The following is a 56481-nucleotide window of genomic DNA, read 5'->3' as shown; positions in this document are numbered from 1 at the left end:
GCGGTGACGCCGTAGGTGAGGCCGACCTTGTCGGCGGAATAGTCGAAAGCGCCCGGCGCCCACAGCGACCAGTTCATGAAGTCCTTGCGGGTGTCCTTGGCGTAGGCATTGCCATCGAACACGTCGACCACCGCGAACTTGCCGGCCTGCACGGTGAGGCGGGACACATCGACCTTCTGTCCCAGCTGCAGCTGCCCGCTCGCGAGCTCTTCCTGCTCGCCGCCAAATCCAAAGGTCTGGCGCACGAACAGGCGCGAGGTGTTGTAATGCGGATAGGGGAAGTTCGACTTTTGCGCTTCGCCGTTCGGGAAGCCGGCGGCGCCGACTGTGTCGTTCAGTCCAAATCCCTGCAGCAGTTCCGGGTTGTAATAGACCTCGCCGCCGTCCCACAGCCGTGCGTTCAGGAACAGGCTGTTGCTCCAGGTCGCCTTGGCTTGCCGCGACGGCGAGAGCGAGTTCGGTCCGGTATAGAGCGCGGGGAACGACGGATAGCCTTGCGGCAGATAGGTGCTCTGGCCGTGGATCTCCCAGCGATCGGATTCCGTGTCGATCAGAGAGCTTTTCGGGTCGTAGCTCTTCATGCCCGGCCAATCCACCTTGCGGTTGAGGCCGAGCCTGGCCTGCTGGAAGTCGAGCGACGAGGAGGCGTATTGGGCGCCGGTGGAGAACGCGACATTGGCGCCATCGAAGCGGCTGTAGAGATATTCGAGCCGTGCGCTCCAATGCGGCGCGAAACCGTATTCGACGCCGGCGCCCGCGACCCAGCCGGGTCGCGTGTTCAAGATCTTCGGGATTTCGGCGCCGGAGGCCGGCGTGTCGAAATAGCGCTCGCCCATCCATGCAAAGCCGCCGGTGGCGTAGACCAGCCACGGACCGCTGGTGTAGCCGACGCGGCCGCGCAGGCTCGCGGTGTAGTCCCATTGCTGCGTGACGGTGTTGGCGGGCGTCGTCAGGAACGAGACGATCGAGTTCGAGGTGATGGAATTGGGAAACGAGAAATCGCCTTCGATGCCGACCAGCCAGCCGGAGTTGAGCCGGTAATTGTAGCCGGCCTGGACGCCACCGATCATGCCGCTGAAGACGCCGTTGTCGCCGACTGCGGTGCCGTCGTTCAACGCGAAGTGCGACGAGCCGCGGCTGTAGCCGGCATGCGCACCGATATAGAGCCCGGTCCAATCATAGACCGCGCGCAGCGCGGGGGCCTTCAGCGGCAGATCGGCCGCGGTGCCTGTGGCGGGAAGAGCCAGCACGCCGGTGGCAATCGCCGCAGCCGTTCGCAAACACCGGTGTCTGTGACTTCTCGACGTCAAAACGCACGCCCCCAAACGCGAATCTATCCATTCGCCGCGATATCCCTGCCAATTCGAGGCCACGCTGTCATCAGGTTCCGGGACCCACGCGATCGGGCCGAGATGATCCAGGCTCGACGCGACTTCGTCTCAGGCGTCTGAGCCTATTGCAAGATTTATTGCGATTAATTCGCAATAGCAATTAGTGAGCATCGTCGCAGAAGAGGGTTCGCACCGCTGTGTGACGCGGCTGCAACAAATACGTAGGGCCAAAAAGAATGACCCCGCCCGGGGGGACAGCCGGGCGGGGTCGGGGGCACGACACGGGGTGGATGAGGCGCCCGTGTCGGACGCAGGATCCACGTGAGATCGGCCTCAGGTACCTAGATCAGTAGCAGGTACGAACGCGACCGACGTAGTGGCCGAAGGCGTTGTACTGGGCGACCCAGCCGCAGCGGTGATAACCGTAGTAATAGGGGTCGTTGCTGGCGGCGATCGCGGAGCCGACGACGGCGGCGGTGGCGATGCCGGCACCGACACCCCAGACCCAACCGGGCTGCTTGGCTTCGGCCGAGGAGGTGGTGGACACGATGCTGCCGGTGACGGTGAGGGCAGCGAGAGCGACAGCGGCAATCTTGGTCTTGATCGACATGTGAAACTCCATCCGGGGTTGAGGCGGTCCGTTGTGGCCCGCGTGCCCAGTTTGACGGAGGCTCTTCGCGTCCGGTTCGAATGCGGCAAATCCGCTCCCGGAGCGAAGCATTTTTATGAACAACTCCAGATGGATATGGGCTAGCCGAGCGGTCCCTTGGCGAGCCTGTTCACGTCGAAGTTATCGACCTCGCTCAGAAGCTCGCAAAAAGCACGGGCGCCTTGATCGATGAGCTGCTCGCCCTTCTCAGCCACGGCCAATGTCGCATTGCCGACTGCGCCGCTGGCGTTCAGGTCCTGCGCCTGCCAGGCAAACGGTGCGGGCCGCTGCGTCGACAGCCAGCGATACTGCTTTTCCAACGCGATGCTGCTCGCGGGAAAATCCGCGATGGCATTTTTGCGCACCTGATCGGGATAGCGCGCCAGCATGATCGAGGTTTCGATGGCGCCGCCATGAATGCCGTGTCGGACTTCGTCGGCCGGGAACAATTTGTCAGCGCCCGACAGCCGCGACCAGGACGTCGTCACCACGAACATTTTTTGATACGCGCGCAAATCCTGCGCAATCAACATCATGGCCGCGCTGTTGCCGCCATGGCTGGTGATGATGACGAGCTTCTTCACCCCTCGCCGCGCGACATCCTCGCCGATTCCTGTCCATCGCTTCAGCGCGACGTCAGTCGGCAGCGTCTGCGTACCGGGATAATCGATATGCTCCGTGGAAATTCCGACCGGCTCGACGGGCAGAAACGTCGCGGGAATATTCCCAGGCAACAGCTCGCGCACCCGCGCCAGATAGGCGTCCGCGATCAGCACGTCGGTTGTGACAGGCAGATGCGGGCCGTGCTGCTCGGTCGCCGCCAGCGGCAGCACCGCGATCCAGCGCGACATCTCCGCAGGGCTCGCATCGGCCCAGCGGATCTCGGTCCAGTCGCGGGACGGCGTCATCAAGGTTTCTTTGCCCGAATTTGTCACGTAATTTGGGTTATCAGGGGATGCGGGCCCGGCCGGCTCGCGTCCCCTGGTGTCATGCGGTTTTATCGCGTTGTGTTCACATGAGCCAGACGCGATTGGCCGGAAGCGATCGACGGAGTGCCATTATGTCCCCCTTTCATCTGCGGCGTACGCTCACGGCGGGCCTCTTGGCCGCTTTCCTTTGCGGCGTCCCGGCGCGCGCCGACACGCTGGACAAGGTCACCTTCGGCACCAACTGGGTCGCCGAGGCCGAGCATGGCGGCTTCTTCCAGGCCGTCGCTGACGGCACCTACAAGAAATATGGCCTCGACGTCACCATCGTCCCCGGCGGGCCCAACGAGAACAATCGGATGCTCTTGATCGCCGGCAAGATCGATTTCTTCATGGCCGCGAACACGCTGATGTCGTTCGATGCAATCGCCAACAACGTCCCGGTCGTGACCATCGCCGCGATCTTCCAGAAGGATCCGCAGGTGATGCTGACGCAGCCGGATGTCAAGGTCGGCAAGATCGAGGACTTGAAGCCGCTGACGCTGTTCGTCTCCAAGGAGGGCATGACCAGCTATTTCCAATGGCTGAAGTCCGAATATGGCTTCAGCGAGAAGAACGTCCGCCCCTACAATTTCAATCCGCAGCCTTTCATCGCCAATCCCAAGAGCGCCATGCAGGGCTACGTGACGTCAGAGCCCTTCGCGGTGGAGAAGGCCGCCGGCTTCAAGCCCAACGTGCTGCTGCTCGCCGACTACGGATTCAACACCTATTCGACCCTGGTCGAGACCCGCCGCGATGTCGTCGAGAAGAAGCCTGACCTCGTGCAGCGCTTCGTCGATGCCTCCATGATCGGCTGGTACAATTACATCTACCGCGACAATTCCGCCGGCAACGCGCTGATCAAGAAGCTCAATCCTGAGATGACCGACGATCTGCTCGCCTATTCCGTCGCCAAGATGAAGGAGCATGGCATCGTCGATTCCGGCGACAGTGTGAAGAACGGCATCGGCGCGATGAGCGACGAGCGTTACACCTCCTTCTTCAACAAGATGGTCAAGGCCGGCGTCGTCAAGGCGGATCTCGACTTCCGCAAATCCTACACGCTGCGCTTCGTCAACAAGGGCGTCGGCGTCGAGCTGCGCCCGAGCAAGCCGTAACCCACGGTCGATGTCCGCTGCCCAAACCTCATCCACCGTCGAGGCCAGCTTGACGGCGTTGGCCGTCAGCCTGCGCGGCGTGACGAAGACCTATGACAACGGAATCATGGCGCTCGGCCCGTTCGACCTCGCGGTGCGCAAGGGCGAGTTCATCTCGCTGCTGGGCCCCTCCGGTTGCGGCAAGTCGACGGTGCTGCGCATCATCGCAGAGCTCAGCGCGCCGTCGTCGGGCAGCGTGCGGGTGGCGCGCCGTGAGGGCGCCCCGCAGCCGGGTCACGGCATCGGTTTCGTGTTTCAGGAGCCGACCCTGATGCCCTGGACCAGCGTGCACGAGAACGTGCGGCTACCACTGAAGCTTGGCGGCGTGCCGAAGGCAGAAGCGCGCGCGCGGACTGAGGCCGCGCTGGCGAGCGTCGGCCTGGCTGATTTCGCTGACGCCTATCCGCGCGAGCTCTCCGGCGGCATGAAGATGCGGGTGTCGCTGGCGCGCGCGCTCGTCACCGACCCCGATATCCTGCTGATGGACGAGCCGTTCGCCGCGCTCGACGAGATCACGCGCTTCCGCCTCAACAACGATCTGCTCGCGCTGTGGCGCAGTCTTGGCAAGACAATCATCTTCGTCACCCATTCGGTGTTCGAATCCGTCTATCTGTCGCAGCGCGTGGTGGTGATGACGGCGCGGCCCGGCCGCATCCAGGCCGACATCCGCATCGAGACGGTCGAGCCGCGCGGCGAAGAGTTTCGCACGTCGACCGCCTACGGCGACTATTGCCGTAAGGTCTCCGGCGCGCTGGCGCCGTCCTATTCGGGGCAGTCGGTGCTATGAGCGCCCAGCCCGCGATCACGTCCAAACCGCGGGGTGCGCAACGCGCGCTGCGCTTCGTGCTGCCCGTGATCGTGTTCGCGGCCGGTCTTCTCGCTTGGGAACTGGTGGTTCGCCTCAAGGAGATCCCGCCTTACGTGCTGCCGGCCCCGTCAATCATCATCCTGACGCTGATCAAGGACTGGGCGGTGCTGTCACAATCGCTCGCCACCACGCTGTTGACAACGCTCGAAGGTTTTGTCGCCGCCAGCATCGGCGGCATCGCGCTGGCGCTGCTGTTCAATCAGTCGAAATGGGTGGAGTATTCGCTCTTTCCCTATGCAATCGTGCTGCAGGTGACGCCGGTGATCGCAATCGCGCCGTTGCTCCTGATCTATCTGGAACAGCAAACCGCGGTCGTGGTCTGTGCCTTCATCGTCGCCTTTTTCCCGGTGCTGTCCAACACCACGCTCGGGCTCAATTCGGTCGACCGCAACCTCATCGGCCTGTTCCAGCTCTATGGCGCCTCGCCACAGCAAGCGCTGCGTTTTCTCAAGCTGCCGGCGGCGTTGCCCTACATTCTCGGCGGCCTGCGCATCGCCGGCGGCCTGTCGCTGATCGGCGCGGTGGTGGCCGAGATCGCGGCGGGAACGGCGGGCGCCGGCTCCGGGCTGGCCTACAGGATCGCTGAATCAGGCTATCGATTGAACATACCCCGCATGTTCGCAGCGCTGCTGCTGTTGTCGCTGGCCGGGATTGTCATCTATGGGGTGCTGGCGCTAGTTTCGCACCTCGTTTTACGGCGCTGGCATGAGAGCGCGCTTGGAAAGGAAAGCTGATGTCTACCGGTTCGATTTCGTCCGAAAAGATCGACCTTCTGATCTATGGGCCGGTGCGGCCGATCCTCGAGAACGGGTTTTCCGACCATTTCGTCGTGCACAAGGCCGAGACGCGTGGTGACCTCGAGCGGCTGACGCCGGCGATCCGCGAAAAAATCCGCGGCGTCGCAGTGACCTATCACACCGTGCGCGCCGACAAGGATTCGTTGTCGCAGCTGCCCAAGATCGAGATGGTGGCGAGCTTCGGCGTCGGTTACGACCACGTCGACGCCAAATACGCGGCCGAGCACAATATCATCGTCACCAACACGCCCGACGTGCTGACCGAGGAGGTCGCCGACGTCGCGATGGGTCTTCTGATCTCCACCTTGCGCGAATTCATCAAGGCCGACCGCTATGTTCGCTCCGGGCTCTGGCAGACCCAGAACTATCCGCTCAGCGTCGGCTCGCTGCGCGACCGCAAGGTTGGCATCGTCGGCATGGGCCGGATCGGCCAGGCCATCGCGCGCCGGCTCGATGCCTCGCTGGTGCCGGTGGTCTATCACTCGCGCAACCCGTCCAAGGATGTCGCCTACAAGCACTATCCAGATCTGATTGAGATGGCGAAGGCGGTGGATACGCTGATGGTGATCGTGCCCGGCGGTGCTTCCACCAACAAGATGATCAATGCCGAGGTGTTCAAGGCGCTCGGCCCGCGCGGCGTGCTGATCAACGTGGCGCGCGGCTCGGTGGTTGATGAGCCGGCGCTGGTGCAGGCGCTGAAATCGGGCACCATTCTCGCCGCGGGTCTCGACGTGTTCGCGGCCGAGCCGACCGTGCCGGACGAGCTCAAATCCATGCAGAACGTCGTGCTGCTGCCGCATATCGGCTCGGCCTCGGTGGTGACGCGCAACGCGATGGACCAGCTCGTGGTCGACAACCTCAAGTCATGGTTCTCAGGCAAGGCGCCGCTGACACCGGTTGCCGAAACGCCATTCAAGGGGCGCTGATGACAGCTCTTCGGGTCGTTGCATGCGCCGTCGCGGCCTATTTGGCCGCGATCGGCATCGCGCATGCGCAGGATGCAACGACCCTGAAGAAATCGATGCCCGGACAATGGGAGCTCTCGACCACCGAGCGCAGCAAGACCTGCGTCGTCACCCTCAAGGCCGACGCCGCAGGCCAGGGTTTCAAGCTGGAGCTGGAGCCGGCCTGCAAGACCGCGCTGCCTTTCACCAAGGACATCGCCTCCTGGAACGTCAGGGGCCTCGACATCGTCCGCTTGCAGGACGCCACCGGTGAAGCCGTGATCGACTTCACCGAGGTCGAGGCCGGCATCTTCGAGGGCCTGCGCCAGGGTGAGGGCGTCTATATCCTGCAGGACCTCGCCGCCGCCCGCTCCATGGCCAAGTCGATGGACCAGATGATCGGCGACTGGTCGATGGTGCGCAGCAACGGCCAGCCGATCTGCGGGCTGACGCTGACCAACACCGAGGCGAGCCCCGACAATTTCCAGGTCTTCCTCAAGCCGAAATGCGACGCAACGATCGCGCAGTTCAACCCGACGCAATGGCGGCTCGAGCGCGGCCAGATCATCCTGATGTCGAAATCAGGCGACGCCTGGCAGTTCGAGGCTGACGACAACGCGCAGTGGCGGCGCGTCCCCGACACCGCCGATCCTCTGATCATGCTGCGTCAATAGGCGACGCGAAACGTGACCTCATCCTGAGGGCCCGCCGTAGGCGGGCCTCTCGAAGGATGGCCGCAAATTACGTCGTCGGCTTCGGCGCCGGCGCGGTGCCTTGCGCCCATTTCTCCATCTTGCCGAGCACGCCCCAGGCCGCGAGCGCCAGCGAGATCGGCATCGCGAATTGGCCGAGGCCCGGCACCGCCGACACGACGGTCCCGAGCAGTCCGGCAAGGCCTCCCGCACTGGGGCTCGCCGTCACCGACGACAGCAGCGCGGTAATCAGGGAGCCGCCGATGCCGAGCGCGGTCTTCTTGCCGTTGAGCATCTTGCCGATGGTGTCGCCGAGCGCGCCGTTGACCTGACCGAGTACGGGCTTGCCGTCCTTGTTGAGCAGTGTGCTGAGGAGATCGACAACCTGTTTCAGCTGGTCGACGGGGGCGGGGGTAGCCGGGGTAACTGGTGCCGGCATCGGCGCCGTCTTGTTGATGAGGGAGAAGAGCCGCTCGAACAGGCTGATCGGATCGCTGGTGGCAGGCACGGTCTTGGCCGGGATCGTCGCCGGCAGCGTCGTGCCGCCGACGGCCGGCCGCAGCGCCTGCGCGAGATCTTCCAGTCGCGTCAGGACGTGGGACAGATCGGCGGCCTGCCCGGCGGTGCCCGGCTGCTGCGTCGCGCGCGTGATGGCGGCGACCGTGGCGGCATCGAGAAGCCCGGTGTCTCTCAAGCCGTTCTGTTGCTGGAATTGCGAGACGGCGGCCCTGGTCTTCACTCCGCTGATACCGTCCTCGGCGAGCGGCGGATTGGCGCCGAGCTTGTTGAGCGCCTGCTGCATGAGAACGACCGTCGAGGCCGTATCATCCTCCGGCTCGGTGCGGCCGGCGAATTGCGGGCTGCCGTCGAGCGTGATCGAGGAATCCAGCGACGTCATCGCATGCAGGATCACCGCGGTGCCGAGCTGGGAATCGACGTGATTGGAGTCGAACACATGGTCGCGGACGAACTTTCCGGCCCGTGCCTCGGGCGGCCCGTACAATGTCGAGCCGCCATAGAGATAGGGCGAATTGACGCCCTTGGCGTGATAGCCGAAGCCGTTGAACGCCTCGAGCCGGAACAGCATCCGCGCGATGCCCCAATCCCGGGCGCCGATGAAGTTCTCTAGTCTGAACGCGTCCACGGCGCCGTCCACGAAGGTGGCAAAGGGGCCGCGCCCTTTCGGCACGATGGTGGTCACGTGATGCAGTGACTCGCCGTTGCCGAGATAAGTGTCGAAATCGAAATTGGACTCGCGGTAGTGGCAAAGCGCAGTGAAGTACCAGGGGACGCCCGTCAGCCGCTCGATCTGCTGATAGGTCGCCTTGCCGTTGAGGGCCTTGCGGGCAACCGCATTCGCTTCAGTGAGGCGCCCGGGCCGGATCTCGAGACTGGCCCAATTCCGCTCATATTCGGCTTTCAAACTCTCGAAGGAAATCATGTTCCGCTCCGCAAATGAATGATCGAATGTCGTGCAAACCAGGTGAACCGGCTGGCGCGATCGGGGCGTGACGCCAGCATGATCTCAGGTAAATCTGGCAGGTCGCCGCCCCGGCGCATGTGAAATGGCTTACAACCTGGATGGGAAATCGGCAGCGGCCCCGGCCATGCGGGCGGGGCTGCCCATCCGGGAACCGGCGCCGTCGTCCGTCCGTTAGTGAGGCGAGACGGTTTCGGCTAGGAGTCCCGCATGGCCAAGCGCATCCTCGCGATCGGCATCGAACCCGGCAATGCCGACTACAGCACATTTCCTCAACTGACGCCGGAGCTCGTGCGCGACTACATCGAGGCGCAGCTGTTGCGCCTGCGCGATCTCGGCTTCGAGGTCACGAGCTGCCTGATCGATCTCGACGTGACCGCAGAAGCCGGCGTCACCGCTGCGCTGCGCGACGAGAGCTTCGACTGCATCGTGATCGGTGCCGGCCTGCGCGAGCCGAAGGAACGCCTGGTGCTGTTCGAGAAGGTGCTCAACCTCGTCCACCGCCTCGCCCCGGAAGCTGCGATCTGCTTCAACACCACGCCCGCCGATACCGCTGAGGCCGTGCTGCGCTGGGTCGAGCCCTGACAGGACGAACTCCGCCCCAAAAATTCGCTGATTTCGGAATTTTTGCCGGTTTCGAACTTTTCTTGCGTCTTGAGCGACGAAGACGGAATGGTTCAAACTCGATCGGGCTTTGACATGAAATCCGTTGCCCTGGCTTTTGTGTGCCTTCTGTTCTTCGTGATGCCCGCCAACGCGAATGACACCCGCACCTTCAATGCGATGGTCGCGTTGGCCAACCGCGGAGATGCCGAGGCGCAATATCATGTCGGCATGATGCACAATAATGGCATCGGCACGCAGCAGGACCGCAGCCAGGCATTCGAGTGGTTTCAGAAATCGGCCGCGGCCAACGATCCGCTGGGGGCGTACAAGCTCGGTTGTTATTATGACGGGCAAGGCGCGGGCATCGTCGCAAGCGATGCGGATCAAGCATTGAAATACAAGCTTGTATCCGCCAAAGCGGGTTATGCGCGTGCCCAGCACGATGTCGCCCTCATGTATGACCGACAAGGCAATTCGGAAGAAGCGCTGAAATGGTGGAAGATGGCAGGCGATCAGGGACTGCCCGAGGCCCTCTTCAGCCTGGCCCGCGCCTATTCAGCCGGAAAGGGAACGCCGAGAGATTTGTCCCTGTCGTATGCGTATTTCAAGCTCTCGAAGGTGGCGCCGGCCAAAAACGTGAACGAAATGGCTTCCACGTTGTCCAAGCCGGAGCTCGAGAAAGCCGAGAAACTGGTTGCCGAATGGAAGCCGCAACCGACCGCCTTGACGCTCAAGGCGTTCAGCGGGTTCAGGGCCGCCGAAGAGCACTTGAAAGTCGCCAAGAACCCCGTGTTCTGAGCTAGTCTAGATCAACCGCATCCCGCGCAGGCTCGCGTGCCCGCTTCTGCCGACGATGATGTGGTCGTGCACGGCGATCCCCAGCGGCTTTGCGATGTCGATGATGGCTTTCGTCATCTGGATGTCGGCCTGCGACGGCGAGGGATCGCCGGAGGGATGATTGTGCACCAAGATCAAGGCGGTCGCGGATAATTCGAGTGCGCGCTTGATCACTTCGCGCGGATAGACCGGGGTGTGGTCGACAGTGCCGGTCTGCTGCACCTCGTCGGCAATGAGCTGGTTGCGCTTGTCGAGGAACAGCAGGCGAAACTGCTCCTTGTCGGCAAACGCCATGCTGGTGCGGCAATAGGCGATCACCTCGTTCCAGGACGACAGCGCGTTGCGGCTGTTGACCTCGCCCTTGGCGACGCGGTGCGCGGCGGCAGCGATCAGCTTGAGCTGGTTGATCGCGGATTCGCCGATGCCGTCGACCTCGCGCAGCCGCGCCACCGGCGCATGCACGACCTCGGCGAACGAGCCAAAAGCCTTGATCAGCGCCTTCGCCAGCGGCTTGGTGTCGCGCCGCGGCAGTGCCGGAAACAGCGCCATCTCCAGCAGCTCGTAGTCGCTGAGCGCGTCCGCGCCCGCGCTGTAGAAGCGCTCGCGCAGCCGCTCGCGATGGCCGTGATAGTGCGGCGGGTCCTCCGGCTTGCTCTTGTCGTGGTCTGGCTTGGCGGGCATCGGCCGCCAGCATTGCCGGGGAACTCGGCTTTTGCAACCGTCAATTGCGGCGGCAAATCCGCTTCGCGCTGGCCGGCGTCCCCTTAGAGGCTCACCCGATCTGCTTCTCGCCGTGCCGCTCCGACAGCGTAAAAATCTCCACGCCTGTCGCCGTCACACCGACGGAGTGCTCGAACTGCGCCGACAGCGAGCGGTCGCGGGTCACGGCGGTCCAGCCGTCGGAGAGGATCTTCACGTGCGGCTTGCCGAGATTGATCATCGGCTCGATGGTGAAGAACATGCCTGGCTTGAGCTGCACGCCTTCGCCGGGGCGGCCGATATGGATGATGTTCGGCTCGTCGTGGAACATGCGCCCCAAACCGTGGCCGCAGAAATCGCGCACCACGCTCATGCCCTGCGGCTCGACGAAGCTCTGGATGGCGTGACCGATGTCGCCGGTGGTGGCGCCGGGTTTCACCGCGGCGATGCCGCGCATCATCGCTTCATACGTCACCTCGATCAGCCGCTCGGCCTTGCGGGCGATCGGGCCGACCGCATACATCCGGCTGGAATCGCCGTACCAGCCGTCGACGATGAAGGTGACGTCGATGTTGACGATGTCGCCTTCCTTCAGCGGACGGTCGCCGGGCATGCCGTGGCAGACCACGTGGTTGAGCGAGGTGCAGGTCGAATAGCGATAGCCGCGATACATCAGCGTCGCCGGATAGGCATTGTTGCTGAAGGCGAAGTCGCGGACGAATTCGTCGATGCGCGAGGTCGGCACGCCCGGTCCGACGATGTCGGTGAGCTCGTCGAGGCACTTCGCCACCAGCGCGCCGGCCTTGCGCATGCCGGCAAAGGCGGCCGGCCCATGCAGCTTGATCTGTCCGGTCTTGCGCAGGGAGGTATCGGTGGCTTCGACGTAGCTCATGCTTGGGCGATCTTCCGGGCTGATCTCGATTTCGGCGGAAAGGCTTGATTTCAGGCCCCAATTTAATGATTGCGGGCCTTCATGCAAGCCGAGGCACGGCGTTTTCGAGCGAAGTGGCTACCGGTTCGCGTGAAGAAAACGCGTCAAAACGAGAATCTTACCGGCCCCTGCACCCGAGAGCAGGCCTAATTCGGGACTTCTACGGTGGTTTCCACCGGCAGCGCGCCGCCGCGGATGCGGATTTCGCGGACGGGGTAGGGAACCCGGATGCCCTCGCGCTTGAAGGCGTCCCACAACGCCAGCATCACGTCGCTCTTGACGGTATCCATGCCGTCGGGATCGGCGATCCAGAAGGTCAGCGAGAACTTCATCCCGGCTTCGGCGAACTCGGTCAGGATGCAGTTCGGCGGCTTGCCCTTCTGCGCGCGCGGATGGGCGGCGGCGGTTTCGGCGGCGAGCTTGCAGACCAGCTTCGGGTCGGCGTCGTAATTGGTGCCGAAGGCGATCTTCACCAACGTGTTCTTGTCGGTATAGGTCCAGTTGACGACCTTTTGCGTCACCAGATCCTCGTTCGGCACCAGGAATTCGCGGCCATCGCCGGCGGCGACGGAAATATAACGCGTCTTCATCGCGCTGATGCGGCCGGTATTGTCGCCGATAGTGACGAGGTCGCCGGGCTTCACCGACTTGTCGGCCAGCAGGATGATGCCCGAGATGAAGTTGGCGACGATCTTCTGCAGGCCGATACCGATGCCGACGCCGACCGCACCGGAGAACACCGCGAGCGCCGAAAGATCGATGCCGACGGCGCCGAGCGCAATGACGATGGCGATGGCAAGCAGCCCGATGCGGATGATCTTGACCAGCAGCACCTGCACCGATGGCGTCAGATCGGTGGTCGCGTTGATCCGGCTCTCGGCGAAATTGCTCGCGATGTTGGTGGCCCAGAGCGCGATGAGAAGGAGCGCACCGGCCTTGAGCACCAGCAGCGGGGTCAGCCTGAGGCCGCCGAGCACGATCGCGTAGGAATCGAGCAGGTCGACCGTCGTATCGAGCTGGCCGAGGATCGAGAGCGCTGCGAGAAACCACGCCGTGATCGACACCAGCTTGACGATGAAGGCATTGCGCAGCACCGAGGTCACGAGCCGGATCACGAGCCAGGCGAAGCCCAGCTTGGCGGCGACCATCAGGAGATAAGAGCGGCTCGGCCAGGTCGCGTGGTACATCACGAAGCGGGAGATGATCACGAGCAAGGTGAACACCGCCGTCGAGGCGCTGGAGACCATCACCCGGGCGAAGTGCCGGAGCGGCAGCGGCCAGCGCATCGCCAGCGAGGTCATGTCGATCCGGCTGCGGACGGCGGCCTCCGCGGCATAGGCGATGCCGGCCGCGGCCAGAATCAGGCCGAATTGCAGGTAGAACCAGGGCGAGGAGATTTCCGCCCCGACGCTGCGCGCGGTGGTCTGCACGAACTCCATGAAGTCCTTGAGGTCCATGTCCATCGGTCTCGTCGGCAAGCGGGGAGGGATTGATTCGAGGGAGCCGCAGAATCCCACAACAGGCGCAGCCGGACCATCGATACACCGGCATGTGATGGACGTTAAGGCCGTATAATACGGGCAGATTGCCGCGAGGAACGAAAATGGGTTGGCGCGCGAGTCCTGCGACGATAAGGATGCCGTTCCAGCTGTTTTGACCCGGAAGGTGGATGGCCTCTCTCGACTCCGTCAGCCTCGCCATATTGCTCGGCGCCGTCCTCGTCATGGCCGGCATCCTGTCGAGCCTGCTTGCGCTGCGCTTCGGCGCGCCCTTGCTGCTCGTCTTCCTTGCGGTCGGCATGCTCGCCGGCGATTCCGGTCCCGGCCAGCTCCAGTTCGACGACGTCCGCACCACCTATCTGGTCGGCTCGGTGGCGCTGGCCCTGATCCTGTTCGACGGCGGCTTGCGCACGCGCTTTGCCAGCATCCGCACCGTGCTGGCGCCGTCGGTGGTGCTCGCGACCGTCGGCGTGCTCTTGACCGCGCTGATCACGGCGCCGTTCGCCAAATTCGCGCTCGACCTCAACTGGACGGAGTCGCTGCTGGTCGGCGCCGTGGTGGCCTCGACCGATGCGGCGGCCGTGTTCCTGCTGGTGCACACCCAGGGCCTGCGCCTGCGCCCGCGCGTCGGCGCGACGCTGGAGGCGGAATCCGGCACCAACGATCCGTTCGCGATCTTCCTCACCCTGATGCTGGTCGAGTACATCTCGGTCGGTTCGAGCTCGCCCGGCCATGTGCTGATGGAGTTCGTCCTGGAGGCGGTGCTGGGCGCCGTCGTCGGTGTGCTCGGCGGCCGCCTCGTCGTCATCGCGCTCAACAAGGTGGCGCTGCCGCAGGGACTGCATGCGCCGTTCGTGACCACGGCCGCGCTGGTGATCTTCGGCGGCTCGCAGATGTTGCACGCCTCCGGCTTTCTCGCGGTCTACCTCGCCGGCATCATCATCGGCAACCGGCCGACGCGCGCGCATAACTCGGTCGTGGCCTTCCTCGATGCCGCGACCTGGCTGGCGCAGATCGTGATGTTCGTGCTGCTCGGCCTCCTGGTCTCGCCGAGCAGGCTCGGCACCAGCGTGCTGCCAGCGGTCGCCGTCGCGCTCGTGCTGATGCTGGTGGCGCGGCCGATCGCGGTGTTCGCGTGCCTGGCGCCATTCCGCTTCAACTGGCGTGAAAAGATCTTCATCGCGTGGACCGGCCTGCGCGGCGCCGTCGCGATCTTCCTGGCCTCGATCCCGATGCTGGTCGGCCTCTCCAAGGCCTATCTCTATTTCGATGTCGCCTTCGTCGTCGTCATCATCTCGCTGCTGCTGCAGGGCTGGACCCTGGCACCCGCCGCGCGCAAGCTGCACGTGGCGCTGCCGCGCGCCGAGCGCGGCCCGCGCCGCGTCGAGTTGGATCTGCCCGGCCAGCTCGAGCAGCAGCTGGTCGGCTATCCGGTGCGGCCCAAGAGCCTGTATTTCCGCCGCGGCCTGATCCCGTCCTGGTCCAAGCCGACGCTGGTGATCCGCAACGAGAACATCCTGACGCCGACGGAGGCCGACCCGATCGCGCCCGGCGACTACATCTATCTGCTGGCACCGCCGGAAAAGGCCGAGTCGCTCGACCGCTTCTTCGTCGACATGCAGCCGAGCTCGGCGCCGGATCCGCATCTGCTCGGCGACTTCATGGTCTCCGGCGAGCATACGCTCGCCGAGCTCGCCGAGATCTATGGCGTGAAGGTGAGCGACGACGAGAGCAAGCTCACGCTCGCCGATTATTTCGACGTCCATCTCGACCGCGCGCCGAAGGAGGGCGCCGAGCTCGCGCTGGACGAGATCGTGCTGGTGGCGCGCTCGATCTCCGGCGGCCGTGTCAGCGTCGTCGGCCTGCGCCTGCCCGAAGAAGACGAGACGCCGCCGCCGCTGACCCGCGCGCAGGCGCTGCGGAAGAAGCTTGCCGATGTGTGGGCCTCGGTGGCGGGAGTATGACGCAGCCGTAGGGTGGGCAAAGGCGCCCTTGCGCCGTGCCCACCAGCTCTCTCGATCGCAAAAAATGCGTGGGCACGCTTTCGCCTTCGCTCTCCGAGCTACGGCGGACAAGTCGCTTTGCCCACCCTACGAAAGCCGTCGCAAGGGCGACGACGGAGTTGCTACGCCAGCACCTTCACCCCGCCAAAACTCGTCACGCGGCCCTGCTTCAGCATCACGATCTGCGTCGCGAGCTGGCGTAGCTCGGCGGCGTCGTGGCTGACATAGACCATCGGCACGTTGGCCTCGTCGCGCAGCCGCACCAGATAGGGCAGGATCTCGAGCTTGCGGCCCTCATCGAGCGCGCCGAGCGGCTCGTCGAGCAGCAGGAGGCGTGGTTTCGACAGCAGCGCGCGACCGAGCGCGACGCGCTGCCGCTCGCCGCCGGAGAGCTTTCCGGGGCGGCGACCTTGCAGGGCGCCGATATCGAGCAGGTCGATGATGCGCTTGTGCTGGGCAGGATCCGGCGAGAGGCCGTTCATCCGCCGGCCGTAGTCGAGATTCTGCGCGACGTCGAGATGCGGGAACAGCCGCGCGTCCTGGAAAACATAGCCGATACGGCGGCGCCAGGTCGGAACATGGATGCCGGCGGCGGTGTCGTCGACAGTTTCGCCGTCGATCACGATGGTGCCACGGTCGGGCCGCAGCAGCCCTGCGATCATGTTGACCAGCGACGTCTTGCCGGCACCAGAGGCGCCGAACAGGCCGATGACGCGGCCTTCTCCGGTGAAGGTCGCGGACAGCGAGAACTCGCCGAGCTGCTTTTCGATGTCGACCCGCAGCATGATCAGTTCCCGTGCAGCCGCGCGGTGGCGCGGCGGGCGAACCATTCGGCCGCGATCAGGGCGCCGAGCGCCAGCACGATCGAGACGATCACCAGCCGGCCCGCGGCGGCATCGCCGTCGGGCGTCTGGATCAGCGAATAGATCGCGGAGGAAATCGTCTGGGTCTCGCCGGGAATGTTGGAGACGAAGGTGATGGTGGCGCCGAACTCGCCGATCGCCTTGGCAAAGCCGAGCACCATGCCGGCGAGCACGCCGGGCAGCGCCAGCGGCAGCGTCACCGTGAAGAACACTTTCCAGGGCGCGGCCCCTAACGTCTCGGCGGCCTGCTCGAGCCGGCGGTCGATCGCCTCGATCGACAGCCGCATCGGCCGCACCAGCAGCGGAAACGCCATCACGCCGCAGGCGAGCGCCGCGCCGGTCCAGCGGAACGAGAACACGATGCCGAGATGGTCGGCAAGGAAGCCGCCGACCAGGCCGCGGCGGCCGAACGTCAACAACAGCAGATAGCCAGTGACGACAGGCGGCAGCACCAACGGCAGATGCACGATTGCGTCGAGCAGCGACTTGCCCCAGAAATCCCGCCGCGCCAGCAGCCACGCCAGCGCGATGCCGAATGGCGTCGCCACCAGCGTTGCGATGATCGCGACCCTGAGCGAGAGCAGGATCGCGGTCCATTCGGCGGGAGAAATCTCGGACATCAAGCCGCAGATATCACGTCGTGGGGCTGATCAGGAACCTGAAGCCGTATTTTTCAAAAATAGACTTGGCGACCGAGGAGCGCAGGAAAGAGAGATAATCGTTGGTCCCAGCCTTCGCATTGGTAGTCGCCGCAACCGGATAGACGATCGCGGGATGCGAATCCGCCGGGAAGGTGCCGACGATCTTGACGCCGGGCTCGACCTTGGCGTCGGTGGCATAGACGATGCCGAGATTGGCCTCGCCGCGCGCCACCAGCGTCAGCGCCGCACGCACGCTCTCGGCCATGGCGAGTTTCGGCTCGGACGCCTGCCAGGCCCCAAGGCTCGTCAGCGCGGCCTTGGCATATTTGCCCGCTGGTACCGACCTGACGTCGCCGGTCGCGATCTTGCCGTCGCCGGCGAGCTTTGCGAGGTCGAAGCCTTGCGCGACGGTGACGTTGTCGATCTTGGAATCCTTCGGCGCGATCAGCACGATGCCGTTGCCGAGCAGATTGACCCTGGAAGGCTCGTTGATGGTCTTCTTGGCGATCGCATAGTCCATCCAGTCGGTGTCGGCCGAGACGAACACGTCGACTGGTGCGCCCTGCTCGATTTGCCTCGCCAGCACCGAGCTTGCGGCATAGCTGACCGAGAACTTGACGCCGGTCTTGGCGGTGTAGGCCGCGTCGACCTCGTCGAGCGCGTTCTTCATCGACGCCGCGGCAAACACGGTGATGGTCTTGTCCTCGGCGCTCGCAGGCGAAAGGCTCGCGCCCGCGAGGACGACGAAGGCGGCGACAAGTCCGGCAAAACGAATCATGAGGAGCGCTCCGTGCGAGCTCACGCGCGCTGAAAGACGCGCAGATCTGGCGTTGGCGAGACAGGTCGCGACGGGCGGAAGCGCTGTTCCACGGGGCCCGGCTGCGGCTTACGGCCGGCAGGGATATCGCTGCCAAGATAGCAGGCCGGGCCGCGAGGTCAAATGTGCCTACAACGCTACGGCTTCGCATCCGCCGCATGCAGCACCGCCTTGCAGGCCGCCGGCATCTGCGCCAGCGTCATCGGCGGCTTCGGCTTGGGCGGCTCCGGCGGCGGCTTGGGGTGCAGCACGGCGTCGGAGAACCAATAGGCGAGATCGGCCGGCTTGCAGCCTTCGTCCTCGGTCTGCGACGGCTGGCCCTCGCATTCGCCGGCGCCCGCCGGGCAGCGCATGCGGATGTGGAAGTGATAGTCGTGGCCCCACCAGGGGCGGATTTTAGACAGCCAGGCGCGGTCGCCCTTGGCCTCGCGGCACAGCGCCTTCTTGATCGCCGCATTGACGAAGATGCGCTGCACCGCCGGCTCCCGCGCCGCATCGCGCAGCACCAGCACGTGGCCAGGCGTGAACACTCTTGGATCGATGTCGAGCCGGTCGGGGCGCACCATCATCACCGCCGACATGTCTTCGCGCTCCTCGCGCGAGAGGCGGCGGTCCGGCATCGGCGTCAGCCAGATGTCGGCATCGAGGCCGATCTGGTGGCTGGCATGGCCTGACAGCGCCGGGCCGCCGCGCGGCTGGGCGATGTCGCCGACCAGGATGCCCGGCCATCCCGCGTCCTTGTGCGCCCTGGCTGCGAGCCGCTTGATCATTTCGATCATCTCGGGGTGGCCATAGCTGCGGTTGCGTGACAGCCGCATCACCTGCCAATGGTCGCCGTTGATCGGCATCTGGTCCGCCCCGCCGATGCAGCCCTTGGTATAGGAGCCGATGGCATGGGCCGGCCCCTTCGACGGCAGCAGCTTTCGCGCGAACAGCTCCTTGGCGGCGAGATCGGGGTCGTTGGGATTGGCAAGCGGCGGCAGCGCCTTCGGGGTGACGCTGCCCTTGTCCTGGGCCAGCGCGCCGCCGGCGGTCAGGAGTGCAAGCGAAAGCAGGACGAGGGTGATGCAGCGGCGACTCATGCTGACGACGTTATAGCCCAATGCTGGATCAGCGTTAACAATGACGCCCTCGAACCGACCACAGTTCACCACGTATGAGCTCGCCCAAATTGCGTCTCGAGCTACCGTTTCTTAACGGTGCAATAACCGTATCCCAGATTGACCAAAATTCGTGCGCGGCGTGAGGAAAATCCGCAGATCGCATGCAATCGCGCACAATTTCGGAACCGATTCAAGCGCGCGCGCAATTTTGCGCCAGATCGAACATCGATTGCGGCGCAGGACTCAGTTTGACGGCGCCTGCCGCCGCAGCCGCGCCGCGCAAACAGGCAGCAAGCTCTGCCTCGCGCGGACCGCGGCCGGCCAAGATTACTTTTTTTTCAGACACTTGCCCCAAAACTTGCGGCCGCTGGGCGCGCGACTGGGACGAGTAAAGTTGAGTTTGGGGTCTCGAAGAACAAAAAGACGAAAGCAAAGCGTGCTTGCCCGCGCCGGCCAGCAGGCGCGCAAGCCGCGTTTCGCGCGCACGCCGCGTGCCATCTCCGAACGCGACGAAGTCCTGCGCAGCCGCGCCGAGGTGGAAGCTGCGATCGCGGAGGCGCGCAAATCCCATGAGCGCCTGCGCCAGGCCATCGACATCCTGCCGCAGGGCATCGTGTTTCTCGATGCCGACGGCCGTTACGTGCTCTGGAACAAGAAATACGCCGAGATCTACAGCAAGTCCGCCGATCTGTTCGAAGAAGGCGCGCGGCTCGAAGACACGCTGCGCATCGGCGTCGCGCGCGGTGATTATCCCGAAGCCCTCGGCCATGAAGACGAGTGGATCGCCGAGCGGCTGCAAAAGCTCTATCGACCCGCCGCCCGCCACGAGCAGAAGCTGTCGGACGGCCGCGTCATCCTGATCGACGAGCGGCTGACCGACGACGGCGGCGTCGTCGGCCTGCGCGTCGACATCACCGAATTGAAGCAGCGCGAGGCCTCGTTCCGCCTGCTGTTCGACGGCAATCCCGTGCCCATGATCGTCTGCGCGCTGGACGACGAGCGCATCCTCGGCGTCAACGACGCCGCGGTTGCGCATTACGGCTACAGCCGCGCCGAGTTCGAGCAATTGAAGATCCGCTCCTTGCAGGCGTTCGACAGCGAGCCGCCCTGGACCGCTGATCCCACCGGCGAGGAGCAGGCCGGACGCACCTGGAAGCACGTCAAGGCCGACGGCGCGCTGATCGACCTTGCGATCTATTCGCGCGAACTGACCTATGCCGAGCGTCCCGCGGTGCTGCTCGCGCTGATGGACATCACCGAGCGCAAGCGCGCCGAAGCGCGGCTCGCCTTCATGGCCCAGCACGACGGGCTGACCGGCCTGCCCAATCGCAATCTCTTGCGCCAGCAGATGGACGAGATGCTGCTGCACACGCGGCGCAGCACCGACAAGGTCGCGCTGCTGATCCTCGGGCTGGACAGTTTCAAGGCGGTCAACGACACGCTGGGGCATGCGGTCGGCGACAAGCTGCTGCGTGGTGTCGCCAAACGCCTGCGTTCCACCTTGCGCGAGGAAGACGCGCTGGCGCGGCTCAATTCCGACGAATTCGCTATCCTGCAGAGCGGGCTGACGCGGCCCGAAGACGCGGTGCTTCTGGCCAAGCGCCTGCTGGAGGCCATCGCCGATCCCTATCTGCTCAACGGTCATTCCGTGGTGATCGGCGCCTCGATCGGCATCGCAATGGCGCCGGGTGATGGCGATGAGTCCGAAAAGCTGCTCAAGAGCGCCGGCATGGCGCTGTCGCGCGCCAAGCAGGATGCGCGCGGCAGCTTCGCCTTCTTCGAGGCCGCGCTGGACGCGAAAGCGCAGAGCCGCCGCAAGATCGAGGTCGAGCTGCGCGACGCCATTCAGAACGACGTGCTGCGTCCCTATTATCAGCCGCTGATCGACCTCCAGAGCGGCCGCATCACCGGCTTCGAGGCGCTGGTGCGCTGGCCGCATGGCGAGCGCGGCACGGTCTCGCCGGCCGAGTTCATTCCGGTCGCCGAGGATACCGGCCTGATCAACCCGCTCGGCGGCTTGATGCTGCGCCGGGCGTGTCTGGATGCCGCGGCCTGGCCGGACGACGTCCGCGTCGCCGTCAACCTGTCGCCGCTCCAGTTCCGCAGCGGCAATCTGCTCTCGATCGTCACCGACGCCTTGAAGCATTCCGGCCTGCCGCCGCGCCGGCTCGAGCTCGAGATCACCGAAACGCTGCTGCTCGAGAAGAGCGCAGAAGTGCTGGCGACCCTGCACGCGCTGCGCGGGCTGGGGGTCCGCATTTCCATGGACGATTTCGGCACCGGCTATTCCAGCCTCAGTTACTTACGCAGCTTCCCCTTCGACAAGATCAAGATCGATCAGTCCTTCGTGCGTGATCTCGGCGCCAACCGCGAGGCCCAGGCGATCATCCGATCCATCGTCAGCCTCGGCAAAGGCCTGGGCGTCACCATCACCGCCGAAGGCGTCGAGACCGAAGCCGAGCTCAGCTGCCTGCGCACCGAAGGCTGCGACGAGGGCCAGGGCTTTCTGTTCAGCAAGGCCAGGCCGAATGCCGAGATCATCAGCCTCTTGGCCGCGCAGCGCGGCATCGACGGTGATGAGGATGCCGTGCTGGTGGCGTAATGCCGCAGTCTGGTATGGTCGAACTGTGAACCACCTGCCGGCGTCTCATAGGTGGATCTCATGAACGGATGCGACTTCCTCCCATGATCTCCGACGCGGCTCCTCTATCGCTCCCCGGACCGCGCTACGCGCGCTTTTCGCGGCGGCTCAAAGCCATCCTGCTCGACTGGATGCTGGCGATGGCCCTGCTGTTCGGCGCCCTGGCGGTGGCGAGCAACGCGCAGAGCGACACCCTGGCCCGAACCCTCGGCGTGTCGGTCGTGGTGATTCTGCTGTTTTACGAGCCGATGCTGGTCTGGCGCACCGGCGGCACGCTCGGGCACTTCTGGACCAATCTGCGCGTGGTCGATGACCGCGGCGGAAATCTGAGCTTCGCAAAGGCGTTGGCTCGCTTCGCCATCAAGAGCGTGCTGGGCTGGTACTCCTTCCTGGCCATGACCGCCACCCGACGCAACCAGGCCGTTCACGATCTCCTGACCCATTCCACCGTGCAGATACGCAATCCGGCCAAGGCCCATCCGGGGCAATTCGTGACCGAACGAAGCGAGGACGACCCGGCGATGCCGTCGCGATGGCGGCGCGCGCTCGTGACAACGGTCTATCTCGTGCTCAGCATCCTGTTCTATTTCGGCGTGCTCGCGGCCCTGCTTCGGGGCGGCCTGTTGTCCCGCGCGTGCCTCAATCGTGACATGTGCTCGGGAGGCGACCGCATCGTCGACTTCACCACGGCCGTTGCCTTCCTCTTGATGATTGCCGTCATCATCGGCATGGGCTGGCGAGGACGGCTGCCCGGCGCGCGCAAGGCGTAGACGGCGATGACGCCGCGCTGGTGGCAAGGAGAGGTTGAGCGCGCGTGTGCCCGATCAACTTGCTCCCAAATCACTCGGCGTTAGACTCCCCGCGCGCGCGGCGCGTAAGTCGCCCTCGGTGTGACCGATCAGTCCCTGGACCGCCCCATTGTCGCGCATCGCGCTGGCGGCGAGCGATTGGTGCTTTCCACGCGCCAGCGCGATCGCGGCATCCAGCGTGGCGCGCGCCACGCCCAGCGAGACTGCGGCAAAGCCGAGGCTGAAGGCCACGCCGGTGCCGATCTTGTAGAGCGGGCCTTTTTCGCGCAGCGCCGACGGCACGTCACGAAATGCCGCGAAGCGCTCGGGAATGAAGAGGTCGCTCACTTCATACGAATCCGTGCCGGTGCCGGCGAGCCCGATCGCCTGCCAGACGTCGTGCAACGTCGCGCTCGCGACCGGAAACAGGATGGTGCGCACCTCCGGCGAGCCGTCGGCGTTCTTGCGCGGCGTGCCATCGCCGTTGACGATGCGCACATGCGCGCCCAGCCAGCTCGCCTGCCGTGAGCCCGAGGCAAAATCCCAGCGCGCGGTGACGCGATAGCCGCCCTCGACGGCCCGCGCCTCGTGCGCGATCGCGCCCCAGGCGAGAATGCCCGGCGGCGTGTTGAAGATCTCCTGGGCAGTATCGTGGTCGAGCGAGGCCGCGATCATCGCGCAGACGCTGCACTGGCCGAGACACCAGGCGGTCGAGGCATCCGCCTTCGCGATCTCCTCCAGCATCTGCATGAAGGCTTCCGGCGGGGCCTCCGCACCGCCGAGGCTTTGCGGCAGCAGCGCGCGATAGAGACCGCTGTCGATCAGCGCATTGACGACAGCAGGCGTGAGCCGCCGCGTCCGCTCGATCTCGTCAGCCTCGCGCGCGATCAATGGCGCGAGTGCGCGGGCACGTTCGACCAGGCCAACCCCGGGAGCTGCATTCATGTCGCGTTCCCTCGCCCATTCTGCCGTGAGCGGTGAGGCGAGCGATGGTGGTCTATTTGGCGGAGAGGATCAAGATCACTATTCAGCGAGCCGTCGCTCCATGATGATCGTGCGCTCGTCGCCATGATAGCTGTCGCGCACGGCATTGAATCCGAGCTTCGTGTAGAACGCCTCAGCGGTGACCGACGAGGGCACGGTCAATGCGGGGATGTTCCGCCCGCGCGCTGTGTGCTCGATCTCGGCCATCAGCAGCTTGCCGATTCCCTTCGTCTGAACATCGGGGGCCACGAAGACCGTCCGGACGACGCTTCCGTCGAGGCTCGCTGTTCCGACGACACGGTCGCCAACGGCGGCAACGAATACGATGCGTTTCCCGAGCAGTTCCCGCACCGCGTGCGGACCGAAGCTGCGCTCGATCCGAGCGATGATCTCGTCCGCATAATCCTTCGCATTTGTCTCGCGCAGCGCCCGCAGGATGACGGCGCTGATGTCCGCGGCGTCATCCTCGCGCGCGAGCCGGATCGTGCAGTCCATGGATCACTCCACCGCCTCGCGAAACGACGCCTGCAGCTTAGCCCCGCAATGGGCTTCTGCTGCAAATGGTAGCATGTTCACGCGACGCCGTCCGAGGGGACAGATGCCACGTCCGGGAAGAGTGTCGGCGGCGCGTTCGAGGACAATCATCGACCTGATGCAGTTCACCGAGAGGCGGGCGATCCATCAACTTTGGCCAGAATGTCCTGGATGAACGGATCCTTGTCGATCAGGTACTGCCGGATGCCCGAGCTATTCTCGCGCTCGAGTCTCAGCTTCAAGTCCTGATACTTCAAGCGATCTCCAGCATGCTCACGCAGATGATCTCGAAATTTCAGCATCCGCGCAATCTGTCCATGACCCTCGAGGCACACGTGAAGCTTGTGCGTGCGCAGGCTGCCGACGTCGCGCTTGAAGAAATGGTGACCTGAGGAAAGGTCGCCGCCACGACGATAGCCGAAGCTCGCCAATGATCGGCTCCAATCTTCGAGCCTGCCGTCTGACCGGACCACGGCAAGCACGTCGATTTCGGCCTTCGCGGCCAATTCAGGCACAGCGGTGCTGCCAACGTGATGAATGCCGATCAGTTCGGACCCGAAGACGGGCTTCAGCCGCGCTTCTTCCGCCGCATATTGCTGCGGCCAAGTCGGATCATAAGGTTTGATAGGGCTCGTGAGCGGCACGACGAAATATTAGGCCGAAACACGAACCCCGCCTAGGATGCGTACTCATTAAATCGTCCGCATGTCCGCTTCGCTCCGATACCGACCACCTCTATACGAACGGCACGGATGACCCCGACGCCGACCACGCACGGGAAGCCAGAGCGCAGAGTATCGCCGCCCCAAAAAAACTTCTAAGCATTGAGCGGCCCCGAGTTCGATGACCGCCAATAGTCTGATTGAAGGCGACAGCGCAGTGAAGGTCGGCCTTGGGGCCAATAGGTGACATTTAAGGGCCAATAGGTGACATTCGCCAAATGTCTTTTGTCAGCCAACTCGACGAGGAGTACCCCTGATGTCCCCAATGAGATGGGAGGCACTCGGGCAGTGGGGTGAAGACGTGGCTCGCGTCGAGCCACTGGCAGGCGGGGTCGCCAACGACGTGTGGAGCGTGCGCGTTCAAGGGCACCTAGCGGTCGCTCGTCTCGGTGCGAGGAGCGATGCTGATCTCGGGTGGGAGACCGAGCTCCTCAAACATCTCAACCGTGGAGGTCTGACCGTGCCGGTGCCGATCCCGACGACAGACGGCCGGCTGTTCGCGGACGGTCTGGTGGTGATGACATACGTGGAGGGCGGACCGCCAGAGACGGAGGCCGACTGGCGTCGCGTGGCCGACATGCTCCGCCGGCTGCATCGGTTGACGGCGGGGTGGCCGCAGCGTCCGGGCTGGCGGTCGTCGACTGACCTCCTGCACACCGAGACTGGGACGAGGATCAACCTCGGCGCAATGCCGCCTGAGGGCGTTGCTCGATGCCGAGCCGCGTGGGCGCGGCTCGTCGGACGTCAGACCTGCGTCGTCCACGGCGACCCCAACCCGCGCAACATCCGCATGACCGCAGATCGGGTCGGGCTGATCGACTGGGACGAGTCGCATGTTGACGTCCCCGATCTCGACCTGGTGCTGCCCCACAACGCCGCCGGTCTCGATGGCGGCGCGCACGACATCGCCGCGCAAGCGTCGGCCGCATGGGAAGCCGCCGTCTGCTGGGACGACGCGTTCGCGATCAAGCGGCTTGCCCAAGTTCGAGCGGTCTGAGCAGTTGCAGCAGCTCAAGCCGCGGCGCGACCGAGGTCGAGCGGTTGCCTGCGTCTGGTCGGAAAGCTCAGCGCCACCGCGACGGCCGCGAGCCCGATCGCGAAGGAGCCGGCGTGCAGCCACGTGTAGCGCTGGAAATTGTCGAACACGAGCCCGCCGGCCCATGGCCCGAGCGCCATGCCGAGGCTGGCGAAGGCCGAGACCGCGCCGAACACCGTGCCCATGATGCGTGCGCCGAAGAACTCGCGGACCAGCACCGCATAGAGCGGCATCACCCCGCCATAGGCGAGACCGAACACGATCGAGAGCGCATAGAATTCGCCAAGCTGCGCGACCGCAAGATAAGTCGCGATGCACATCGCCTGCACGAGGAGGCCGCCGACCAGCACCGGCTTTGCGCCCATGCGATCGGCGAGTGCGCCGAGCAGCAGGCGCCCGCCAAGGCCGGAGACGCCGGCGACGCTGTAGACCGTCACTGCCGTGAGCGGGGCGATGCCACAGACCATCGCATAGGACACCATGTGGAAGATCGGGCCGGAATGCGCCGCGCAGCAGGCGAAATGTGCGGCCGCGAGCGCGATGAATTGCGGCGTGCGCAGCGCCTGCGCCGCGGTTAGCTCCACCTCCGGCGCCGCGTCCGTCGTTGCGGAGCCCGAGGTTGCCGGCGCCGGACGCACCAGGAAGCAGGCGGGGATCAGCAGCGCCCAGGCCGCACAGCCGATCACCAGCATCGCGGTGCGCCAGTCATAGGCCGTGATCAGCCAGCTCGCGGTCGGCGCGATCGTCACCGGCGACACGCCCATGCCGGCCGACACCAGCGCCACCGCGAGGCTGCGGTTCTTCTCGATCCACGCGCTCGCAAGCGCCATCATCGGCGCATAGAAGCTGCCGGCGGCAATGCCGATCAGCACGCCGAAGCAGAGCTGGAATTGCCACAGGCTCGTTGCCTGGCTCGCGGTGACGAGGCCGAGCCCCAGCAAGAGACTTCCTAAAAGTACCACGATGCGGGTGCCGAACCGGTCCGACAGCGTGCCCCACAAGAAAGCGGCCACGCCCATGCAGAGAAAATCCAGCGTCGCCGCCGCCGACACGCCGGCGCGCGACCAGCCCATCGCCTCCGAGATCGGCTGCAAAAACACCGCAAGCGACAGCATCGTGCCGAACCCGACGCAGGTCATCAGCGCACCCGCGGCGACCACGACCCAGCCATAGTCGAAGCTCGATGGCTTGCTCATGCGTTTCCTCGGCGCTTTTGGTTTTGTTGATGGCGCGCGCGGTGGATGGTGGCCTATCTGCCGGGAGAGGGCAAGGCTGTAGCTTATACGGGCTTGATCATCGATGCCGTCAGCGCGGCCGGAGCGGCCCGACTGCTACAATCTGCTCTCGAGCACGCTCATTGACACGTGCAAACTCCTGCATGATGCGCCTGAACAATCCAGGATCTATGGATGTGATCAAGCCATGGTCGGGTGCATCCAGATCGGGAAAGTAGTCCTTATGGATCGGAAGATATGCTCGGACGCGGGTATCGATGAAGAACGCGGAATTGTTCTTGTTCTGGCGTGCTCGGTCCAAGGGGACCTGGATAACTCCGCCCGGAAGATTGTCGCCAAATTTCCTGACTTGAGACGAGGTGTAAACTGCGACCGCTGCGCCGTATGCCGGCGTCTGGTGTCCAGCTAACCTGGAGGCCTCGACGGCAGAAAAAGTGCCGATGATGATGGCGGCGTGTCGTGTCCGTGCGGGTATGTCGGGTGTTTCAGCAAAGGGAAAGTAACACCAAACCATATCGCCGCGTCGGAAAGGCGGAGCCATTCAGGCCTCACTGAAAAAGCGAGCGCCTGAATGCGTAGTCTTCATCGCTTTCGTCGGCATCGCGATGAAGCTCATAGTTCTCAAGCGATAACGGCGGCATCTTGGAAAAATCCTGCACCACCTCGACGTAGTCCAGATGGCGGCGCATGACCTCCTCGACGAGTTCCTTCACGCTCACATTGTCCAGTCGGGCAACGCGCGAGGCCTTGTCGTAAAGCTCATCGTCGAGATGTACCGTAATGTCGGCCATGACCAGGTCTTTCGGCGGCGGCAGCTGAATTTACCTGACAATATAGCGCACATTGCCGCCGCATTAAAGATGCCGCCAATCCCGCCGCGGGTGGTGGCAGCTGCCATGGCCTGCCGGTCACGATAACATCCTGCCCCTGTTTTGCCCGACGGAGTAAATTGATTTCGTAAAATCAAAAAATGGCAATGCCGCCAGTGGGGCGGCTACTGTGCATGGGGTTGTTTTCGCAGTTTTTTGTTGGCCGGCAAGGGAGACCGGGCCGGCCCGCCCCGCCTCAGCTATCCACCTTCAGCGCGGCAATGAAGGCTTCCTGCGGGATGTCGACCTTGCCGAACTGCCGCATCTTCTTCTTGCCTTCCTTCTGCTTCTCCAGAAGCTTGCGCTTACGCGTGATGTCGCCGCCGTAGCATTTTGCGGTGACGTCCTTGCGCAGCGCGCGGACCGTCTCGCGCGCGATCACCTTGCCGCCGATCGCGGCCTGGATCGGGATCTGGAACATGTGCGGCGGGATCAGCTCCTTCATCTTCTCGACCATGGCACGGCCGCGCCCTTCCGCGCGGGTGCGGTGGACCAGCATCGAGAGCGCATCGACCGGCTCGGCATTGACCAGGATCTGCATCTTGACGAGGTCGGCCGGCTTATAGTCGGTGAGATGATAGTCGAACGAGGCGTAGCCCTTGGAGACCGACTTGAGGCGGTCGTAGAAATCGAACACCACCTCGTTGAGCGGAAGGTCGTATTTCACCATGGCGCGGGAGCCGACGTAAGTGAGCTCCTTCTGCGCGCCGCGCCGGTCCTGGCAGAGCTTCAGGACGCTGCCGAGATATTCGTCGGGCGTCATGATCGTGGCCTCGATCCAGGGCTCGTCGATCTCGGCGATCTTGACCACGTCCGGCATGTCGACGGGATTGTGGATCTCGATCTCCTGGCCGTCAGTGAGCTTCATCTTGTAGATGACGCTCGGCGCGGTCGCGATCAAATTGAGATCGAACTCGCGCGACAGCCGCTCCTGGATGATCTCGAGGTGCAGAAGTCCGAGGAAGCCGCAGCGGAAGCCGAAGCCGAGCGCGGCCGAAGTCTCCATCTCGAACGAGAAGCTGGCGTCGTTGAGGCGCAGCTTGCCCATGGCGCCGCGCAGCGTTTCGAAATCGTCGGCGTCGACCGGGAACAGGCCGCAGAACACCACGGGGATGGCGGGCTTGAAGCCCGGCAGCATTTCGGTGACCGGCTTCCTGTCGTCGGTGATGGTGTCGCCGACGCGGGTGTCGGCGACTTCCTTGATCGCGGCGGTGATGAAGCCGATCTCGCCGGGGCCGAGCTCGTCGACCTGTGTCATCTTCGGCGTGAAGAAGCCGACGCGCTCGACGTCATAGGCCGCGCCCGTGCCCATCATGCGCACGCGGCTGCCCTTCTTCATGACGCCGTCGACGACGCGAATGAGAACGACGACGCCGAGATAGACGTCGTACCAGCTGTCGACCAGCAGCGCCTTCAAGGTCGCATTGCGGTCGCCCTTCGGCGGCGGCAGGCGGGTGACGATGGCTTCCAGCACGTCGGGCACGCCGAGGCCGGTCTTGGCCGAGATCATCACGGCATCGGAAGCATCGATGCCGATGACGTCCTCGATCTGCTGCTTGATCTTCTCGGGCTCGGCGGCGGGAAGGTCGACCTTGTTCAGGACCGGGACGATCTCGTGATTGTTGTCGAGCGCCTGGTAGACGTTGGCGAGTGTCTGCGCTTCGACGCCCTGGCTGGCGTCGACCACCAGCAGGGAACCTTCGCAGGCCGCCAGCGACCGTGAGACTTCGTAGGCGAAGTCGACATGGCCGGGCGTGTCCATCAGGTTGAAGATGTAATCCTTGCCGTCCTTGGCGCGATAGGCGAGGCGCACGGTCTGCGCCTTGATGGTGATGCCGCGCTCGCGCTCGATGTCCATGGAATCGAGCACCTGCTCCTTGCCCGCCATTTCGCGGTCGGAGAGGCCGCCGGTCATCTGGATCAGGCGATCGGCCAGCGTCGATTTGCCATGGTCGATATGGGCGACGATGGAGAAATTGCGGATGTTGGAAATGGGGACGGTCGTCATGGGCGCGGGATACCACTCACATCCCCGTGCGGCAACCATATTGCTGTATTTTCAGGGTCTTTGTTCACGCCAAGCTGATTCCACGGCGGGGCGAAACGCGCTACGCAAGCCCCATGTCGACCACGTCTCTTCCCAACCATAGGGCGCGCACGAAGGCCCGCCTCAGCTTTAACCGCGTCCGGGCCTGGCTGGTTGCCTGCGCAATCCGCCCTGAGGCGAGATTGTGGCTGGTGATCCAGCTCGCCATCCTGCATGCGGTGCTCTGGACCTTCATCCTGATCAATCTCAAGGCGGCGCAGGACGTTCACATGGACGTCGCAGAAGCATATGGCTGGGGCCAGAAATTCCTTTGGGGCTACGGCAAGCATCCGCCGCTGTCGGGCTGGGTCGCCGGCCTCTGGTTCACAGTGTTCCCGCCGGCGGACTGGGCGACTTATGCGCTGGCGATGGCGACCGTCGGCGTCGGCATGGTGATCTGCTGGCTGCTGAGCTTGCGCGTCGTGGATGCGCGGCGCGCGTTCCTGGTCGTGGTGATGGTCGCGCTCTACCCGATCTTCAATTTCAAGGGTTTCAAGTACAACCCGGACCTGCTCCAGCTCGTCACCTTGCCGCTGCTCGCGCTCGCTTATCTCAACGCATTCGAGAAGCGGAGTTGGCTATCCGGAATCTTGCTTGGGCTCGCCGGCGCGCTGGCGCTGATGACCAAATATTGGGTGCTGACCATGATCGGCGCCATCGGCCTTGCCGCACTGATCCATCCGGAGCGGCTGCGCTTCCTGTCGTCGCCGGCACCATGGGTGGCGATCGTGACGATGGTGCTGGCGATGATCCCGCACATCGTTTGGCTGGCGGATGCGCATTTCGTGCCGCTGACCTATGCCGGCGACACCTACAGCCTGCAGGACGCGGGCCAGGTGCATCAGCTCGTCGCCGGCTACGCGCTGCATAATCTGGGGCTGCTGGCATTGCCGGTGGCACTGGCCGGGCTCGCGATGGCGCTGGTGCCGCCTTGGCTCAAGTTGCTGCTGCGCGCGCCATTGCGCATCGTCACGCGCGCCTGGGCGCGCGGCGCCAATTCGGGCGTCAATTTTTCGCAGGCGCTGAACGTATGGATGATCCAGATCATCGTCGCGTTCGGCCCGCCGCTCGGCGCGCTGGTCTTCAGCATCTACATGAAGACCGATTGGGGCATCTCGCTGTTCTTCCTGGTGCCCCTGGCGCTGGTCGCGATCCCTGCACTGCGCGTGCAGAGCGCGAGCCTGTTCAACATCGCCGCGATCTGGTTCGTGCTCAGTGCCGCGACGCTCATAGCCTCGCCCTGGATTGCCGCGCGCGAGATGGCGGCCAATGCCGGCAACACCGCGACCTATGGCGCGCGCTCGGATCTCGCGCGCGAATTGACCCGGGCCTGGCACGCGCGCTTCGCCTCGCGCTGGGCGGTCGTTGCGGGGACGATGGAGACGATCCAGCCGATGGTGTTCTACAGCCCCGATCATCCGAGCCCGTTCACGCCGAACGAAGCCTGGGCCTCCGGGCTGACCTCGCTCGACGACGTCAAGAATTACGGCTTCATCGGCGTGTTCGATGCCACCGACGAACGCCTGCCGAAATTCGAGAAATGGGTGTCCGAAACCGCGCCGAACGCCGAGCGCATGGTGATGACGACGCGCCGCTTCACCCACGGCAAGGCCGGCCCGGCGATGAGCTGGAACGTCTACATCGCGCCGCCGGGGAAGTAGCGAAGGTGCCGCAGGGTGGGCAAAGCGAAGCGTGCCCACCACGTCTCATGATTGTTGGAAATTGGTGGGCACGGCGCAAGAGCGCCTTTGCCCACCCTACGGCACCGGGCGCGTGGCCAGAGCCGCCTAAACCCCTTCCTCGTTGAACTTGCTTTCAACGAGTTCGGTGATCGCCGCGAGCGCGGCTTCCGCTTCCGCGCCGGCCGCCGCGACGGTGATCGTCGTGCCCGGCCCCGCCGCGAGCATCATCAGGCCCATGATCGAGGTGCCGCCGACGGTCTCGCCGCCGCGCGTCACCCACACTTGCGCGTCGAAGCGCTCGACCGCCTGGACGAATTTTGCCGAGGCGCGCGCATGCAGGCCGCGCTTGTTGATGATCAGGAGATCCTTGGAAATCGCGCCCGCGGGCACGCCTGTCCCCGCTTGTGGCGCCTCCTCGCTCATTTGCCGGCGAGCACCCGGCTGGCGATGGTGACGTATTTGCGGCCGGCTTCCTGGGCCATCGCGATCGCGTCGGGCAGCGGACGCTCTTCGCGCACCTTGGCGAGCTTCACCAGCATGGGAAGGTTGATGCCCGCGAGCACCTCGACCTTGGGCCGGCTCATGCAGGATATTGCAAGGTTCGACGGTGTGCCGCCGAACATGTCGGTGAGGATCGCAACGCCGTCGCCGGAATCGACGCGGTTAACCGCCTCGATGATGTCGCTTCTGCAGAGATCGGAGTCATCTTCGGCACCGATCGTGATCGCTTCGATTTGCTTTTGTGGGCCCATGACATGTTCAAGCGCTGCCTTGAATTCGTCGGCAAGGCGCCCGTGGGTCACAAGTACTAGACCAATCATCGGAAAACTCCTCGCGGGCGCTTTTGGTGCACCGCACGAACGCGCCACTTTGACCATCCAGAGCCCCTGCGCAAGAGGGGATGTTGCGTATCTCCCTGAATCTAGACGGATGGATGAGGGGAGCTGCGCCGGTCTATTCGGTCGCGATAGTGGGGTTCATATGGTTACCATTTCCCTTCAAACAATCGCCTGAAGGTTTAACCGAAGATGAACTCTTGGTAGTGGTCAAGGCCGCAACAACCAAAGGGAGGGGTGAATAACCGGGCCCGACCGGTATTCGCGGTATTTCGACACCAGAAATGCTGGTTTTGAGCGATTCCGTCGCAGGCATGCGCTCCGCGTCGGCGGCGTCCAGATCGACCACGAGACCGACGGTCGCATGCTCCACGAAGTCGCAGCGGCGGATCCCCAGGCCCCGGATCTCGATCAGGCCGCCCAATACCGCAGCGGGGCGGACCTCAATTTCATCGCCGACTGTCGCCAGATGGACACGGTCATCCCCGACCAGAACGGCCCTTTCGACCACGCCCGCCCGTCCCGCCATGATCAAATCAAAGGCAAGGCGCGACTTGCCGGAGCCCGAGGGCCCGCGGATCAGCACCGCCAGCTGCCCGACCTTGACCGCGGAGGCGTGAACGCTGGGCCCGCCTTCGCTCATAGCGCCGGCAGCCTCACGACGAAGCGCGCGCCCGAGACTGTCGGCACGCCCTCGTCATCCGGCGGGCCTGCGCGGTTCTCGGCCCAGATGCGTCCGCCATGCGCGTCGATGATCTGCTTGGAGATCGACAGTCCGAGGCCGGAGTTCTGGCCAAAGCCCTGATGCGGACGATCGGTGTAGAAGCGCTCGAAGATGCGCTCCAGCGCGTCGTCGCGAATGCCGGGGCCGTCGTCATCGACCACGACCTCGATTTCTCCGCGGACGCGGCGGCAAATGAGGCGCACCCTGCTGCCGGCTTCCGAGAACGATTGTGCGTTGGAGAGCAGGTTGGAGACCACCTGCCCGAGCCGTGAATCGTGGCCGGTCACGGCGAATGTGTCGGACGTGCTGCGGCCTTCGAAGCGCGTCTCGACCGCGACGTCGTGGCCGAGCTTGGTCTCGTTGGCGACGGACACCAGCGTCGTCAGGAGGCGGCGCAGGTCGACCGGGATCGCATCCTGGCGCTGCAATTCGGCATCAAGGCGGCTGGCGTCGGAGATGTCGGAGATGAGGCGGTCGAGCCGCTTGACGTCGTGCTCGATCACCTCGAGCAGGCGCGCGCGGCTGTTCTCGTTGCGCGCCAGCGGCAAGGTCTCGACCGCCGAGCGCAGCGAGGTCAGCGGGTTCTTCAATTCATGCGCGACGTCGGCGGCGAACATCTCGATCGCCTCGATGCGGCTGTAGAGCGCGCTGGTCATGTCGCGCAGCGCGCCCGAGAGATGGCCGATCTCGTCGCGGCGGCGGGTGAAATCGGGGATCTCGATGCGGGCCTTGATGCGGCGGCGGACGCGCTCGGCGCTGTCGGCAAGCCGGCGCACGGGCCCGGCGATCGTGCTCGCGAGCAGCAGCGACAGCATGATCATCACGGCGGCAGCGACGCCGCCGACCTTCAGGATGGCGAGGCGTTCGGCGGTGACCATCTGATCGATGTCGTCGCCTTGCGTCGAGAGCATCAAGGCGCCGCGGATGGCGCGCGAGCGCAGCACGGGGACCGCGACCGAGACGATCACCTCGCCGCGCGCATTGACCCGCACCATCGAGCGCTTCTGGCCCTGGAGCGCATCGCCCACCTCCCCATAGCCGTTGCCGTTCTCAGGGCCGAGCTCGCGGTAGAGCGGCAGGTCGCCGCGATTGAGCCAGGTGCGCACCGAGACCATGCCGCGCTCGACGATGCCGGGTTTTTCGGCCGGCGGCGGCAAATTGTAGCGCAGCACGTTTTCGAGGTTGCGGCTGTCGACCAGCAGGCTGCCGTTCGGATCGTAGATGCGGGCGCGCGTCTTGGTCGGCGAGATCAGCGTGCGCAGCACCGGCGCCACGCGCTCCGGATTGATCGGAAAGTCCAGCGGCGAATATTCGTCCGGGCCGCCATAGGTCTCGCCCGGCTTGAGGTCGAGCAGCCGGTCGGGGTCGATGGTGATGGCGTTGGTCTGCACGGTGGCGGAGGCCGCGATCGCGCCGGCGATGATCTCGGCCTGTACCAGGAGGCTCTGCGCCCGCGCGTCGATCAGGCCGGCGCGGAATTGCGACAGGTACAGGATGCTCGCGACCAGCGCGACGAGGCCGGCAAGGTTGAGCGAGACGATGCGGCGGGTCAGGCTGGAGAAGGACAGCGCGAAGAAGAACTGCCCGGCGCGCTTCAGCCAGTTCAGCGGCCGCCAGCCCCGCGGCTTGTCTTCGACAAATTGCTCCTGAACGCCGTCGGATGCGACATCCCCGGCGCTCTGGTTTGGATCAGGCTGCGTTCGGTCCAGCAATGCTTACGCCCGCGTTAGGACGGCTCGTTGAGAATGGCCCCGCATCCTAGAGCGATCCCGGTCCCGATGGAATCAGAACCGGCGATGCTCGTCGTCGTTCGTGAAGCTGCCTGCCGCCTCAGGCTTCCTTGAAGCGGTAGCCGACGCCGTAGAGCGTCTCGATCATCTCGAACTCGTTGTCGACCACCTTGAACTTCTTGCGCAGCCGCTTGATGTGGCTGTCGATGGTGCGGTCGTCGACATAGACCTGGTCGTCATAGGCGGCGTCCATCAGCGCGTTGCGGCTCTTCACCACGCCGGGCCGGGTCGCGAGTGCCTGCAGGATCAGGAATTCAGTGACGGTCAGCGTCACCGGCTCGTTCTTCCAGGTGCAGGTATGCCGTTCCGGATCCATGCGCAAAAGGCCGCGGTCGAGCGCCTTGGCGTCGTTCTCCTTCGGCGCGACGGTCGGGTCCTTCGGCGCCGAGCGGCGCAGCACCGCCTTGACGCGCTCGACCAAAAGGCGCTGCGAGAACGGTTTGCGGATGAAATCGTCGGCGCCCATCTTGAGGCCGAACAGCTCGTCGATCTCTTCGTCCTTGGAAGTCAGGAAGATCACCGGCAGATCGGACTTCTGCCTGAGACGGCGCAGCGTCTCCATGCCGTCCATGCGCGGCATCTTGATGTCGAGGATGGCGAGATCGGGCTGGGTGGTGCGGAAACCGTCAAGCGCGGAAGCGCCGTCGGTGTAAGTCATGATGCGGTAGCCTTCGGCTTCCAGCGCGATCGAGACGGATGTGAGAATGTTGCGGTCGTCGTCGACCAAAGCGATTGTGGGCATGAGCCTCTGCTTTCTGCTTTCCGTTTGGGTCGTGGCTTGAAACGGCGAGCAATCCACTGATGCGCCGCATACATGGGTGCCGAAGTCGGCATTCGAACCTTGTCACCGAGCAATGCAAGCTGGGCTGAAGTGTGACCAAGTTCCACGAAACACGGCAGATTCGCCGCATGTCGACCCATAACCGGGCCCCCGTTTACCCGAAAAAAGGCCCCCCTTGCAACCACCTGAGCCGAGAAAGCCCATGCAATCGACCCCTGATTTCGACCCCGGAAAGCTGGCCAAATCCCTTCTGCGCCGGTCGCGACAGGGGGCACTGGCAACCCTGATGGCCGGCAGCGGCGATCCCTATTGTTCCCTGGTCAATCTGGCCAGCCATCCTGACGGTTCGCCAATCCTGCTGATCTCGGGCCTTGCCGTGCATACCCGCAATATCCTTGCCGACAGCAGGGTCTCGCTGATGCTGGACGAGCGGGCGGCGGGCGATCCGCTGGAAGGCGCCCGGATCATGCTGTCCGGCCGGGCGGAACAGGACGATGCCGGGAAGGATTTGCTCCAGCGACGGTATCTCAATGCCCATCCGTCAGCGGAAAGCTTTGTTTCCTTTAAGGATTTCTCTTTCTTCCGGATCCGTCCCACGGGAACCCATCTGGTCGCCGGTTTCGGCCGGATCGTTGACCTCGTGCCCGCGCAGTTCCTCACGGACCTCACCGGCGCCGAGGATCTGCTGGCGGCGGAGGAGGGGGCAGTCGAGCACATGAATGCCGACCATCGCGATGCCATGGGCCTCTATGCGACGAAGCTCCTGGGGGCGGCCGAAGGCGATTGGCGCTGCACCGGCTGCGATCCGGAGGGTCTCGACATGCAGGACGGCCAGACCGCGCTGCGGCTGGATTTTCCGGAGCGGGTGACTGACGGCACGTCGCTGCGCAAGATGCTGGTTCGTCTCGCTGGCGAAGCGCGCACGAAGGTGGACTAGCGCGCAACGCCTTGAACGCTGCCGCCCACCGCTGCGACCCATGTGAGAATCTTATGGCTTGCAGCGAGAGGGGTCATGAAGCGTCATCGTTTGATGCTGGTCGCGGGTGTGGCGCTCGCGATCGCGGCGCTGCCCATGCCTAGTCTCGCTCAGAAGGGTCTCGCCGCAGAAGGCGCGCGGATCAATGCGCTCATTGGTGCGGGCAAGTATCCGGAAGCTCTGCCCCTGGCGCAGGCGATGGCCGCGCGCCTGGAGAGTGAAAACGGTCGCGAGCTCGCAGCCGCGCTCAACAACCTCGGCCAGGTCCATGCCGGTCAGGGCCGGGATGACCTCGCCGAGCCGCTCTACAAGCGCGCCATCGCGCTGATGGAGAAGGCACTCGGTCTCGACACCGCCCTGATGGCGCCTGAGCTGAGTAACCTCGCCGCGCTCTATCAGCGGCAGAGCCGCTTCTCCGAAGCCGAGCCGCTGTTCAAGCGCGCCCTCGCCGTCAGCGAAAAGAGCCTGTCGCGCGACCATCCCGATGTCGGCCGGGCTCTGAACAACCTTGCCACGCTCTACGTGAAGCAGGAGCACTTTGCCGGCGCCGAACCGCTGTTCCAGCGGGCGCTGGCGATCTATCAGAAGGCCGCCGGGCCCGAGCATCCCGCGGTCGCCACCGTCCTGAACAATATCGGTCAGGTCGATCGCGACCTCAACCGCGATGCCGATGCCGAGGCACCGATCAAGCGATCGCTCGCCATCCGTGAAAAGGTATTGGGGCCGGATCATCCCGACGTGGCGCGTTCGCTGAACAATCTCGCCGGGCTCTACGAGCACCAGCAGCGCCATGCCGCGGCCGAGCCGCTCTATCGCCGCGCCTTGTCGATCCGCGAGCGTGCGCTCGGACCCGATCATCCCGATGTCGCGACCTCGACCAGCAATCTCGCTTATTTCCTTCAGGTGTCGGGCCGCACCGCCGACGCTGTGCCGCTCGCGCAGAAGACGCTTGCCGGCAACCGCGCGCAGCTGCGCGTCGTGCTCCCGGTTCTGTTCGCCGCGCGGCAGCAGGCGCTGCTGGCGAGCGACAAGGCGCTGGACGATGCGCTCGGCGCGGTTCAGCGCGGCACGCAATCTTCGGCCGCCTCTGCCGTGAACAAGCTCGCGGTGCGGATGGCTGCCGGCAGCGACCGGCTCGCCGAGCTGGTGCGCCGGGATCAGGATCTCGCGACTGAAGCCGAGGCGCTCGACAAGGCGATCATCGCCGCGGTGTCGAAACAGTCGGCCCAGCGAGACGTCGGGGCCGAGCAGCGCAGTCGCGCGCGGATTGCGGCGATCGCGACCGAGCGCAGCGGACTGCAGAAGACCCTCGCCGTCGAATTTCCCGACTATGCCTCGCTCTCCAACCCGCTGCCACTGGCGGTGAAGGATATCCAGCCGCTACTGGCGGCCGACGAGGCGATGGTGATCTATTCCGTCGTCGACAAGCAGAGCTATGTCATCGCGATCACGCGCGAGGGCGCCGAGTGGAAGGAGATTTCGCTCGGCGCAGACGCGATGGCACGGAAGGTGGCGGCCTTCCGCAGGGGGCTGGATGTCGGCAAGGCGCGCGATGCCTCCGGCAAATCGGGGCTGTTCGATCTTGCGCTCGCGAACGAGCTCTATGTCGCGCTGCTAGGCCCGGTCGAGGCGTTGACGAAGGACAAGCGCAATTTGCTGGTGGTGCCATCGGCGGCGCTGACGGCTCTGCCGTTTCATCTGCTGGTGACGGAGACGCCGCAGGTAGCGATCCCGGACCGGCTCGAGGGCTATCGCGATGCCGCCTGGCTGCTCCGGCGTCAGGCCGTCTCGGTGCTGCCGTCGGTGATCTCCCTGAAATCGCTGCGGGCCTTCGCTCGCAGGGATCAAGGCACAAAACCGATGACCGGCTTCGGCGACCCCGTCTTCAATCCTGCGCTGGAAGGACCCGCCGACCGTCGTGCTGCACGCGGCAAGGTCGCCGCGCGCAGCATCGCGACAACTGCCTATACCGACTTCTGGCGCGGCGCCGGTGTCGATCGCGCGCGGTTGGCGCAGGCCCTGCCGCAACTCCCCGATACCGCCGACGAGCTGAATGCGGTAGCGAGGGACGTCGGCGCCACTGACGCGGACATCCATCTCGGCCGCGATGCCAGCGAAACGACGCTCAAGCGTGCAGCGCTTGCTCAATACGGCATCATCTACTTCGCCACCCACGGCCTCGTTGCCGGCGACGTCAAGGGATTGGGTGAGCCCTCGCTTGCGCTTTCCATTCCCGATCAGCCGTCGGAGTTCGACGACGGTCTTCTGACCGCCAGCGAGGTGGCTCAGCTCAAGCTCAACGCCGATTGGGTGGTGCTGTCTGCCTGCAACACCATCGCAGGCGACAAGCCCGGCGCCGAGGCGCTGTCAGGATTGGCGCGCTCGTTCTTCTATGCAGGTGCGCGCGCGCTCCTGGTCTCGCATTGGGCCGTGGATTCAGAAGCTGCCACCCGCCTGACCATTTCGACGTTCGAGCTGCTCAAGAACGAACCAAAGATCGGCCGCGCCGAAGCCTTGCGCCGCGCGATGTTAACTTTTGCCGATGACACCTCGTCGCCGCGCAACGCCTACCCTGCGATGTGGGGGCCGTTCGCACTGATCGGCGAAGGTGAGGTAAGATAAGAAGGTGCGGCTGAGATTGTGCGTCGCAAAAACCTGACGTAACGCATAAACGCGCATTTGGTTGCGCGATCATCGCTGATTTCTTGATGCGCCTGCTCAGAGCTGACATGCGCGACGTTTGGCGCGGTCTTTGAATAAACCAAATCCTGCGGGATCGGCTTGGCAACGCCAGCGTTCATCAGTATTAGGTCGCCCAACCGAGGCCAGATGGCCTATATTCACGGTGACCGCGATGGCGCCAAACTTGGTCGCGATGAGTGTCGCGGGTTCTAGGAGGATTTTTTCGTGCAAGAGACGGGCGTGCGCAACGGTGCCTTCGGCGCCGACAAATTCGGCTTAAGGAATCTCAAGCAGGTTCACTGGAACCTGGGTGCGCCGCAACTCTATCAACACTCGCTCGCAGCGGGTGAAGCGGTGCTGTCCGCTGACGGCGCGCTCTGCGCCGACACCGGCGAGTTCACCGGGCGCAGCCCGAAGGACAAGTTCACGGTGCGTGACGCCTCCACCGACAAGAAGATGTGGTGGGCCGGCAACCAGTCCATCACCGCGGAGCAGTTCGAGACGCTCTACCAGGACTTCCTCAAGCACGCCGAAGGCAAGAAGCTGTTCGCGCAGGACCTCTATGGCGGCGCCGATCCGGCCTACCGGATCAAGACGCGCGTCTTCACCGAGCTCGCCTGGCACTCGCTGTTCATCCGCACGCTGCTGATCCGTCCCGAGGCGATCGAGCTGTCGACCTTCGTGCCGGAGCTCACCATCATCGACATGCCGAGCTTCCGCGCAGATCCTAAACGCCATGGCTGCCGTTCGGAGAACGTCGTTGCGATCGACTTCGCCCGCAAGATCGTCCTGATCGGCGGGTCTTATTATGCCGGCGAGATGAAGAAGTCGGTCTTCACCACGCTGAACTATTATCTGCCCGAGCGCGGCGTGATGCCGATGCACTGCTCGGCCAATGTCGGCGCCAAGGGCGACGCGGCGATCTTCTTCGGGCTATCAGGCACCGGCAAGACCACGCTGTCGGCCGATCCGAACCGCACGCTGATCGGCGACGACGAGCATGGCTGGGGCCCGAACGGCGTGTTCAATTTCGAGGGCGGCTGCTATGCCAAGTGCATCAAGCTGTCGCAGGAAGCAGAGCCCGAGATCTACGCGGCATCGACGCGCTTCGGCGCGGTGCTCGAGAATTGCGTGCTCGACGATGACACCCGCGTGGTGGATTTCGACGACGGCTCCAAGACCGAGAACACGCGCTCTGCGTATCCGCTGGACTTCATCCCGAACGCCTCGCGCACCGGCCGCGCGCCGCAGCCGAAGAACGTGGTGATGCTCGCCGCCGACGCCTTCGGCGTGCTGCCGCCGATCGCCAAGCTCACGCCGGCGCAGGCGATGTATCACTTCCTGTCCGGCTATACCGCCAAGGTCGCCGGCACCGAGCGCGGTCTCGGCAACGAGCCGCAGCCGGAATTCTCGACTTGCTTCGGCTCGCCCTTCCTGCCGCTCGATCCATCCGTCTACGGCAACATGCTGCGTGACCTCATTGCCCAGCACAATGTCGATTGCTGGCTGGTCAACACCGGATGGACCGGCGGCAAGTATGGTGTCGGCTCGCGCATGCCGATCAAGGTGACGCGCGCGTTGCTCACCGCCGCGCTCGACGGCTCGCTTCGCAACGTCGAATTCCGCACCGACAAATATTTCGGCTTCGCGGTCCCGACCGCGCTGCCCGGCGTGCCGAGCGAAATCCTCAACCCGGCCAATACCTGGAAGGACAAGGACGAGTTCGACAAGACCGCTCGCGCCCTGGTCGGCATGTTCCAGAAGAACTTTGCCAAGTTCGAAGCCCAGGTCGACGCCGAGGTGCGCGCCGCCGCGCCGGATGTGAAGCTCGCGGCGGAGTAAGTCTGCTCAATTCGGAATGCAAAAGGGCGGCTCAGAGGCCGCCCTTTTTGTTTGTGCACGATCTCTCCGCTCGTCATTGCGAGCGCAGCGAAGCAATCCAGAAGTCTTTCCGCGGAGACAGTCTGGATTGCTTCGTCGCAAGGGCTCCTCGCAATGACGAGTGCGTGGAAGCAGCTACGCCTTGAAATACGCGATCTGCGTGCTCGTCGCGAGCAGCCGTCCGTCCGGCGACCACAGCTCGGCGTTCTGGTCGCCATAGCTCTTGTGGAAGATCTTTGCGTCCGCCGTCGCCAGCACGCGGGTGATGTCCTCGGAGGCAAGCTCTTCGCTGTCGGTGTGGAAATACGTCGTCAGCGACACCGTGCCGAACGGTACCAGCTCGCGCCTTGCGTGGAAGACGCGGCCGAAGAAGGCGTCCGACATCGCCATCAGCGACAGCATGTCGAGCCTGCGCGGCGTGCGGTCGCTGATCCAGATCTTCGAATAGGTGCTGGCCGGCTCGGCCTGCGGCGGGCCGATCCGCATCTCGCCCTCGACGAAGCGGAATTCATACTGATTGGCCCAGGATGCCGAGATCCTCGGGAATGGCAGCGTTTGTTCGAACGGTTTGGTCTCAGGAAATTGCGCCACCCGGTGCTCCCAGGACGGCCGCCGCTCGGCGAACACCGCGGTGGCGAGCGTTGCGACCTCGCCGCCGCCTTGGCTGAGCTCGACGCTCCAGTGCTGGCTGGAACGGTTGGCCTTCACCAGACGCACGTCGAGATCGAATGCGCCCTTGGCGATCGGCGCACAGTAGTTGATGGTCAGCGCCAGCGGATCGCCGGCGCGTTCCGGATGATCGATCAGCGCGCGCAAAATGGTCGCGGCGGTAGCGCCGCCGAACGGGCCGACAAAGGCCCAGTAATCGTCGCTGGTATGCCCCTGCCAGCTGGAGTCGCCGGCGGTGACGCGCGTGGCGTCGTCAAAGGGGTGCGGGAGTTTTGCATGCATTGAACTAGACCTTCACTGCGCTTCCGTCCCAAAGGCGAAATTCCATCGTCTCATCATCGGGGCCATATTTTTGCGAACCGGCAAGATCGTCTGCCGGGTCGTCAGTGACCCAGACATCCGCCACCGAGCCATTTATGAGCTTCATCGCGATGACGCTCTTGCCGCTGGTTAAATCCGCGACGAAGTCACCGATGGCGGCCTCCTCGTCCTTCCCGGACAGACTGGCAAGAATGCTGCCGTGCGTGTGCCAGGGGAACCCATCAAAACCCAACGTCCAGTCTCCGTCGGGACAGATGACAAGCAACCGAAGCTGGCCATCGGGGCTGCTGTACTCGCCGACGGGCATGTTCGACTCCGGCTTGAGAACGCTCAAGCCGTGATATGATGGCTATCCTGCCAAATCAATGACTTCGCAGATAATCGCCGCTTCCACCCCGCGGAAAATCAGCCTGCGACGTCGCGCAAGTTCGGCAGCTGTGGCGTGGTCGGGTTGACCGGCACATTCCAGATCTCCTCGGCATATTCGCGGATGGTGCGGTCCGAGGAGAACCACGCCATGCGTGCGACGTTGAGGATGGAGGCGCGGGTCCAGGCCGGCGTCACCTGCCAGCGCGCATCGACGCTGCGCTGCGCTTCGTAATAGGAATCGAAATCGGCGCTGACCATGTAATGGTCGAGATAGCGCAGCGCGTGCGCGATGGATTCGAAGCGGCCGGGATCGCCGGGCGAGAACTCGCCGGCGCCGATCGCGTTGATGGCGCGCTGCAGCTTCGGTGAATTGCGGATCACGTCGGCGGCGTCGAGCCCCTGCTTACGCCGGATCATCACGTCGCCGGCCTCCATGCCGAAGATCGCGATGTTCTCAGGCCCGACATGGTCGCGGATCTCGATATTGGCGCCGTCGAGCGTGCCGATCGTGATGGCGCCGTTGAGCGCCAGTTTCATGTTGCCGGTGCCGGAGGCTTCCATGCCGGCGGTCGAGATCTGCTCGGAGAGGTCGGCCGCGGGAATGATGACCTCGGCGAGGCTGACATTGTAGTCGGGCAGGAACACGACCTTGAGCTTGCCGCCGATCGCGGGATCGTTGTTGACGGCTTCCGCGACGTCGTTGATCAGCTTGATGATCAGTTTTGCGTATTTGTAGCTCGCCGCGGCCTTGCCGGCGAAGATCTTCACCCGCGGCACCCAATTGCCGTTGGGGTCATCCTTGATCGACTGGTACAGCGCGACCGTTTCGATGACGTTGAGGAGCTGGCGCTTGTATTCGTGGATGCGCTTGATCTGCACGTCGAACAGCGCGGTCGGGTCGACCTTGATGCCGAGCCGCTCGCCGATCAACCGGGCGAGTTGTGTCTTGTTGTGGTGCTTGACGCTGCGGAATTTCTTCTGGAATTCGACATCGCTGGCGCGGGCCTCGATCAGACTGAGCTGGGTCGGATCGTCGAGCACGGCCTCGCCGCAGGTCTCGCGCAACAGATCGGTCAGCTTCGGATTCGCCAGCATCAGCCAGCGGCGGAAGGTGATGCCGTTGGTCTTGTTGGTGATGCGGCCGGGATAGAGATGGTTGAGGTCGTGGAACACGGTCTCGCGCATCAGGTCCGAATGCATTCCCGAGACGCCGTTGATGCGGTGGGAGCCGACGAAGGCGAGCTGGCCCATGCGCACGCGGCGCCCGCTCTTTTCGTCGATCAGCGAGACCGAGGCACGGAAGTCGATGTCGCCGGGGCAGCGCGCCTCCGCGAGCGCCAGATGCTGCACGTTGATGCGGTAGATGATCTCCAGGTGCCGCGGCAGCAGCCGCTCGAACAGCTCGACCGGCCAGGTCTCCAGTGCCTCGGGCAGCAGCGTGTGGTTGGTGTAGGAGAGCGTGGCGACCGTGATCTTCCAGGCCTCGTCCCAGCGGAAATTGTGCAGGTCGACGAGGATGCGCATCAGCTCGGTGACGGCGAGGCTCGGATGGGTGTCGTTGAGCTGCACCGCGACCTTGGACGACAGGCTGCGCAGCTGGCCGTCGGAGGCAAGATGCCGCTTGACGAGATCCTGCAGCGAGGCCGAAACGAAGAAATATTCCTGGCGCAGCCGCAGCTCGCGGCCCGCCGGGCTCTCGTCGTTCGGATAGAGGAATTTGCAGATCGCTTCGGCGCGCGACTGCTCGGCGCTGGCGCTGACATAGTCGCCCTTGTTGAAAGCGTCGAGCTTGAGCGGGTCGGGCGAGCGCGCCGACCACAGGCGGAGCGCGTTGACGTGCTGGCCGCGCCAGCCGACGATCGGCGTGTCATAGGCGATCGCCTGCACGGTCTCGCCGGGATGCCAGATCGCGCGGTCGCGACCCTTGTCGTCGACATGCTCGACGCCGCCGCCGAAATTGATGTCGTAGATCACCTCGGGCCGCTGCAATTCCCAGGGGTTGCCGAAGCTCAGCCATTCGTCCGGATATTCCTGCTGCCAGCCCTGATTGATGATCTGGCGGAACAGGCCGAAATCGTAGCGGATGCCGTAGCCGATCGCGGGGATCGACAGCGTCGCCATGCTTTCCATGAAGCAGGCGGCAAGCCGCCCCAGGCCGCCATTGCCGAGCGCGGCGTCCGGCTCGCATTTGCGCAGCTCCGGCAGCGAGACACCGAGATCGCCGAGCGCGACCTCGAAGATCTTCAAAAGGCCCATATTGTTGAGCGCGTCACTGAACAGGCGGCCGATCAGGAATTCGAGCGAGAGATAATAGACGCGCTTGCGGCCTGCGTCGTAGCTATGCTTCTCCGCGGTCAGCCAGCGATGCACGATGCGGTCGCGCAGCGCGAGCGCCGCGGCCTGATACCAATCGTGCCTGGTTGCCATGCCGGCATCCTTGCCGATGGCAAGCCGCAGCTTCGCCAGGATCGCGCCCTTGATCTCAGCCAGCGCGAGTTCGTCGATGGGCTGCGTGAGGGCGGGAAAACTGGGCTGGAACGATTGATCTTGCAAAGCTGTCATTTCCTGGTCGAAAGAACGCAAACTCACCCTACGCGTCTTGCCCCTGCACCGGAACCATCACTGGTGCGGCCGTGCACTGCGCTGGCGTAAATTTATGCAAGGAACGGGCCGATTTGGGAACCCGGACCAGCACGGAGAAACGCGGATTTGCTGCTAGAGTGACGGCCAAATCAGCCATCAGTGTGGAGGAGACGCCCCATGAGACCTCTGATGAGACTGCTGATCGAAATCGCCACTGCGGCCCTGCTCGTCGTCTGCATCAGCGCCACCAGCGCTGCGTTTGCCGCCGGCAAGATGGGCCGCGGCGCCGACGGCCTCAGCTGCGCCGTCTCTCTCCCGCAAAACGCAACGCCCGCGCAGCGCTGCGCCGCCATCAAGCGCCAATGCGGCGGCAAGTTTTATGCGAGTGCGTGCGGTGACAGGCTGATGTCCGCGGCGAATTGAGCGGCGGGCGCAGCCGCGCGGCTCAAGCCGGCTTCAAGCAGCCTTCAAGCCGCCTTGGCCTGCACCGCATCACAAAACTCGGCGAGACGATCCGCAAGCCGCAGCGTTGCCGGGCTCGCATCGGGCGATGCCATCAGTGCGACTTCGGTCTTGTTGATCGGCGCAAAACCTTCCTTCGCCGTCAGCACCCGGTGGTCGGACTGGATCGACATCTCCGACAGGATGCTGAGGCCCATGCCGGCGGCGACGGCGGCCTGGATGCCGGAAAGGCTCGATGACGTATAGGCGGTGTGCCAGGCGCGGCCCGCGCTTTCCAGCGCGTGGATGGCGCCGGCGCGATAGATGCAGCCGAGCGGAAAGCCGATCAGCGGCACCGACGCCACGCTGACGTCGACGGGATGGCTTTTGCTGGTGACCCAATGCACCTGCTCCGGCCACACCGCGATGGCACCGTTCGCACCAGCCTCGCGCTTGTACAGCGCAAGGTCGAGCTCGCCGCGTTCGAGATCCCGGGCGAGGTGCTTACTCTGGTCGGCGCGCACGTCGAGCCGCAGCGCAGGATGCGAGCGCGAGAATGCGCCCAGCAGCTTCGTCAGCCGGTACGCCGCAAAATCCTCGGGGATTCCGAGCCGGATCGCGCCTTCGCCATCCGGCTGGCGCAGCACGTCGCGCGCCTCCTCGGCCAGCGAGAGCAGCCGCCGCGCATAGGACAGCAGCCGCTCGCCGGCCTCCGTCGGTCGCACGTCCTTGCCGTCGCGATGCAGCAGCACCTGGCCGACGTCCTCCTCGAGCCGCTTGATCTGCTGGCTGACGGTCGATTGCGTGCGGTGGACGCGTTCGCCGGCGCGGGTGAAGCCGCCGGCTTCCACCACTGAGACGAAGCTGCGCAGCAGATCGAGATCCAGCATGGCTGACTCCATTCGAAAATCAACTTATCGGCAGTTAATCATTTAATTTCCAAATGACAAGCGGTCTCCCTAGATCGAGGGCCAGAAGAAAAACATCCGAGAATGCCCTCATGTCGCTCGCCCCCTCGATTTCGGTTCCCAGCCGCCGCTTCAACACGCTGCCGCTCGCTATCGGCCTGTTCTGCCTGCTCTGGAGCTACGCCTTCGTCGCCGGCAAGATCGGCGTCACCCATTGCCCGCCGCTGATCCTGCTCGCCGCGCGTTTCTCGCTCGCCGGCATTTTGATCCTCGGTGCGACGCTGGCCCGCGGCGAGGCCTGGTCGCTATCCTGGCGCGATGCCGCGATCTTCGCCGTGCTCGGCATCGCCAACAACGCGCTCTATCTCGGCCTCGGCTACACCGGTCTGCAATCGGTCTCCGCCGGCCTCGGCGGCCTGATCGTATCGGCCAATCCGGTATTCACCGCGGCGTTAGCGGCCCTGTTGCTCGGCGAAGGCATGACATGGCGCAAGGCCTGCGGCCTCCTGCTCGGCATCACCGGTGTGACGCTGATCGTCTGGCATCGCCTGTCGGTCGGCACGGATTCGCTGCACGGCATCGTCTTCACGCTGGCCTCGCTGGCCTCGATCGTCGCCGGCACGATCCTGTTCAAGCTGCTCGCACCGAAGGGCTCCTTGTGGATCGGCAACGGCGTGCAGAACCTCGCTGCCGGCATCGTGCTGACGCCGGTCGCGCTCACCTTCGCCGACATCCACGCGATCGATGTCGCGCCGAGCCTGATCGGCGCCTTTGCATTCCTCGTGCTGGGCGGCTCGATCCTGGCCTATTGGCTCTGGTTCCATCTCCTGAAAGTGTGCGGCGCGACCGCGGCCAGCGCCTATCATTTCCTGATGCCGCCGCTCGGCATGCTGTTCGCGTATCTCGTGCTCGGCGAACACGTCGAGGCGCGCGACCTCCTCGGCATCATCCCGGTCGCGCTCGGCATTTACCTGGTGACGCGGCCTGCAAAGCCCGTCTCGTAACAGGAGTTGATCATGCCCATTTCCATCACCCTGATCGGCGGCCCCACCGCGCTGATCGAGATCGACGGCTTCCGCCTGCTCACCGATCCGACCTTCGATGCGCCCGGCGCCTACCAGCTGCCGCATGTGAAGCTGGAGAAGACCCTCGGGCCCGCCTTGAGGCCCGATGCGATCGGCCCGGTCGATGCCGTGCTGCTCAGCCATGATCAGCATTCGGACAATCTCGACAATTCGGGGCGCGACTATCTCCACAAGGTCAAGCGCGTGCTGACCACCGAAGCCGGTGCCAAACGTCTCGGCGGTCATGCCGAGGGTCTTGCGCCCTGGGCCACCACCCACATCAAGGACCGCGACGGCTGCACGCTGACGATCACCGCGACGCCGGCGCGCCACGGCCCAGCCGGCATCGAGCCGCTGTCCGGCGACGTGATCGGCTTCGTGGTGTCCTCAAGCCGCAAGGACACCAGCGCGGTCTATATCAGCGGCGATACCACCTGGTTCGACGGCGTCGCCGAAGTCGCGCGCCGCTTCACATGCGGCGTGGTGCTGCCCTTTGCCGGCGCCGCGCAAACGCGCGGGCCGTTCCATCTCACCATGGACACCAACGACACCATCGAGACCGCGCGCGCCTTCCCCGATGCGATGATCGTGCCGGTGCACACGGAAGGCTGGGCGCATTTCCGCCAGAACAGCGAGGATCTGCGCAAGACGTTCGACCTGCTCGGCTTCGGGACTCGGCTGCGGCTGCTGGAGCCGGGCGTGCCCACGGTGATCGAGGCGCCGTGAGATAGCCGCCGCCGTCATTGCGAGGAGCCCTTGCGACGAAGCAATCCAGAAACCCTCCGCGGCGGCAGCCTGGATTGCTTCGCTGCGCTCGCAATGACGGAGGCTAATCCTTCCGAAACACGATCGACGCCATCCAGCCCGTCATCAGCGCCATCGCCGCGGTGACGAGGCCGTAGAACAGCCCGTTCTGCCTGGCGGTGGTGGCGACGAACTGCTCGAAGCCGACCTTGACGATCTCGAACGCGGTCTCGGTCTTGCCGATGAACGCGCCGTTCGCAAACAGCTTGATCTCGACCTCGTAGGTGCCGATCGGCACCTCCGCCGGCAATGGAATGCCGGTGCGGAACAGGGTCGGCGTCAGGAACGTCACCGCGCTTCCATCCTCGCGATAGAGCCCGCGCTGGGTGCGCAGGCGGATGAAGGCCGTGCGGAACGCATCGTTCGGCACCACGTCGGCATAGTCGCCGCCGACCCGCTGCGTCAGCAGCACGTTGTTGAGCCCGATCTGCTGCCGCCGCGCGATCTCGGGCGAGGTGATCGCGTCGAAGGGGCGGTTGGCGAACAGCGCCAGATAGCTCGGCACCTGCAGGAACTGCCGGTAGTCGGTGTTGATCCAGATCCCGAAGGTACGCTCCTTGCGCCGCGTCACCATATCGGCGCGCGGGCCCATCACGGTGACCACGAGATCATAGGCCGTGCGATCAGCGGGCGTCGTCGCGTCCTTCTCGACCGAGCCGAACAGCACCAGTTCCTCGCCGGAATAGTTCGGCGTCACCGTGACGCGGTGGTTGGAGACCGAGACGATCAGCCGCTCGGCGCGCGCGGCCGAGCCGAGCAACAGGACGAGCAGCAGTGCGAGAGCTGCGCGCATCATCAGCTCGCTCCGAGCTCACGGATGGTGAAGAGATCTCCGGGGCGGATCACGAGCTCGATCGCGAAGCGGACGCCGACCGAGAGGATCAGCAGGCCGAGCAGCAGTCGCAATTGTTCGCCGCGGATCTTCTGCCCGGCACGGACGCCGAACTGCGCGCCGGTGACGCCGCCGACCATCAGGATCAGCGCCAGCACGGCGTCGACCAGGTGATTGGTCACCGCATGCAGCATGGTCGCGAACAGCATCGTCACGAGCGTCAGGACCATCGAGGTCCCGATCACCGTCGAGGTCGGTACCCGCAAGAGGTAGATCATGATCGGCACCAGGATGAAGCCGCCGCCGATGCCCATGATGGCGCCGATGAAGCCGATCATGATGCCGACGACCACCACGGGGATGACCGAGAGATAGATCTTGGAGCGCTTGAACCGCATCTTCAGCGGCAGGCCGTGGATCCAGTTGTGCGTGCGCCGCGCCGGCAGCGCGCCGCGCCGGGTTCGCATCAAAGCGCGCAGGCCTTCGGAGAACATCAGGCTGCCGACGGTGCCGAGCAGCACGACGTAAGAGAGCGCGATCATCAGATCGAGCTGGCCGAGCGCGCGAAGCTGCGTGAAGGTCCACACGCCGAGCGCCGTCCCTGTCACGCCGCCGCAGAGCAGGACGCTCGCCAGGGCCGGATCGATTGCCCGCCGCCGCCAATAAGACAGCGCGCCGGAAAACGAGGAGGCCGCAATGTGGCTCGTGACGGAGGCGACCGCAACCGCCGGCGTGATGCCGATGAAGATCAGCAGCGGGGTCATCAGGAAGCCGCCGCCGATCCCGAACATGCCCGAGACGAAGCCGACCGCAGCGCCCATCGCGAGCACCAGGAAGACGTTGACCGGAAGATCGGCGATCGGAAGATAGAGCTGCATTGAACCACGCGCCGGCGGGACGGATCGACCATCGCGGAATGCCCGCGGGAAGATCGGAACGATTGCCGCCCCTCAATAGCGGAATTCGCCGGCGGGAGGGACCGGGAATTTTAGGCGTGGTGAATGAGGGCGATGAACTTGTTTGAACCAGTGCGAGCCACGGCCTCGGATCACCTCTCCCGGAGGGAGAGGTCGAAACGCATCGAAGATGCGATCCGGGTGAGGGATTACAGTCTCACCGAATGCTGCGGCCCCCCCACCCGGATTGCTCAGGCGCCCAAGTGCGCGCCACAGCAATCCGACCTCTCCCCGTCGGGGAGAGGTGGGCACTGCGCAACGCGGCCCGACCTTCCTCGTTGCTTCAATGCGCCGCCGAAGCCGCGCGCTTGGTGGCGACCGGCTTCGGCGCCGGCTTTGCGTTTGCCTGCGGCGCACTGTCCCAGCCGCCGTTCGGGGCCGGAACGTTGACGGCATCATCCGGCTGCGGCTCGGCGCTGAAGGTCTGGATCGCGAGCTTGGCGGCGGCGAGCGATTGCGGGTCGAGGCGCTTTGCGACGTCGTCGCGCTTGCCGGAGGCATCCGCGTCGCCTTGAGCGGCTGCCAGGCTGAACCATTTGTAGGATTCGGCGAGGTTCTGCTCGACGCCGATGCCGCGGGCATAGAGGATGCCGAGGTTGAACTGGCTGTCGGCGACGCCGCGATCGGCTGCTTTCCGGAACCACTGCGCCGCGCTCTTGTAGTTGGCGCCGCGTCCACCGCCGTCGGCGTCGAGCACGGCGAGATTGTGCATCGCCTTGGCGTTGCCGCGCTCGGCGGCCTGGGTGTAGTAGCGGCGGGCGATGTCGGCGTCCTTCTTCACGCCCAGGCCCTTTTCATAGAGCGTGCCGAGACGGAAGGTCGCGGGCACGACGCCGGCCTGCGCCGCGCGGTCGTACCATTTGGCGGCTTCGTCGTAATTCGTCGCAACACCCTTGCCCTCGGCAAAGCGCACGCCGATCTCGTAGGCCGCGGTCGCATCGCCCTTCATCGCGGCGGTGCGCAGGCCCGGGCCGCCGATGCCGTCAGGCAGCTTTTCGCTCGGCGGCACCTGGATCAGACTGAGCTTGGCGCGGCTGGTGCCCGACAGCGCACCGGTGACGTCGCTGCTTGGCGCTGCTGCGGGCGGCGTCGTGGCGGGCGCCGTCGGAATTTCAACCGAGGCCGAGTTGGCGGCGGGCGCCGGCGCGGAATTGTTCTGGGATTGCCGTCCGATCGGCGTCGGCGAGGTCATCGAGGGCGTGACCTGCTCGGGCGAGGCGGGCTTGTTCTCGATCACCGGCGGCGGGGCCTGCGGAGCGGGCTGGCTTGAGGTGTTGTCCATGGCCTGAGGCGCCGGCGTCGGGCTGCCCTCCAGCAGATTCATCGCCATCTTGAAGGTGCCGAGCACGATCACGACCACGCTCGCGCCGACAAGCAGCGAGCGGATCTTCGAGGTGATGGTCGAACCACCGTCCTTGCCCTTGTCCTTGGCGCGATCGGCGCCAGCCTTCGCTCCACCCTTGGCACCGCGCGCCGGCTTTTCCGGCTGCGCGGCGGCGGCCTGGGCGGCGCGGCGGGCGGCCGCGATGAAGCTCGACGACGAGACCGGCTCCTTCGCAGCAGCGGGAATGCCGCTGATCGCGCTCTCGGAGGCGGCGATGCGCTCCGACGGCGTGGCGGCACGTCCACCCGGCCGTGTGCCCGGCTCGAGCGGATGGTCCGGCGGCAATTCCGGGGCGAGCGCAGCGCGCGCGGGCGCCGTGTGCGGCTCCAGGATCTCGCTGATCGCGCGCGGCGGCAGGGGTGGCGCGACTTGCGATGCCATCGGCGCCGGCACCGGCGGCGCGGCGGGGGCAGCGGCATGGAATTCACGCGGCGCAGCGGCAAAGGCGGCTTGTGCCTGTTGCTGCGCGGCGGGATTCGGAAGCTCGGGCTTGGGATCGTATTTCGGCTGCTGTGCCTGCGGCCGCGGCTCACGCGCGACAGGCGCGGGCTCCATGGAAGCAGCAATGGGAGCGGCCATCGGCATGGGCATCGGCTGCGGCGCAGCGGCCGGCGGCGCGGTGCGCACCGCGCGCAGATCGCCCTCGATCATGGAGAGGCGATCGACGACATGGCCGAGCGCGCTGTGGACGGCGTCGAGCGAGTCCTGGGTGCTGCGGTTGGTCTCGGCCTGGCTGAAGCGGATGTCGGACAGCTCGCGCTTGACGAGATCGACCACGCCGGAATCGGCAGGCGCGGAATTGCGGCTCTCGGCCAGCGCGGAATACGTCGCTTGCTGCCGCTCCAGGTGTCTGAGAATGTCGTGCAGCCCGTCCTCGACGCGGCTTAAGTTGCCGTTGCGCGGGTCGGAGGCGGCTTCGATCCGCTCCAGCAAATATGAGACACGCTGTTCGAGATGGGCGAAGGTCGAGGCGGAATCGTTGCCGACCTGCATGCGGTCGAAACGGTCCGACAGCGCGCGGATCGCAGCTTCCAGATGCTCGGTGCTTTCGGACGGCTGCGGCCGCTCGCGGGTTTCCAGCGCCGCGGTGAGCGCTGCAATGCGCTGCTCCAGCACCGCAAAGCTGTCGCCCTGGCCGGAGGCGCGGGTGACCTGGTCGACCTTGGACGACAGCAGCTGTACGTCTTCGGACAGGCGCGCCAGCGCTTCGTTGGACGCGACGTTGGAGACGATGCCGCGCAGCGCCGAGATCGCGCTCTCGAGCTGATGCACCGTCGAGGGATCGTCATTGGCACGCAGAATCAAATCGAGCTTGGCGCCGAGATTGCGGATCGCCTCGTCATAGCCGGTGAGCTGTTCGGCCGGCGTCAGCGTGCGCAGCACCTGCTTGATGTCGGACAGCGCGTGCTCGATGCCCGACAGGACCTGGCCGTCGGTGCCGTTGGAACGCGTCTCGTCGATCCGGCGGTGCAGCGAGCGGATCTCGTTCTCGATCGATTCGATCGCGCGCCGCGGCATCGCCTCGGTGATGGCGGTGCGGATCTCGGCAAGCTCGCTGCGGAAGGCGTTGATCGCCTGCTCGGTATTGTCGGGGCGCTGCAGCGATTCGATCTGGCTCGTGATCTTGAGCAGATGGCGCTCGAGCGAGGAGAAATCCGGCCCCGGCGGTGGTGGCGGCGGAGCATAGGCAGGCGCGGGCGGCGCCATCGGAGGCGCGAAAGGAGCGGGTGCAGGTGCAATCGACGGCGCGGCACGCGGCGGCATCTGCCGAGGCGTAAAGCCGTCGAGCTCGCTCTGCCGCGCCGTGATCTCGGCGACGGCGACGTCGAACGAAGCGGGGCTCAGGGGAGGGGAGTTGCGATAGACCTGCGCTGCCGCGCGCTCGACCGCATCGGCCTGGCGCTGGCGCGTCTCGACCGGCGCGTGGCGCGGCCCCTGCGGCTGCTGCGGTTGCGGTTGCTGCGGCTTGGAGATTTGCGACAGCCGCGCATCGAGCCGCGAGATCGCATCGTTGAGCTGACGCGCGACGCCCTGCTCGCGCGAGACGTCCGGGCGCGAAGCGTCCTGTCTTGACGGGTCCTGGCGCGGCGCGGGCTTCGAGATGCGTTCGATCTGCTGGGTGATCGCGTCGAGCCGCTGGTGGATGTCGGCGACTTCGCGGCTTTCCTGGCTCGGTGCTTGCGGCACGTGGTGCGGACGCTGGTCATAAGGTCCGCGAAAATCTGGCGGGGCGGTCTCACCGAGCGTGGAGTTCAGCCAATCGTTGAGAGACATGCCGGCGCGGCGCGCAGCAGCTTCGGCCCGCTCCCGGACGGATGGGTCGATGCCGTCAACACTCCACGATACGCGCGAATTCATGACTCTGTCCGGTTCCGACTCCGGCGCCCCACCCGGCGCCTCCAGCCTCCCCACGCGCGCCAGTTGCAAACACAACCGAATTTGGCGCGGGTCGTCTGCCTCGAAATCCGACTTTTGTCCGTTACGGTAAATAACGAGTTAAGGAACGCGTCGCCGGTGTCTTAAAGTTGGGCGGCGGGAACCTGCGATGGCCGGCGATCTCGCCATTTTCACTACTGTCATACCCGGCTTGACCGGACATCCAGTACGCCGCGCCTTCTCCACGCCGTCTCTGGATAATGGATCGCCCGCCTTCGCGGGCGATGACAGTGAGAGAGGTTCGCGCAACGTCGACGCTCCTCAGCCCTTCCCCTCGCGCTTGCCCTCCTCCAGCGGCACCACGCTGGCCTTGCCGCTCATCGCCGAGAGCGCGGCAAGCGTCTCCTCGCAGAAATCGGCCACCATCTGCTCGTGCCGGGCCCCCAGGCGGAGCAGCAGCAGGTTGCCGAGGTCGAGCCGGCCCTCCGCCGTGCCGTCTGGAAAGCGCTTCTTCAGGATGCGCTCGTAATTGGCGTGGCGGTCGCGGTGGTGCTCCAGGCGGGCCATCAGGTCGGTGCGCAGCGGCTCGATGTCGATGCTGTCGAGGGCGTGGAGGCGTACCAGCAGGTCGTCCTTGGTCGAGGCTGGCGTGCTTGGCCGCGCGGCCCAGTGCCGCAGCGCTGTTCGCCCCTCCGGAGTAAGCGTATAAACCAGCTTGTTGGGCTTGCCAGATTGCACGACCTCGCGGCCCTGGATGTGGCCGCGGTCGCGCAGCTTGGAGAGCTCGCGGTAGATCTGCTGATGGTCGGCCTTCCAGAAGAAGCCGATCGAGGAATCGAACGTCTTGGCGAGCTCGTAGCCCGTCATCGGACGTTCCGTCAGGCATGCGAGGATTGCGTCGCCCAATGCCATGGCCGGCCTCCTTTTTCTTCGACCCTAACCAACCAGCTTGACTTTATGCGCATCGGCGCATATGCGTCAATGTGCATATGAGACGGGACCGAGACCGGGCCAAAGACCCGACCCGAAAACCTAGCGGAATCAACCATCTCGCTACTGTGCATGGGGTTGTTTTCGCGTTTCTTGTCCAGGCCTTTAGGGAGGCAGCTGAGAATGACCGGCCTCGATTCCTGGTACGCCTACATGACGTCTCACGATCGCGCCGCGCTCTGGGACCTCCTGCACCCCGATGCCGTGTTCGAAAGCCCCGTGGTGCATTCGCCGCAGCGTGGGCGCGACATCACCTTCAAATACCTCTCCAGCGCCGAGAAGGTGCTCGGTGGGCCCGGCTTCACCTATGTCGGTGAATGGCGCAGCGACACTGGCGCCGTGCTCGAATTCAAGAATGTCATCGACGGTATCGAGATCAACGGCGTCGACATCATCAGCTTCGATGCCGAGGGACGCATCACCCATTTCAAGGTGATGGTGCGTCCGCTCAAGGCGATCAACATGCTGCACCGCCTGATGGCGGAGCAGCTTGCCGCCGCCCAATCATAAGCCCAACATCATCCCTTTAGGGCCCATGCCGGGAGACCACCATGCCGATCTACAAAGCCCCCGTCGAAGACGTGAACTTCCTGCTCAACGACGTTTTCCAGATCGACCGCTACGATAATCTCGCCGGCTTCTCCGATGCGTCGAGCGACGTGCGCGAAGCCATCCTCGGCGAAGCCGCCAAGCTCGCCGAAGAGGTGCTGCAGCCGCTCAATCGCGTCGGCGATCTCGAAGGCTGCAAGCGCGCCGACGACGGCAGCGTGACCACGCCGAAGGGGTTCAAGGACGCCTTCAAGCAGGTCGCGGAAGGCGGCTGGCTCGGCCTGTCGGCGCCGACCGAGTTCGGCGGCCAGGGCCTGCCGGTGACGCTGAGCCAGGCCGTCAACGAATTCCAGATCTCCGCCAACATGGGGTTCTCGATGTATGGCGGCCTCACCATGGGCGCGACCGCGGCGCTGATCGTTCATGGCTCGCCCGCGCAGAAGCAGACCTACGTGCCGAAGATGGTCGCGGGCGAATGGACCGGCACCATGAACCTGACCGAGCCGCATTGCGGCACCGATCTCGGCATGCTCCGCACCAAGGCAGTGCGCCAGGGCGACGGCAGCTTCAAGATCACGGGCACCAAGATCTTCATCTCGGCCGGCGAGCATGATCTGGCGTCCAACATCATCCACCTCGTGCTCGCCCGCATCGAGGGCGCGCCCGCCGGCATCAAGGGTGTGTCGCTGTTCGTGGTGCCGAAATTCCTGGTCAATGCCGATGGTTCGGTGGGTGCGCGCAACGGCGTCGTCTGCGGCTCGATCGAGCACAAGATGGGCATCCACGGCAATTCGACCTGCGTGATGAACTACGACAACGCCACCGGCTGGCTGATCGGCGAAGAGAACAAGGGCATGCAGGGCATGTTCGTGATGATGAACGAGGCGAGGCTCGGCGTCGCCGTGCAGGGCCTCGCGCAATCCGAGGTCGCCTATCAGAACGCGGTCGCCTATGCCCGCGAGCGCATCCAGGGCCGCGCGCTGACCGGCGCCAAGGCACCGGACAAGCAAGCCGACCCGATCATCGTGCACCCCGACGTGCGCCGCACGCTGCTCTCGATCCGCGCCTTCAACGAAGCCGCGCGCGCCTTCGTGATGTGGACCGCG

50 protein-coding genes and 1 pseudogene (2 of these 51 only partly in view) are annotated in these 56481 nt (G+C 64.8%); 20 read left to right on the top strand and 31 right to left on the bottom strand.

The window, feature by feature from the left end:
• From IVA79_RS02855 to IVA79_RS02845, 3 genes are all read right to left on the bottom strand, one after another.
• A protein-coding gene (locus IVA79_RS02855; RefSeq protein ID WP_247550259.1) for a carbohydrate porin crosses the window boundary here: on the bottom strand, positions 1 to 1280 show its 5' portion. Its footprint begins 691 nt before the window's first position; only the first 1280 of its 1971 coding nucleotides appear in the window; its start codon is at positions 1278 to 1280; the stop codon falls past the left edge of the window.
• A gap of 397 nt (positions 1281 to 1677) precedes the next feature.
• A complete protein-coding gene (locus IVA79_RS02850) occupies positions 1678 to 1941 on the bottom strand; it encodes a hypothetical protein (RefSeq protein ID WP_247550258.1) in 264 nt (87 codons plus the stop codon).
• A gap of 140 nt (positions 1942 to 2081) precedes the next feature.
• A complete protein-coding gene (locus IVA79_RS02845; RefSeq protein ID WP_247550257.1) occupies positions 2082 to 2888 on the bottom strand; it encodes a creatininase family protein in 807 nt (268 codons plus the stop codon).
• 152 nt (positions 2889 to 3040) lie between these two features.
• Here IVA79_RS02845 and IVA79_RS02840 point away from each other — a divergent pair, with 152 nt between their 5' ends.
• The 5 genes from IVA79_RS02840 to IVA79_RS02820 are packed head-to-tail and all read left to right on the top strand — an operon-like array spanning position 3041 to position 7385.
• Positions 3041 to 4063 carry an ABC transporter substrate-binding protein gene (locus tag IVA79_RS02840; protein ID WP_247550256.1) on the top strand — a complete coding sequence of 341 codons (1023 nt, stop codon included), beginning with the start codon at positions 3041 to 3043 and terminating at the stop codon, positions 4061 to 4063.
• Positions 4064 to 4073: 10 nt separating this feature from the next.
• The gene (locus IVA79_RS02835; RefSeq protein ID WP_247550255.1) at positions 4074 to 4889 is read left to right on the top strand and encodes an ABC transporter ATP-binding protein; all 816 of its coding nucleotides are present in this window, start codon (positions 4074 to 4076) and stop codon (positions 4887 to 4889) included.
• Entirely contained in the window at positions 4886 to 5704 is an 819-nt protein-coding gene (locus tag IVA79_RS02830) for an ABC transporter permease (RefSeq protein ID WP_247550254.1), read from the top strand. Before IVA79_RS02835 ends, IVA79_RS02830 begins: the two co-directional genes overlap by 4 nt.
• Positions 5704 to 6693 carry a 2-hydroxyacid dehydrogenase gene (locus IVA79_RS02825; RefSeq protein WP_247550253.1) on the top strand — a complete coding sequence of 330 codons (990 nt, stop codon included), beginning with the start codon at positions 5704 to 5706 and terminating at the stop codon, positions 6691 to 6693. The genes IVA79_RS02830 and IVA79_RS02825 overlap by 1 nt, the downstream gene beginning before the upstream one ends.
• A complete protein-coding gene (locus IVA79_RS02820; RefSeq protein ID WP_247550252.1) occupies positions 6693 to 7385 on the top strand; it encodes an AprI/Inh family metalloprotease inhibitor in 693 nt (230 codons plus the stop codon). Before IVA79_RS02825 ends, IVA79_RS02820 begins: the two co-directional genes overlap by 1 nt.
• Before the next feature lie 67 nt (positions 7386 to 7452).
• Here IVA79_RS02820 and IVA79_RS02815 read toward each other — a convergent pair whose 3' ends face one another.
• Positions 7453 to 8844, bottom strand: coding sequence for a peptidoglycan-binding protein (locus IVA79_RS02815; protein WP_247550251.1), 1392 nt, complete (start codon positions 8842 to 8844; stop codon positions 7453 to 7455).
• Between the two features lie 249 nt (positions 8845 to 9093).
• On the opposite strand from IVA79_RS02815, the gene IVA79_RS02810 reads away from it, so the two are divergent.
• Both IVA79_RS02810 and IVA79_RS02805 read left to right on the top strand, forming a co-directional pair.
• Positions 9094 to 9468, top strand: coding sequence for a hypothetical protein (locus IVA79_RS02810; RefSeq protein WP_247550250.1), 375 nt, complete (start codon positions 9094 to 9096; stop codon positions 9466 to 9468).
• A gap of 114 nt (positions 9469 to 9582) precedes the next feature.
• Positions 9583 to 10287, top strand: a complete 705-nt coding sequence (locus IVA79_RS02805) for a tetratricopeptide repeat protein (protein ID WP_247550249.1) — start codon at positions 9583 to 9585, stop codon at positions 10285 to 10287.
• A 6-nt stretch (positions 10288 to 10293) separates the two neighbouring features.
• Here the strand turns inward: IVA79_RS02805 and radC are convergent, their stop codons facing one another.
• From radC to IVA79_RS02790, 3 genes are all read right to left on the bottom strand, one after another.
• Positions 10294 to 11007, bottom strand: coding sequence for a DNA repair protein RadC (radC, locus tag IVA79_RS02800; protein ID WP_247550248.1), 714 nt, complete (start codon positions 11005 to 11007; stop codon positions 10294 to 10296).
• Between the two features lie 91 nt (positions 11008 to 11098).
• Positions 11099 to 11917 carry a type I methionyl aminopeptidase gene (map, locus tag IVA79_RS02795; RefSeq protein ID WP_247550247.1) on the bottom strand — a complete coding sequence of 273 codons (819 nt, stop codon included), beginning with the start codon at positions 11915 to 11917 and terminating at the stop codon, positions 11099 to 11101.
• Between the two features lie 185 nt (positions 11918 to 12102).
• Positions 12103 to 13419, bottom strand: a complete 1317-nt coding sequence (locus tag IVA79_RS02790; RefSeq protein ID WP_247550246.1) for a mechanosensitive ion channel domain-containing protein — start codon at positions 13417 to 13419, stop codon at positions 12103 to 12105.
• Positions 13420 to 13625: 206 nt separating this feature from the next.
• On the opposite strand from IVA79_RS02790, the gene IVA79_RS02785 reads away from it, so the two are divergent.
• On the top strand, positions 13626 to 15419 hold the full coding sequence (locus IVA79_RS02785) for a potassium/proton antiporter (protein ID WP_247550245.1): 1794 nt from the start codon (positions 13626 to 13628) through the stop codon (positions 15417 to 15419).
• Positions 15420 to 15580: 161 nt separating this feature from the next.
• Here the strand turns inward: IVA79_RS02785 and modC are convergent, their stop codons facing one another.
• The 4 genes from modC to mepA all read right to left on the bottom strand — a co-directional run bounded on the left by modC (position 15581) and on the right by mepA (position 18861).
• Complete coding sequence (modC, locus tag IVA79_RS02780; RefSeq protein WP_247550244.1) at positions 15581 to 16243, bottom strand: molybdenum ABC transporter ATP-binding protein; 663 nt, start codon at positions 16241 to 16243, stop codon at positions 15581 to 15583.
• A gap of 2 nt (positions 16244 to 16245) precedes the next feature.
• Positions 16246 to 16941: a molybdate ABC transporter permease subunit gene (modB, locus tag IVA79_RS02775; RefSeq protein ID WP_247550243.1), complete on the bottom strand. Its 696-nt coding sequence runs from the start codon at positions 16939 to 16941 to the stop codon at positions 16246 to 16248.
• A 13-nt stretch (positions 16942 to 16954) separates the two neighbouring features.
• Entirely contained in the window at positions 16955 to 17740 is a 786-nt protein-coding gene (gene modA / locus IVA79_RS02770; RefSeq protein WP_247550242.1) for a molybdate ABC transporter substrate-binding protein, read from the bottom strand.
• A 176-nt stretch (positions 17741 to 17916) separates the two neighbouring features.
• Entirely contained in the window at positions 17917 to 18861 is a 945-nt protein-coding gene (gene mepA / locus IVA79_RS02765; RefSeq protein ID WP_247550241.1) for a penicillin-insensitive murein endopeptidase, read from the bottom strand.
• A 457-nt stretch (positions 18862 to 19318) separates the two neighbouring features.
• On the opposite strand from mepA, the gene IVA79_RS02760 reads away from it, so the two are divergent.
• Positions 19319 to 21484, top strand: a complete 2166-nt coding sequence (locus tag IVA79_RS02760; RefSeq protein WP_247550240.1) for an EAL domain-containing protein — start codon at positions 19319 to 19321, stop codon at positions 21482 to 21484.
• A 68-nt stretch (positions 21485 to 21552) separates the two neighbouring features.
• Positions 21553 to 22293, top strand: coding sequence for an RDD family protein (locus IVA79_RS02755; RefSeq protein WP_346658138.1), 741 nt, complete (start codon positions 21553 to 21555; stop codon positions 22291 to 22293).
• A gap of 90 nt (positions 22294 to 22383) precedes the next feature.
• On the opposite strand, the pseudogene IVA79_RS02750 reads toward IVA79_RS02755, so the two are convergent.
• From IVA79_RS02750 to IVA79_RS02740, 3 genes and pseudogenes are all read right to left on the bottom strand, one after another.
• Positions 22384 to 23256: pseudogene (locus IVA79_RS02750) on the bottom strand (acyl-CoA dehydrogenase family protein); the annotation flags it as partial.
• Positions 23257 to 23334: 78 nt separating this feature from the next.
• Positions 23335 to 23790 carry a GNAT family N-acetyltransferase gene (locus IVA79_RS02745; protein WP_247550238.1) on the bottom strand — a complete coding sequence of 152 codons (456 nt, stop codon included), beginning with the start codon at positions 23788 to 23790 and terminating at the stop codon, positions 23335 to 23337.
• Positions 23791 to 23954: 164 nt separating this feature from the next.
• Positions 23955 to 24473: a GrpB family protein gene (locus tag IVA79_RS02740; RefSeq protein WP_247550237.1), complete on the bottom strand. Its 519-nt coding sequence runs from the start codon at positions 24471 to 24473 to the stop codon at positions 23955 to 23957.
• 343 nt (positions 24474 to 24816) lie between these two features.
• Between IVA79_RS02740 and IVA79_RS02735 the strand changes: the two genes are divergently transcribed.
• Positions 24817 to 25548 (top strand): phosphotransferase, encoded by a 732-nt coding sequence (locus IVA79_RS02735; protein WP_247550552.1) that lies wholly within the window; start codon positions 24817 to 24819, stop codon positions 25546 to 25548.
• A 14-nt stretch (positions 25549 to 25562) separates the two neighbouring features.
• Here the strand turns inward: IVA79_RS02735 and IVA79_RS02730 are convergent, their stop codons facing one another.
• From IVA79_RS02730 to lepA, 4 genes are all read right to left on the bottom strand, one after another.
• Positions 25563 to 26783, bottom strand: coding sequence for an MFS transporter (locus IVA79_RS02730; protein WP_247550236.1), 1221 nt, complete (start codon positions 26781 to 26783; stop codon positions 25563 to 25565).
• 109 nt (positions 26784 to 26892) lie between these two features.
• On the bottom strand, positions 26893 to 27363 hold the full coding sequence (locus IVA79_RS02725; RefSeq protein ID WP_247550235.1) for a hypothetical protein: 471 nt from the start codon (positions 27361 to 27363) through the stop codon (positions 26893 to 26895).
• 7 nt (positions 27364 to 27370) lie between these two features.
• On the bottom strand, positions 27371 to 27613 hold the full coding sequence (locus tag IVA79_RS02720; RefSeq protein ID WP_247550234.1) for a hypothetical protein: 243 nt from the start codon (positions 27611 to 27613) through the stop codon (positions 27371 to 27373).
• Between the two features lie 274 nt (positions 27614 to 27887).
• Entirely contained in the window at positions 27888 to 29699 is a 1812-nt protein-coding gene (lepA, locus tag IVA79_RS02715) for a translation elongation factor 4 (RefSeq protein ID WP_247550233.1), read from the bottom strand.
• 113 nt (positions 29700 to 29812) lie between these two features.
• Here lepA and IVA79_RS02710 point away from each other — a divergent pair, with 113 nt between their 5' ends.
• On the top strand, positions 29813 to 31438 hold the full coding sequence (locus IVA79_RS02710; protein WP_247550232.1) for a glycosyltransferase family 39 protein: 1626 nt from the start codon (positions 29813 to 29815) through the stop codon (positions 31436 to 31438).
• Between the two features lie 126 nt (positions 31439 to 31564).
• On the opposite strand, the gene IVA79_RS02705 is transcribed toward IVA79_RS02710, so the two are convergent.
• The 5 genes from IVA79_RS02705 to IVA79_RS02685 all read right to left on the bottom strand — a co-directional run bounded on the left by IVA79_RS02705 (position 31565) and on the right by IVA79_RS02685 (position 35551).
• Positions 31565 to 31882 (bottom strand): HPr family phosphocarrier protein, encoded by a 318-nt coding sequence (locus IVA79_RS02705; RefSeq protein ID WP_247550231.1) that lies wholly within the window; start codon positions 31880 to 31882, stop codon positions 31565 to 31567.
• A complete protein-coding gene (locus IVA79_RS02700; protein WP_007597752.1) occupies positions 31879 to 32280 on the bottom strand; it encodes a PTS sugar transporter subunit IIA in 402 nt (133 codons plus the stop codon). The genes IVA79_RS02705 and IVA79_RS02700 overlap by 4 nt, the downstream gene beginning before the upstream one ends.
• 133 nt (positions 32281 to 32413) lie before the next feature.
• Complete coding sequence (locus tag IVA79_RS02695) at positions 32414 to 32938, bottom strand: HPr kinase/phosphatase C-terminal domain-containing protein (RefSeq protein WP_247550230.1); 525 nt, start codon at positions 32936 to 32938, stop codon at positions 32414 to 32416.
• Complete coding sequence (locus IVA79_RS02690) at positions 32935 to 34731, bottom strand: sensor histidine kinase (RefSeq protein WP_247550229.1); 1797 nt, start codon at positions 34729 to 34731, stop codon at positions 32935 to 32937. Before IVA79_RS02690 ends, IVA79_RS02695 begins: the two co-directional genes overlap by 4 nt.
• Positions 34732 to 34849: 118 nt before the next feature.
• Positions 34850 to 35551 (bottom strand): response regulator transcription factor, encoded by a 702-nt coding sequence (locus tag IVA79_RS02685; RefSeq protein WP_008542552.1) that lies wholly within the window; start codon positions 35549 to 35551, stop codon positions 34850 to 34852.
• Positions 35552 to 35792: 241 nt separating this feature from the next.
• Here IVA79_RS02685 and IVA79_RS02680 point away from each other — a divergent pair, with 241 nt between their 5' ends.
• The 3 genes from IVA79_RS02680 (at position 35793) to IVA79_RS02670 (ending at position 41090) form a co-directional block, all read left to right on the top strand.
• Positions 35793 to 36527, top strand: a complete 735-nt coding sequence (locus IVA79_RS02680) for a DUF2470 domain-containing protein (RefSeq protein ID WP_247550228.1) — start codon at positions 35793 to 35795, stop codon at positions 36525 to 36527.
• A 75-nt stretch (positions 36528 to 36602) separates the two neighbouring features.
• Positions 36603 to 39188, top strand: a complete 2586-nt coding sequence (locus IVA79_RS02675; protein WP_247550227.1) for a CHAT domain-containing tetratricopeptide repeat protein — start codon at positions 36603 to 36605, stop codon at positions 39186 to 39188.
• A gap of 285 nt (positions 39189 to 39473) precedes the next feature.
• Positions 39474 to 41090, top strand: coding sequence for a phosphoenolpyruvate carboxykinase (locus IVA79_RS02670; RefSeq protein ID WP_247550226.1), 1617 nt, complete (start codon positions 39474 to 39476; stop codon positions 41088 to 41090).
• Positions 41091 to 41264: 174 nt separating this feature from the next.
• Here the strand turns inward: IVA79_RS02670 and IVA79_RS02665 are convergent, their stop codons facing one another.
• The 3 genes from IVA79_RS02665 to IVA79_RS02655 form a co-directional block, all read right to left on the bottom strand.
• The gene (locus IVA79_RS02665; protein ID WP_247550225.1) at positions 41265 to 42080 is read right to left on the bottom strand and encodes a thioesterase family protein; all 816 of its coding nucleotides are present in this window, start codon (positions 42078 to 42080) and stop codon (positions 41265 to 41267) included.
• A gap of 4 nt (positions 42081 to 42084) precedes the next feature.
• Complete coding sequence (locus IVA79_RS02660; protein ID WP_247550224.1) at positions 42085 to 42426, bottom strand: hypothetical protein; 342 nt, start codon at positions 42424 to 42426, stop codon at positions 42085 to 42087.
• A gap of 98 nt (positions 42427 to 42524) precedes the next feature.
• On the bottom strand, positions 42525 to 45041 hold the full coding sequence (locus IVA79_RS02655; protein ID WP_247550550.1) for a glycogen/starch/alpha-glucan phosphorylase: 2517 nt from the start codon (positions 45039 to 45041) through the stop codon (positions 42525 to 42527).
• 207 nt (positions 45042 to 45248) lie between these two features.
• Here IVA79_RS02655 and IVA79_RS02650 point away from each other — a divergent pair, with 207 nt between their 5' ends.
• Positions 45249 to 45494, top strand: a complete 246-nt coding sequence (locus IVA79_RS02650) for a hypothetical protein (RefSeq protein WP_247550223.1) — start codon at positions 45249 to 45251, stop codon at positions 45492 to 45494.
• A 44-nt stretch (positions 45495 to 45538) separates the two neighbouring features.
• Here the strand turns inward: IVA79_RS02650 and IVA79_RS02645 are convergent, their stop codons facing one another.
• Complete coding sequence (locus tag IVA79_RS02645) at positions 45539 to 46402, bottom strand: LysR substrate-binding domain-containing protein (protein WP_247550222.1); 864 nt, start codon at positions 46400 to 46402, stop codon at positions 45539 to 45541.
• A 110-nt stretch (positions 46403 to 46512) separates the two neighbouring features.
• Here IVA79_RS02645 and IVA79_RS02640 point away from each other — a divergent pair, with 110 nt between their 5' ends.
• A complete protein-coding gene (locus IVA79_RS02640) occupies positions 46513 to 47424 on the top strand; it encodes a DMT family transporter (protein WP_247550221.1) in 912 nt (303 codons plus the stop codon).
• Positions 47425 to 47436: 12 nt separating this feature from the next.
• On the top strand, positions 47437 to 48210 hold the full coding sequence (locus IVA79_RS02635; protein WP_247550220.1) for an MBL fold metallo-hydrolase: 774 nt from the start codon (positions 47437 to 47439) through the stop codon (positions 48208 to 48210).
• 103 nt (positions 48211 to 48313) lie between these two features.
• On the opposite strand, the gene IVA79_RS02630 is transcribed toward IVA79_RS02635, so the two are convergent.
• The 4 genes from IVA79_RS02630 to IVA79_RS02615 all read right to left on the bottom strand — a co-directional run bounded on the left by IVA79_RS02630 (position 48314) and on the right by IVA79_RS02615 (position 54748).
• Positions 48314 to 49084 (bottom strand): TIGR02186 family protein, encoded by a 771-nt coding sequence (locus IVA79_RS02630; RefSeq protein WP_247550219.1) that lies wholly within the window; start codon positions 49082 to 49084, stop codon positions 48314 to 48316.
• Complete coding sequence (locus tag IVA79_RS02625; RefSeq protein WP_247550218.1) at positions 49084 to 49998, bottom strand: sulfite exporter TauE/SafE family protein; 915 nt, start codon at positions 49996 to 49998, stop codon at positions 49084 to 49086. The genes IVA79_RS02630 and IVA79_RS02625 overlap by 1 nt, the downstream gene beginning before the upstream one ends.
• Positions 49999 to 50359: 361 nt before the next feature.
• Complete coding sequence (locus tag IVA79_RS02620) at positions 50360 to 53818, bottom strand: hypothetical protein (RefSeq protein ID WP_247550217.1); 3459 nt, start codon at positions 53816 to 53818, stop codon at positions 50360 to 50362.
• A 339-nt stretch (positions 53819 to 54157) separates the two neighbouring features.
• Positions 54158 to 54748 carry a PadR family transcriptional regulator gene (locus tag IVA79_RS02615; RefSeq protein WP_247550216.1) on the bottom strand — a complete coding sequence of 197 codons (591 nt, stop codon included), beginning with the start codon at positions 54746 to 54748 and terminating at the stop codon, positions 54158 to 54160.
• Between the two features lie 201 nt (positions 54749 to 54949).
• On the opposite strand from IVA79_RS02615, the gene IVA79_RS02610 reads away from it, so the two are divergent.
• Together IVA79_RS02610 and IVA79_RS02605 are read left to right on the top strand one after the other, a co-directional pair.
• Positions 54950 to 55336, top strand: a complete 387-nt coding sequence (locus tag IVA79_RS02610; RefSeq protein ID WP_247550215.1) for a nuclear transport factor 2 family protein — start codon at positions 54950 to 54952, stop codon at positions 55334 to 55336.
• A gap of 41 nt (positions 55337 to 55377) precedes the next feature.
• Positions 55378 to 56481: the 5' portion of an acyl-CoA dehydrogenase C-terminal domain-containing protein gene (locus IVA79_RS02605; protein WP_247550214.1), read on the top strand. The gene runs 687 nt beyond the window's last position; only the first 1104 of its 1791 coding nucleotides appear in the window; its start codon is at positions 55378 to 55380; its stop codon lies off the right edge, out of view.

The sequence above is a fragment of the Bradyrhizobium sp. 138 genome (assembly GCF_023074075.1).
Lineage (GTDB): Bacteria > Pseudomonadota > Alphaproteobacteria > Rhizobiales > Xanthobacteraceae > Bradyrhizobium.
Note: the sequence above shows the minus strand (reverse complement) of the source record. Positions and strands in the feature narration are given on the sequence as shown.

Excerpts from the sequence above, each read along its gene's own strand:
- IVA79_RS02825 (WP_247550253.1), top strand. The coding sequence starts at position 5,704 with ATGTCTACCGGTTCGATTTCGTCCGAAAAGATCGACCTTCTGATCTAT.
- IVA79_RS02680 (WP_247550228.1), top strand. The coding sequence starts at position 35,793 with ATGCAATCGACCCCTGATTTCGACCCCGGAAAGCTGGCCAAATCCCTT.
- IVA79_RS02745 (WP_247550238.1), bottom strand. The coding sequence starts at position 23,790 with ATGGACTGCACGATCCGGCTCGCGCGCGAGGATGACGCCGCGGACATC.
- modA (WP_247550242.1), bottom strand. The coding sequence starts at position 17,740 with ATGATTCGTTTTGCCGGACTTGTCGCCGCCTTCGTCGTCCTCGCGGGC.
- IVA79_RS02810 (WP_247550250.1), top strand. The coding sequence starts at position 9,094 with ATGGCCAAGCGCATCCTCGCGATCGGCATCGAACCCGGCAATGCCGAC.
- map (WP_247550247.1), bottom strand. The coding sequence starts at position 11,917 with ATGAGCTACGTCGAAGCCACCGATACCTCCCTGCGCAAGACCGGACAG.
- IVA79_RS02730 (WP_247550236.1), bottom strand. The coding sequence starts at position 26,783 with ATGAGCAAGCCATCGAGCTTCGACTATGGCTGGGTCGTGGTCGCCGCG.
- modC (WP_247550244.1), bottom strand. The coding sequence starts at position 16,243 with ATGCTGCGGGTCGACATCGAAAAGCAGCTCGGCGAGTTCTCGCTGTCC.
- IVA79_RS02650 (WP_247550223.1), top strand. The coding sequence starts at position 45,249 with ATGAGACCTCTGATGAGACTGCTGATCGAAATCGCCACTGCGGCCCTG.
- IVA79_RS02835 (WP_247550255.1), top strand. The coding sequence starts at position 4,074 with ATGTCCGCTGCCCAAACCTCATCCACCGTCGAGGCCAGCTTGACGGCG.
- IVA79_RS02720 (WP_247550234.1), bottom strand. The coding sequence starts at position 27,613 with ATGGCCGACATTACGGTACATCTCGACGATGAGCTTTACGACAAGGCC.
- IVA79_RS02735 (WP_247550552.1), top strand. The coding sequence starts at position 24,817 with ATGAGATGGGAGGCACTCGGGCAGTGGGGTGAAGACGTGGCTCGCGTC.
- IVA79_RS02665 (WP_247550225.1), bottom strand. The coding sequence starts at position 42,080 with ATGCATGCAAAACTCCCGCACCCCTTTGACGACGCCACGCGCGTCACC.
- IVA79_RS02640 (WP_247550221.1), top strand. The coding sequence starts at position 46,513 with ATGTCGCTCGCCCCCTCGATTTCGGTTCCCAGCCGCCGCTTCAACACG.
- IVA79_RS02790 (WP_247550246.1), bottom strand. The coding sequence starts at position 13,419 with ATGGACATGGACCTCAAGGACTTCATGGAGTTCGTGCAGACCACCGCG.
- lepA (WP_247550233.1), bottom strand. The coding sequence starts at position 29,699 with ATGACGACCGTCCCCATTTCCAACATCCGCAATTTCTCCATCGTCGCC.
- IVA79_RS02660 (WP_247550224.1), bottom strand. The coding sequence starts at position 42,426 with ATGCCCGTCGGCGAGTACAGCAGCCCCGATGGCCAGCTTCGGTTGCTT.
- modB (WP_247550243.1), bottom strand. The coding sequence starts at position 16,941 with ATGTCCGAGATTTCTCCCGCCGAATGGACCGCGATCCTGCTCTCGCTC.
- IVA79_RS02840 (WP_247550256.1), top strand. The coding sequence starts at position 3,041 with ATGTCCCCCTTTCATCTGCGGCGTACGCTCACGGCGGGCCTCTTGGCC.
- IVA79_RS02845 (WP_247550257.1), bottom strand. The coding sequence starts at position 2,888 with ATGACGCCGTCCCGCGACTGGACCGAGATCCGCTGGGCCGATGCGAGC.
- IVA79_RS02645 (WP_247550222.1), bottom strand. The coding sequence starts at position 46,402 with ATGCTGGATCTCGATCTGCTGCGCAGCTTCGTCTCAGTGGTGGAAGCC.
- IVA79_RS02610 (WP_247550215.1), top strand. The coding sequence starts at position 54,950 with ATGACCGGCCTCGATTCCTGGTACGCCTACATGACGTCTCACGATCGC.
- mepA (WP_247550241.1), bottom strand. The coding sequence starts at position 18,861 with ATGAGTCGCCGCTGCATCACCCTCGTCCTGCTTTCGCTTGCACTCCTG.
- IVA79_RS02710 (WP_247550232.1), top strand. The coding sequence starts at position 29,813 with ATGTCGACCACGTCTCTTCCCAACCATAGGGCGCGCACGAAGGCCCGC.
- IVA79_RS02695 (WP_247550230.1), bottom strand. The coding sequence starts at position 32,938 with ATGAGCGAAGGCGGGCCCAGCGTTCACGCCTCCGCGGTCAAGGTCGGG.
- radC (WP_247550248.1), bottom strand. The coding sequence starts at position 11,007 with ATGCCCGCCAAGCCAGACCACGACAAGAGCAAGCCGGAGGACCCGCCG.
- IVA79_RS02625 (WP_247550218.1), bottom strand. The coding sequence starts at position 49,998 with ATGCAGCTCTATCTTCCGATCGCCGATCTTCCGGTCAACGTCTTCCTG.
- IVA79_RS02630 (WP_247550219.1), bottom strand. The coding sequence starts at position 49,084 with ATGATGCGCGCAGCTCTCGCACTGCTGCTCGTCCTGTTGCTCGGCTCG.
- IVA79_RS02850 (WP_247550258.1), bottom strand. The coding sequence starts at position 1,941 with ATGTCGATCAAGACCAAGATTGCCGCTGTCGCTCTCGCTGCCCTCACC.
- IVA79_RS02620 (WP_247550217.1), bottom strand. The coding sequence starts at position 53,818 with ATGAATTCGCGCGTATCGTGGAGTGTTGACGGCATCGACCCATCCGTC.
- IVA79_RS02805 (WP_247550249.1), top strand. The coding sequence starts at position 9,583 with ATGAAATCCGTTGCCCTGGCTTTTGTGTGCCTTCTGTTCTTCGTGATG.
- IVA79_RS02685 (WP_008542552.1), bottom strand. The coding sequence starts at position 35,551 with ATGCCCACAATCGCTTTGGTCGACGACGACCGCAACATTCTCACATCC.
- IVA79_RS02700 (WP_007597752.1), bottom strand. The coding sequence starts at position 32,280 with ATGATTGGTCTAGTACTTGTGACCCACGGGCGCCTTGCCGACGAATTC.
- IVA79_RS02725 (WP_247550235.1), bottom strand. The coding sequence starts at position 27,363 with ATGGCTCCGCCTTTCCGACGCGGCGATATGGTTTGGTGTTACTTTCCC.
- IVA79_RS02675 (WP_247550227.1), top strand. The coding sequence starts at position 36,603 with ATGAAGCGTCATCGTTTGATGCTGGTCGCGGGTGTGGCGCTCGCGATC.
- IVA79_RS02615 (WP_247550216.1), bottom strand. The coding sequence starts at position 54,748 with ATGGCATTGGGCGACGCAATCCTCGCATGCCTGACGGAACGTCCGATG.
- IVA79_RS02705 (WP_247550231.1), bottom strand. The coding sequence starts at position 31,882 with ATGAGCGAGGAGGCGCCACAAGCGGGGACAGGCGTGCCCGCGGGCGCG.
- IVA79_RS02755 (WP_346658138.1), top strand. The coding sequence starts at position 21,553 with ATGCGACTTCCTCCCATGATCTCCGACGCGGCTCCTCTATCGCTCCCC.
- IVA79_RS02785 (WP_247550245.1), top strand. The coding sequence starts at position 13,626 with ATGGCCTCTCTCGACTCCGTCAGCCTCGCCATATTGCTCGGCGCCGTC.
- IVA79_RS02635 (WP_247550220.1), top strand. The coding sequence starts at position 47,437 with ATGCCCATTTCCATCACCCTGATCGGCGGCCCCACCGCGCTGATCGAG.
- IVA79_RS02820 (WP_247550252.1), top strand. The coding sequence starts at position 6,693 with ATGACAGCTCTTCGGGTCGTTGCATGCGCCGTCGCGGCCTATTTGGCC.
- IVA79_RS02815 (WP_247550251.1), bottom strand. The coding sequence starts at position 8,844 with ATGATTTCCTTCGAGAGTTTGAAAGCCGAATATGAGCGGAATTGGGCC.
- IVA79_RS02830 (WP_247550254.1), top strand. The coding sequence starts at position 4,886 with ATGAGCGCCCAGCCCGCGATCACGTCCAAACCGCGGGGTGCGCAACGC.